58 protein-coding genes and 1 pseudogene (2 of these 59 cut by a window edge) are annotated in these 55,776 nt (G+C 63.3%); 46 read left to right on the top strand and 13 right to left on the bottom strand.

Features of this window, described 5'->3' with window-relative positions:
* The 4 genes in view from DUT91_RS11350 to DUT91_RS11335 are tightly spaced (at most 10 nt apart) and all read right to left on the bottom strand, a layout consistent with a single transcriptional unit that may run on beyond the window.
* A protein-coding gene (locus DUT91_RS11350) for an MBL fold metallo-hydrolase (RefSeq protein WP_342634450.1) crosses the window boundary here: on the bottom strand, nt 1-1,051 show its 5' portion. It extends 110 nt beyond the left edge of the window; the window shows 1,051 of its 1,161 coding nt (coding positions 1-1,051); the start codon lies at nt 1,049-1,051; its stop codon lies off the left edge, out of view.
* On the bottom strand, nt 1,048-2,127 hold the full coding sequence (locus DUT91_RS11345; RefSeq protein ID WP_114440498.1) for an ABC transporter ATP-binding protein: 1,080 nt from the start codon (nt 2,125-2,127) through the stop codon (nt 1,048-1,050). The genes DUT91_RS11350 and DUT91_RS11345 overlap by 4 nt, the downstream gene beginning before the upstream one ends.
* Nucleotides 2,115-3,815, bottom strand: a complete 1,701-nt coding sequence (locus DUT91_RS11340; RefSeq protein ID WP_114440497.1) for an ABC transporter permease — start codon at nt 3,813-3,815, stop codon at nt 2,115-2,117. Before DUT91_RS11340 ends, DUT91_RS11345 begins: the two co-directional genes overlap by 13 nt.
* A gap of 10 nt (nt 3,816-3,825) precedes the next feature.
* Complete coding sequence (locus tag DUT91_RS11335; protein WP_114440496.1) at nt 3,826-4,812, bottom strand: ABC transporter substrate-binding protein; 987 nt, start codon at nt 4,810-4,812, stop codon at nt 3,826-3,828.
* A 303-nt stretch (nt 4,813-5,115) separates the two neighbouring features.
* Between DUT91_RS11335 and DUT91_RS11330 the strand changes: the two genes are divergently transcribed.
* The gene (locus DUT91_RS11330; protein WP_114440495.1) at nt 5,116-6,093 is read left to right on the top strand and encodes a sugar-binding transcriptional regulator; all 978 of its coding nucleotides are present in this window, start codon (nt 5,116-5,118) and stop codon (nt 6,091-6,093) included.
* Nucleotides 6,094-6,096: 3 nt separating this feature from the next.
* On the opposite strand, the gene DUT91_RS11325 is transcribed toward DUT91_RS11330, so the two are convergent.
* The 3 genes from DUT91_RS11325 to DUT91_RS11315 all read right to left on the bottom strand — a co-directional run bounded on the left by DUT91_RS11325 (nt 6,097) and on the right by DUT91_RS11315 (nt 8,869).
* Nucleotides 6,097-6,462, bottom strand: a complete 366-nt coding sequence (locus DUT91_RS11325; RefSeq protein ID WP_114440494.1) for a hypothetical protein — start codon at nt 6,460-6,462, stop codon at nt 6,097-6,099.
* 65 nt (nt 6,463-6,527) lie between these two features.
* Nucleotides 6,528-7,811: an NAD(P)/FAD-dependent oxidoreductase gene (locus DUT91_RS11320; protein ID WP_114440493.1), complete on the bottom strand. Its 1,284-nt coding sequence runs from the start codon at nt 7,809-7,811 to the stop codon at nt 6,528-6,530.
* 113 nt (nt 7,812-7,924) lie between these two features.
* Nucleotides 7,925-8,869: a LysR family transcriptional regulator gene (locus DUT91_RS11315; RefSeq protein ID WP_114440492.1), complete on the bottom strand. Its 945-nt coding sequence runs from the start codon at nt 8,867-8,869 to the stop codon at nt 7,925-7,927.
* Nucleotides 8,870-8,997: 128 nt separating this feature from the next.
* On the opposite strand from DUT91_RS11315, the gene hglS reads away from it, so the two are divergent.
* Together hglS and amaB are read left to right on the top strand one after the other, a co-directional pair.
* Nucleotides 8,998-10,398 (top strand): 2-oxoadipate dioxygenase/decarboxylase HglS, encoded by a 1,401-nt coding sequence (gene hglS, locus DUT91_RS11310; RefSeq protein ID WP_114440491.1) that lies wholly within the window; start codon nt 8,998-9,000, stop codon nt 10,396-10,398.
* Nucleotides 10,399-10,495: 97 nt separating this feature from the next.
* Entirely contained in the window at nt 10,496-12,028 is a 1,533-nt protein-coding gene (gene amaB, locus DUT91_RS11305) for an L-piperidine-6-carboxylate dehydrogenase (protein WP_114440490.1), read from the top strand.
* 39 nt (nt 12,029-12,067) lie between these two features.
* Here amaB and DUT91_RS11300 read toward each other — a convergent pair whose 3' ends face one another.
* Both DUT91_RS11300 and DUT91_RS11295 read right to left on the bottom strand, forming a co-directional pair.
* Nucleotides 12,068-12,760, bottom strand: coding sequence for an XdhC family protein (locus DUT91_RS11300; protein WP_114440489.1), 693 nt, complete (start codon nt 12,758-12,760; stop codon nt 12,068-12,070).
* Entirely contained in the window at nt 12,760-13,098 is a 339-nt protein-coding gene (locus DUT91_RS11295; RefSeq protein ID WP_114440690.1) for an XdhC family protein, read from the bottom strand. Before DUT91_RS11295 ends, DUT91_RS11300 begins: the two co-directional genes overlap by 1 nt.
* A 157-nt stretch (nt 13,099-13,255) precedes the next feature.
* Here DUT91_RS11295 and DUT91_RS11290 point away from each other — a divergent pair, with 157 nt between their 5' ends.
* The 3 genes from DUT91_RS11290 to DUT91_RS11280 all read left to right on the top strand — a co-directional run bounded on the left by DUT91_RS11290 (nt 13,256) and on the right by DUT91_RS11280 (nt 16,721).
* The gene (locus DUT91_RS11290) at nt 13,256-14,674 is read left to right on the top strand and encodes an NfeD family protein (protein ID WP_114440488.1); all 1,419 of its coding nucleotides are present in this window, start codon (nt 13,256-13,258) and stop codon (nt 14,672-14,674) included.
* A 61-nt stretch (nt 14,675-14,735) separates the two neighbouring features.
* Complete coding sequence (locus DUT91_RS11285) at nt 14,736-15,518, top strand: slipin family protein (RefSeq protein WP_245419682.1); 783 nt, start codon at nt 14,736-14,738, stop codon at nt 15,516-15,518.
* A gap of 36 nt (nt 15,519-15,554) precedes the next feature.
* Nucleotides 15,555-16,721: a diphosphate--fructose-6-phosphate 1-phosphotransferase gene (locus DUT91_RS11280; RefSeq protein ID WP_114440486.1), complete on the top strand. Its 1,167-nt coding sequence runs from the start codon at nt 15,555-15,557 to the stop codon at nt 16,719-16,721.
* 5 nt (nt 16,722-16,726) lie between these two features.
* Here DUT91_RS11280 and DUT91_RS11275 read toward each other — a convergent pair whose 3' ends face one another.
* The 3 genes from DUT91_RS11275 to DUT91_RS11265 are packed head-to-tail and all read right to left on the bottom strand — an operon-like array spanning nt 16,727 to nt 19,650.
* Nucleotides 16,727-17,404 (bottom strand): ABC transporter ATP-binding protein, encoded by a 678-nt coding sequence (locus DUT91_RS11275; RefSeq protein ID WP_114440485.1) that lies wholly within the window; start codon nt 17,402-17,404, stop codon nt 16,727-16,729.
* The gene (locus DUT91_RS11270; protein ID WP_114440484.1) at nt 17,401-18,642 is read right to left on the bottom strand and encodes an ABC transporter permease; all 1,242 of its coding nucleotides are present in this window, start codon (nt 18,640-18,642) and stop codon (nt 17,401-17,403) included. Before DUT91_RS11270 ends, DUT91_RS11275 begins: the two co-directional genes overlap by 4 nt.
* A gap of 6 nt (nt 18,643-18,648) precedes the next feature.
* A complete protein-coding gene (locus DUT91_RS11265) occupies nt 18,649-19,650 on the bottom strand; it encodes an efflux RND transporter periplasmic adaptor subunit (protein ID WP_200834955.1) in 1,002 nt (333 codons plus the stop codon).
* Between the two features lie 175 nt (nt 19,651-19,825).
* On the opposite strand from DUT91_RS11265, the gene DUT91_RS11260 reads away from it, so the two are divergent.
* From DUT91_RS11260 to DUT91_RS11180, 18 genes are all read left to right on the top strand, one after another.
* Complete coding sequence (locus tag DUT91_RS11260) at nt 19,826-20,515, top strand: TetR/AcrR family transcriptional regulator (protein ID WP_114440482.1); 690 nt, start codon at nt 19,826-19,828, stop codon at nt 20,513-20,515.
* A gap of 257 nt (nt 20,516-20,772) precedes the next feature.
* Nucleotides 20,773-22,179: a tyrosine-type recombinase/integrase gene (locus DUT91_RS11255; RefSeq protein WP_114440481.1), complete on the top strand. Its 1,407-nt coding sequence runs from the start codon at nt 20,773-20,775 to the stop codon at nt 22,177-22,179.
* On the top strand, nt 22,172-22,474 hold the full coding sequence (locus DUT91_RS11250; protein ID WP_114440480.1) for a MerR family transcriptional regulator: 303 nt from the start codon (nt 22,172-22,174) through the stop codon (nt 22,472-22,474). Before DUT91_RS11255 ends, DUT91_RS11250 begins: the two co-directional genes overlap by 8 nt.
* Nucleotides 22,475-22,486: 12 nt before the next feature.
* Nucleotides 22,487-22,855 (top strand): type II toxin-antitoxin system RelE/ParE family toxin, encoded by a 369-nt coding sequence (locus DUT91_RS11245; RefSeq protein ID WP_114440479.1) that lies wholly within the window; start codon nt 22,487-22,489, stop codon nt 22,853-22,855.
* Nucleotide 22,856: 1 nt separating this feature from the next.
* Nucleotides 22,857-23,240 (top strand): XRE family transcriptional regulator, encoded by a 384-nt coding sequence (locus tag DUT91_RS11240; RefSeq protein ID WP_114440478.1) that lies wholly within the window; start codon nt 22,857-22,859, stop codon nt 23,238-23,240.
* Nucleotides 23,230-23,973 carry an HNH endonuclease signature motif containing protein gene (locus tag DUT91_RS11235; RefSeq protein ID WP_114440477.1) on the top strand — a complete coding sequence of 248 codons (744 nt, stop codon included), beginning with the start codon at nt 23,230-23,232 and terminating at the stop codon, nt 23,971-23,973. The genes DUT91_RS11240 and DUT91_RS11235 overlap by 11 nt, the downstream gene beginning before the upstream one ends.
* Nucleotides 23,970-24,197, top strand: a complete 228-nt coding sequence (locus tag DUT91_RS11230; RefSeq protein WP_114440476.1) for an ABC-three component system middle component 6 — start codon at nt 23,970-23,972, stop codon at nt 24,195-24,197. The genes DUT91_RS11235 and DUT91_RS11230 overlap by 4 nt, the downstream gene beginning before the upstream one ends.
* Nucleotides 24,194-25,528, top strand: a complete 1,335-nt coding sequence (locus DUT91_RS11225; protein ID WP_245419681.1) for a DUF2326 domain-containing protein — start codon at nt 24,194-24,196, stop codon at nt 25,526-25,528. The genes DUT91_RS11230 and DUT91_RS11225 overlap by 4 nt, the downstream gene beginning before the upstream one ends.
* Entirely contained in the window at nt 25,525-25,899 is a 375-nt protein-coding gene (locus DUT91_RS26555) for a DUF2326 domain-containing protein (RefSeq protein WP_245419680.1), read from the top strand. The genes DUT91_RS11225 and DUT91_RS26555 overlap by 4 nt, the downstream gene beginning before the upstream one ends.
* Nucleotides 25,900-26,205: 306 nt before the next feature.
* Nucleotides 26,206-27,936, top strand: coding sequence for an ATP-dependent nuclease (locus DUT91_RS11220; protein WP_114440475.1), 1,731 nt, complete (start codon nt 26,206-26,208; stop codon nt 27,934-27,936).
* Nucleotides 27,926-29,377, top strand: a complete 1,452-nt coding sequence (locus tag DUT91_RS11215; RefSeq protein ID WP_114440474.1) for a UvrD-helicase domain-containing protein — start codon at nt 27,926-27,928, stop codon at nt 29,375-29,377. The genes DUT91_RS11220 and DUT91_RS11215 overlap by 11 nt, the downstream gene beginning before the upstream one ends.
* A gap of 101 nt (nt 29,378-29,478) precedes the next feature.
* On the top strand, nt 29,479-30,615 hold the full coding sequence (locus DUT91_RS11210) for a hypothetical protein (protein WP_114440473.1): 1,137 nt from the start codon (nt 29,479-29,481) through the stop codon (nt 30,613-30,615).
* A gap of 121 nt (nt 30,616-30,736) precedes the next feature.
* Nucleotides 30,737-31,435, top strand: a complete 699-nt coding sequence (locus DUT91_RS11205; protein WP_114440472.1) for a hypothetical protein — start codon at nt 30,737-30,739, stop codon at nt 31,433-31,435.
* A gap of 320 nt (nt 31,436-31,755) precedes the next feature.
* Entirely contained in the window at nt 31,756-32,949 is a 1,194-nt protein-coding gene (locus DUT91_RS11200) for a DUF932 domain-containing protein (RefSeq protein ID WP_114440471.1), read from the top strand.
* Between the two features lie 174 nt (nt 32,950-33,123).
* The gene (locus tag DUT91_RS11195) at nt 33,124-35,244 is read left to right on the top strand and encodes a ParB/RepB/Spo0J family partition protein (RefSeq protein WP_114440470.1); all 2,121 of its coding nucleotides are present in this window, start codon (nt 33,124-33,126) and stop codon (nt 35,242-35,244) included.
* Between the two features lie 60 nt (nt 35,245-35,304).
* The gene (locus tag DUT91_RS11190) at nt 35,305-35,523 is read left to right on the top strand and encodes a hypothetical protein (RefSeq protein WP_114440469.1); all 219 of its coding nucleotides are present in this window, start codon (nt 35,305-35,307) and stop codon (nt 35,521-35,523) included.
* Between the two features lie 67 nt (nt 35,524-35,590).
* The gene (locus tag DUT91_RS11185; RefSeq protein ID WP_114440468.1) at nt 35,591-36,004 is read left to right on the top strand and encodes a hypothetical protein; all 414 of its coding nucleotides are present in this window, start codon (nt 35,591-35,593) and stop codon (nt 36,002-36,004) included.
* Nucleotides 36,001-36,225: a DUF6117 family protein gene (locus DUT91_RS11180; protein WP_114440467.1), complete on the top strand. Its 225-nt coding sequence runs from the start codon at nt 36,001-36,003 to the stop codon at nt 36,223-36,225. Before DUT91_RS11185 ends, DUT91_RS11180 begins: the two co-directional genes overlap by 4 nt.
* Before the next feature lie 18 nt (nt 36,226-36,243).
* On the opposite strand, the gene DUT91_RS11175 is transcribed toward DUT91_RS11180, so the two are convergent.
* Nucleotides 36,244-36,510 carry a hypothetical protein gene (locus DUT91_RS11175; RefSeq protein ID WP_245419679.1) on the bottom strand — a complete coding sequence of 89 codons (267 nt, stop codon included), beginning with the start codon at nt 36,508-36,510 and terminating at the stop codon, nt 36,244-36,246.
* A 312-nt stretch (nt 36,511-36,822) separates the two neighbouring features.
* On the opposite strand from DUT91_RS11175, the gene DUT91_RS11170 reads away from it, so the two are divergent.
* The 22 genes and pseudogenes from DUT91_RS11170 to DUT91_RS11075 all read left to right on the top strand — a co-directional run.
* The gene (locus DUT91_RS11170) at nt 36,823-41,151 is read left to right on the top strand and encodes a strawberry notch family protein (protein ID WP_114440466.1); all 4,329 of its coding nucleotides are present in this window, start codon (nt 36,823-36,825) and stop codon (nt 41,149-41,151) included.
* Nucleotides 41,151-42,188: a DUF7146 domain-containing protein gene (locus tag DUT91_RS11165; protein ID WP_114440465.1), complete on the top strand. Its 1,038-nt coding sequence runs from the start codon at nt 41,151-41,153 to the stop codon at nt 42,186-42,188. The genes DUT91_RS11170 and DUT91_RS11165 overlap by 1 nt, the downstream gene beginning before the upstream one ends.
* A 311-nt stretch (nt 42,189-42,499) precedes the next feature.
* Nucleotides 42,500-43,423: a DUF2493 domain-containing protein gene (locus DUT91_RS11160; RefSeq protein WP_114440688.1), complete on the top strand. Its 924-nt coding sequence runs from the start codon at nt 42,500-42,502 to the stop codon at nt 43,421-43,423.
* A gap of 87 nt (nt 43,424-43,510) precedes the next feature.
* Nucleotides 43,511-44,089 (top strand): hypothetical protein, encoded by a 579-nt coding sequence (locus DUT91_RS11155; RefSeq protein ID WP_147272175.1) that lies wholly within the window; start codon nt 43,511-43,513, stop codon nt 44,087-44,089.
* Nucleotides 44,090-44,313: 224 nt separating this feature from the next.
* Nucleotides 44,314-44,481, top strand: coding sequence for a hypothetical protein (locus DUT91_RS26160; protein WP_200834949.1), 168 nt, complete (start codon nt 44,314-44,316; stop codon nt 44,479-44,481).
* A 140-nt stretch (nt 44,482-44,621) separates the two neighbouring features.
* Entirely contained in the window at nt 44,622-45,065 is a 444-nt protein-coding gene (locus DUT91_RS11150; protein ID WP_114440463.1) for a hypothetical protein, read from the top strand.
* 149 nt (nt 45,066-45,214) lie between these two features.
* Nucleotides 45,215-45,370 (top strand): hypothetical protein, encoded by a 156-nt coding sequence (locus DUT91_RS25780; protein WP_160113640.1) that lies wholly within the window; start codon nt 45,215-45,217, stop codon nt 45,368-45,370.
* A 256-nt stretch (nt 45,371-45,626) separates the two neighbouring features.
* On the top strand, nt 45,627-45,953 hold the full coding sequence (locus DUT91_RS11145) for a DUF736 domain-containing protein (protein WP_114440462.1): 327 nt from the start codon (nt 45,627-45,629) through the stop codon (nt 45,951-45,953).
* A gap of 182 nt (nt 45,954-46,135) precedes the next feature.
* Complete coding sequence (locus tag DUT91_RS11140; RefSeq protein ID WP_114440461.1) at nt 46,136-46,378, top strand: helix-turn-helix domain-containing protein; 243 nt, start codon at nt 46,136-46,138, stop codon at nt 46,376-46,378.
* A gap of 120 nt (nt 46,379-46,498) precedes the next feature.
* A complete protein-coding gene (locus DUT91_RS11135; protein WP_114440687.1) occupies nt 46,499-46,762 on the top strand; it encodes a DUF2285 domain-containing protein in 264 nt (87 codons plus the stop codon).
* A 4-nt stretch (nt 46,763-46,766) separates the two neighbouring features.
* Nucleotides 46,767-47,195: a transcriptional regulator domain-containing protein gene (locus DUT91_RS27410; protein WP_425373783.1), complete on the top strand. Its 429-nt coding sequence runs from the start codon at nt 46,767-46,769 to the stop codon at nt 47,193-47,195.
* 124 nt (nt 47,196-47,319) lie between these two features.
* A pseudogene (locus DUT91_RS27275) lies at nt 47,320-47,620 on the top strand (DUF2285 domain-containing protein).
* A gap of 127 nt (nt 47,621-47,747) precedes the next feature.
* Entirely contained in the window at nt 47,748-48,035 is a 288-nt protein-coding gene (locus tag DUT91_RS11120) for a helix-turn-helix transcriptional regulator (protein WP_114440460.1), read from the top strand.
* A gap of 11 nt (nt 48,036-48,046) precedes the next feature.
* Nucleotides 48,047-48,934: a replication initiator protein A gene (locus DUT91_RS11115; protein WP_114440459.1), complete on the top strand. Its 888-nt coding sequence runs from the start codon at nt 48,047-48,049 to the stop codon at nt 48,932-48,934.
* A gap of 208 nt (nt 48,935-49,142) precedes the next feature.
* Nucleotides 49,143-49,781 (top strand): ParA family partition ATPase, encoded by a 639-nt coding sequence (gene parA / locus DUT91_RS11110; protein WP_114440458.1) that lies wholly within the window; start codon nt 49,143-49,145, stop codon nt 49,779-49,781.
* Nucleotides 49,778-50,032 (top strand): hypothetical protein, encoded by a 255-nt coding sequence (locus tag DUT91_RS11105; protein ID WP_114440457.1) that lies wholly within the window; start codon nt 49,778-49,780, stop codon nt 50,030-50,032. The genes parA and DUT91_RS11105 overlap by 4 nt, the downstream gene beginning before the upstream one ends.
* A complete protein-coding gene (locus DUT91_RS11100) occupies nt 50,029-50,547 on the top strand; it encodes a DUF2840 domain-containing protein (RefSeq protein ID WP_114440456.1) in 519 nt (172 codons plus the stop codon). Before DUT91_RS11105 ends, DUT91_RS11100 begins: the two co-directional genes overlap by 4 nt.
* Nucleotides 50,544-51,089: a S26 family signal peptidase gene (locus DUT91_RS11095; RefSeq protein ID WP_114440455.1), complete on the top strand. Its 546-nt coding sequence runs from the start codon at nt 50,544-50,546 to the stop codon at nt 51,087-51,089. Before DUT91_RS11100 ends, DUT91_RS11095 begins: the two co-directional genes overlap by 4 nt.
* A gap of 45 nt (nt 51,090-51,134) precedes the next feature.
* A complete protein-coding gene (locus tag DUT91_RS11090) occupies nt 51,135-51,482 on the top strand; it encodes a DUF736 domain-containing protein (protein ID WP_114440454.1) in 348 nt (115 codons plus the stop codon).
* Between the two features lie 3 nt (nt 51,483-51,485).
* A complete protein-coding gene (locus DUT91_RS11085; RefSeq protein WP_114440453.1) occupies nt 51,486-52,250 on the top strand; it encodes a lytic transglycosylase domain-containing protein in 765 nt (254 codons plus the stop codon).
* A 244-nt stretch (nt 52,251-52,494) separates the two neighbouring features.
* Entirely contained in the window at nt 52,495-54,234 is a 1,740-nt protein-coding gene (locus tag DUT91_RS11080; protein WP_114440452.1) for a relaxase/mobilization nuclease domain-containing protein, read from the top strand.
* A 25-nt stretch (nt 54,235-54,259) separates the two neighbouring features.
* Nucleotides 54,260-55,776 carry the 5' portion of a conjugal transfer protein TraG gene (locus tag DUT91_RS11075; protein WP_114440451.1) on the top strand. It continues 469 nt past the right edge of the window, so only the first 1,517 of its 1,986 coding nucleotides appear in the window; the start codon lies at nt 54,260-54,262; its stop codon lies off the right edge, out of view.

The following is a 55,776-nucleotide window of genomic DNA, read 5'->3' as shown; positions in this document are numbered from 1 at the left end:
CCGGCGGCTTGCCCGCATCGCTCCAGATATCGACGAGGCCTGATAGTGTCGGATGCGTCGGCAGCCTGATCCAGTCCGCCCTGCCCTGCCTGTGCAGCGCATGGCCGGACGTTCCCTCGGGAAGATGCCCGGTCAGCAGGATTGGATAGCCCTTTGCGTCGGCCAGAGATATGGCCTCGGCGGAAGGTCCGGCCCGCCCCATGCCGTCATCGGTGAGAAGCGGGCAGGAAGGAAACGGATCGCCATCCCGCCAGTCCTCTGCCCCTGCGACGCGCTGGCGAAGCAGCCTGATGGCATCGGGAAGCAGCATCTCCGCCACAAGCTGCGCTTCAAGCGCCGCACGCATGGCTGCATGAATGGCGAACCGCCCCGGCATGATCGCCATCAGTTCGAGCGAACGCCCCGAGAGGGGTGTCGGCAGGAGGCAGCCATCGGGGCGTGCCTCGATCCATTGCCGAATCGCAGCCGCGCGTTCCCTGCCCGATATCGGATCGGCGCCATAGGACGCATCGAGAATGAGCAGGTCGCATGGCGGCAGCGGGTCCATGACGAAGACATTGCTGTCCGACACCACATCCGCCGAATAGACGACGCGCTGGCCTTTTGCCTCGGCCGCGAACCAGACGCCGCCTGCGACATGACCCGAGCGGCCAGTCGCGATCCTCAATCCTCCGAGATCGATGACATCTCCCGGCTCGAATATCTCCACCGCGCCGGAGGCAAGCGGAAAAGCATCGAGATGCTCCCTCTCGCCATAATGGGCGAGCGTCTCCGGACTTTCTGCCAGCGTTTCCGCCGTCATGAAGATGCGGCCTCGGAAGCCGCGCGACAAAAGCCAGCTCAAACCGCCGACATGATCCTCATGCGCATGCGAGATGAACAGCGCATCCAGCGACCGAATGGCCTCATCATCGATCAGGGGATAATAGTCCCGGCCCGTCGCTCCGACCTTGATCCCCACATCGAGGAGGACGCGTCGTCCGGCGGCTTCGATACCGACGCTGGTGCGGCCCTTCTCGCAGAAGCCGCCATGAAGTCCGACGCGGATCAATGCCCGGCTCCTTCAGCCCGCGGTATGACCCAGCCGGTCCTGATAGCGAGCCGCGCCTCCGCCCCCTCCTCCAGCCTTGCCGGATCGGGCAGGTCGAAATGCAGATCTATATCCGGCCGCTCCACCGGGAACGCCTCGATGCGCGAACCGCCACCGCGATAGATGGAACGCTTCACCCGTATGGCGATCCCGCCGCTCTCCACTACATCGAGATCGTCGGCCCGGACGCAGACCTTTGCGTCACTGCGGGCAACCTCGTCCGGACGGCAGCGCAACACGGTTTCCTGCCCCAGTATTCGCACGTTACAGGAGCCATCGCGCGCGCCCGACAGGACATCGGCAGGCAGCACCATTCCTCCCGCGATGAAGGAGGCGACCATCTCATTTGCCGGTTCCTCATAGAGCGTGCGCGGCGTGGCGAACTGCGCCAATCGGCCATGGTCGAGCACGGCGATCCGGTCCGCCAGCGCCATCGCCTCGGCCTGATCATGGGTGATATAGATGATGGTTGTTCCCGTCCGCTTGTGGAACGCCGCGAACTCGTCCTCCATCGCGGCGCGCAAGTGCACGTCGAGATTGGCGAGCGGCTCGTCGAAGAGCACCAGCGACGGCGCGGCGACGAGGCAGCGCGCCAGCGCCACACGCTGCCGCTGCCCGCCTGAGAGATTGGCCGGACGCCGCTCGCCGAACCCTTGCAGATTGACCAGCGCCAGTGCCTCCTCGACCCGCTTCTCGCGCGCCGCCCTGTCCACCTTCGCCACCTTGAGGCTGTAGCCGACATTCTCCGCTACCGTCATGTGCGGCCATAGCGCGTAATTCTGGAAGACAATCCCAACCCTGCGGTTTTCCGGTGGCACGTTCGCACCCGCGCCGGACATCACCTTGCCGCCGATCACGATCTCACCCTTGTCGAGCTGTTCGAAGCCGGCGACCAGCCGCAGGAGCGTGGTCTTGCCGCATCCCGAGGGGCCGAGCACGGCGACGAATTCCCCGTCCGCCACATCAAGTGAGACATCAGACAGCGCGGTGAAATCGTTAAAGTGCTTGGTGACGTTGTTGATTTTCAATCCCGCCATGGGAGAACTCCGCTGGGAAGATACCGCGCAAATATGTTGGTGGTGAGCATCAGGATGAAAGTGATGGCGACGACGAGCACGGATATGGCCGCCGCATAGGAGGAATCCCCGCCCTGCTCGAAGGAGAAGATCACCACGCCGATGGTTTCCGATCCCGATGCCCAGAGCAGCGCCGATACCGTCAGTTCGGAAAACGCCGTCATGAAAATCAGCACGCCGCCTGCAAGCGTCGCCGGCGCGACCAGCGGAAAGATGATGGTGCGCAACCGCCGCATCAGCCCGGCCCCCGCTACCTGTGCCGCCTCCTCCAGTGCCCGGTCGATCTGGTGCAGCCCCGTGATGGTCGGCCTGAGCGCCAGCACCAGGAAGCGCGCGAGATAGGCGTAAAGAATGATCCAGATCGTGTTGTAGATCTGCAGCCCGATCACCGGCACCGGCTTCAGGAACAGAAGCAGCGAGGCGATGGCGAGCACTACGCCCGGCAAAGCATAAGGGAGTTCTGCCGACAGATTGAGGAACTTCGTCCACCAGCGCTCGCGCCATGTGATGAGATAGCCGAGCGGCACGGCGAGCACTACGGCGAAGATGGCGGCGGCGAGCGAAAGGCCGATGCTGTTGGCGAAGGCGCGGCTTGCGGCGCCATGCTCGAACAGGATGAATTTGAAATTGCCTGATGTCGCCGTCTTGAGGTTGAGCGGCACGCCATAGGCAGGCACCAGCGCTGTCAGGAGAAGACCGAGCAGCGGCAGCACGAGCATCACAAGGATCAGCAGCCACATCGTCGCCTCGACCGCGACCCGCCTGCACCCCAGCGCGAAAGGAGCCGCCGGCATGGAAGTCGAAACGATGCGGTAATCGCGGCGGCGCGCAGTATAATCCTGCGCCAAAATTCCCGCCATGGCGATGATGCCGATCAGCATGGAAAGCACCGCGACTTCCGACAGGACCGAAGGCCCGGCCCCGGCGAGCCGCTGATAGATCAGTGTCGGCAGGACGAGATAGTTGGCCGGGATGCCAAGGAAGGCGGGAATGCCGAAATTACCGACGCAGGAGACGAAGGCCAGCGCCGTTGCTCCGATGATCGAGGGCGTCATCAAGGGCAGGATGATGGTGCGCAGCACGGTCCATTTGCCCGCGCCGCTGCTTAAACCCGCCTCCACCAGTTCGCGTGGCAGCTTGCGTAGGCCGGCGCGCACGATGAGAAAGACCAGCGGCCCATATTGCACGCCGAGCAGCAGGATGATGCCTTCGGTCGAGTAGAGCGGATTGCGGCTGCCGAGCGGTGGCGCTAGGCCGATAAGCTTGAGAAACGGACTCGCCGGCCCGAAAAGCTGCAGCCAGGCAAGTGCCGTTACCTGCGGCGCGATAAGCAGCGGCGCGACGAAAAGCAGAACGAAGGCGCTGCGCAGGCGGATGTCGGTCAGGCTGACCAGAAGCGCCACCGATGTTCCGAGCAGGACAGCCAACAGCGTGCCGCCGATGCCGACCTGAAGCGAGTGCCATGTCGCGATCCATGTGGAGGAACTCGAAAGCGCCGATTGCAGCGCCGACGTCGAAAACCTGCCCTGCGGCGCGATGATCTCCATTCCCAGGCGGAACATCGGCAGGATCGAAAGTGCGGCGACGACGACCGCCACCACCGCAATCAGGGCCGCATCATGGCCCTGATGCCTTTTTGCGTTGGACATTCCGTGGATCCTATCCGCCGAACAGCTCTGAGAACCGCTTCTTGTCCGCGTCCGTCTGCTGCAGGACCTTCTGCGTGTCGATCGGCATGATCTTCACCTCAGTCCCCTCTGGCAGCCAGGCGGGGCGTCCGACGGAAGCCTTCGCAGGGAGATAGCCCTGTTCCAGCGCCAGCTTCTGGCCATCGTCCGACAGGATGAAGTCGACGAACTTCTCGGCACCCGCGGCATTCTTGGCCGTCGCCATGATGGCCACTGGTTCGGTCACGGCGGGAACGCCTTCGGACGGGAACACAAACTCGACCGGCGAGCCCTTGGCCTTGGCATTGAGCGCCATGAAATCGACGAGGATGCCATAAGGCTTCTCGCCGCTCGCTACAGACTTCAGTACCGCGCCGTTGCCGCGCACGCTGACCAGCTCGTTGGCCTTCAGCTTCTCGAAATAGTCCCAGCCGAGATCGGGATTGAGCGCGAAGCCCGAGAGAAGATAGGCGGCGGCACCCGAATAAAGCGGGCTAGGCATGACGATCTGCCCTTTATATTCCGGCTTTGCGAGATCGGCCCAATGCTGTGGCTTCTCGGTGGCAGCCGAATTATAGGCGATGCCCGTGGTGATCAGCTTGCTGCCGAAATAGGTCTTCTCCGGATCGTAGGAATCGGCCGGAAATCCCTCGACATTGGCTTTCTCGTAAGGACGCAGGCGCTTGTCCTTTTTCAGGGCCTCCATTGACACTGCATCTGCGATGAGGAGGACGTCCGGCTGCGGCGCGCCGGCGGCGAATTCTGCTGCAAGCTTGCTCAATATATCGCTCGTGCCGGAGCGATAGACCTGCACGTCGATATCGGGGTTTACCTTGCGGAAGGCCTCGACGGTCTTCGCCGCATCGGCTTCGGGCTGCGATGTATAGAGCGTCAGCGTATCGGCATGCGCAGCGCCGATGGTGAGCGATGCCGCAAGCGCGGCAGGGATGGCGAACATCCCTTTCAGAATGCGTTTCATGCTGGTTCCTCCCAAACGGTTTTTTGATTTTACCTGTCTTGTGTATCCCAGTGAAAGCCGATCCTCCATCGGTCCCGCCGGGGCATGGCTGCATTTTTCTCGTATGGATTTATCATCGATGTTCATTTGTCACCTGTCAAACACATTTGAACAAAATTCTTGCGGACGTGCCAAGACCCGCTTGCCATTCCCTGAGGCACGGAAAGCGAGTGGACATCGATCAACTAGGGGAAATGCGATTCAGTTATATGACATTCGCAAATTTAATTTAGTTGGTGCTATAGGGGGGAAAAAGGAGGACGCATGGAGAGGAAAACACGACAGGCTCAAGGGCCCACCCTGTCCATGGTCTCCTCCAACCTCAAGGTGAAGACGGCCTGGCTTTATTATGTCGAGGGAATGACGCAGGAGCAGATCGCGGAGATGCTCGGGGTTAGCCGGGTAAAGGTGATGCGAACGCTCGCTGCCTGCACCGAGGAAGGCATCGTCGTCACCACCATCAACCGGCAGACGGCAGCCCAGATCGCGCTCGAACGGGCACTGGAAAGCCGTTGGGGCCTCTCCTCGGCGGTCGTCGTCCCGACACCTTCAAGCGAGGAGCATCTGGAAACAGCCATCGGCCACGCCGTTGCGAAATATCTCGGCGAACATATGGTCAGCGGCATGACGCTTGCCATCGGCGGCGGCGCAACGCTTTACGCCAGCCTGAAATTCATCGAGCGCCGCAAGCTCGAAAACGCATCTGTCGTCGCCTTGGTCGGCAGCCTGCCGCACGCCCGCTGGATCAATCCGTCCATCGTCGCCGCGAAAGTCGCGGAAATCTACGGCATAGACAGCTATCAGATAACCGCGCCGGTGATTGTTGACGATCCCCGACTGCGCGATGCGCTCTGGGCCCAGCCGACGCTGGAGGAAGTCAGGAATAACGCCGCCAAAGCGAACATCGCGCTTTTGACCGTCGGAGGCCTCTCGCCGAAAGCCACGATCTTCCGCCATGGCATCGTCTCGGCCGATCTGATCAAGCCGCTTAAAGCCAAGGGTGCGGTCGCCAATATCCTTTGCCACTTCGTCGATGCCGAAGGCAGGCTGGTCGACCACCCCGTCAACAGCCAGGTCATGGCGATCGATCTCGATATCGTCGCCCGCATTCCCAATGTCATCATCGCGGCCGGCGGACCGGACAAGATCGAAGCCATCCGCGCCGCACTCAAGGTGGTCTCGGCAAGCGTCCTCATCACCGACAGCGAAACGGCGAAGGCCCTGACGGCGGAAGCCGAATAAATTCTAGAGAACGCCGCGGCTGCGCAGGAAATCGAGAAGCCCCACATGGGTATGCTTCTCGAACTCGGCCGCCGCTTCGGCAAAGCGCTTGCGCTGGTTGATGAGCATCCGGAACACCTGCTTCATCTCGGATGAAACACCGAAGCGCTCCCAGCGTTCCGCGACATGCGCGGGCAGTTCAAGATCAGTGCAGAACTCCGCGATGTTGCGATAGCCCAGTTCCGCCAGGCTCTGCCTGACCTCCGTCGCCGGCATCCGTTCTTCCACCGCATGATCGTGCAGGCGCTGCGCAACGAGGCGCAGATCGGAGGGCGCGGAATCCATGACCCGGTTGAGGATAGAGCGAACGTCGGAAGGAAAATCTGGCATGGCGCGCTCCTGTAGGAATTAACCTGGACTTGCGCGAGTATACCGGCAGCGCGCGATGCAGACAATCAAATGATCGTGCCTGCCAGATGCGCGATCTGTGAACCCGCCTCGTAATAGGCCTCGCGTAAGCCGCGGAATGTCTGCTCCTGCGGATCGGTGACGGGAAGCGGCAGTTCGGCTTCGCCAAGCTCTCCACTGATATGGCGCGCCAGCACCTGGCCGAAGACCGTGCCCGGCGCGATGCCGCGCCCATTATAGCCGCTGAAGCCGATCACATTCGGCGCAAGGCGATGGAATTTCGGCAAATTGTCGCTGGTCATGCCGATCTTGCCGTACCATCCCGCTTCGAATTCCACCTCGCCTATATCAGGGAAGATGCGAGCGAGCGCCCGTTTTGCCCACATGCGATGCACCGCCGTCCCGGTGCCGCGCAGTGCGCCGACGCTGCCGAAAACCAATCGCCCCTGCCGGTCGAAACGGAACGAGGAAAGGATTTCCTTCGTATCCCATGCGCCCTGCCGCTCCGGCAGGATGACTGCGCGGATATTCCCTGAGAGAGGTTTTGTAGCGAAATTGAAATAGGGCAGGTGCACCAGTTCAGCACGTACCTGCGGCCAGGGCGCTTCGGTATAGGCGTTGGTAGCGACGATGATCCAGTCGGCCGAAACCGAACCTTCTGATGTCCGCACCGACCAGCGCTGTCCGCTCTGTTCAGCCGACATGACAGGACTGCCCGTGAAAATCTCCGCGCCCGCTCCCATCGCCGCACGCGCAAGCCCCCGGACATAGGCGAGCGGTTGGATAGTCCCCGCGCGCAGATCGAGAAGCGACGCGGCGTAAGCCGTCGAGCCGACCTTCCTCGCAGTCTCGTCGGCGTCAAGCAGATGCACCGGCGCACCGCGCTTCGCCCATTGTTCGGCGCGCTGTTCGAGTTCCTTCACGCCAGCCGCGCCGACGCCGCAATGCAATGTGCCGGTGCGCACCGCCTCGCATTCAATTTTATGCTTGGCGATCAGCTCAAACACCAGATCGGGCGCGTGGCACAGAAGCTTGAGCAGCCGGGCACCATAATCCTCGCCAAGCACGCCGGGCAGATCGTCCGGCATCACCCACATGCCGGCATTGACCAGACCGACATTTCGCCCCGAACCGCCGAAGCCGATTTCGGCAGCTTCGAGCACGACCACTTTCGCGCCTTTTTCGGCAAGATGAAGTGCTGTCGAAAGCCCGGTAAAACCGCCACCCACGATGACGACATCAGCATCGCGGTCACCTTGCAGCGATGCCGTTTGCGGCGCTGCGGGCGCTGTCTTTTCCCAGAGACCGTGAGAACGGGGATCATCGAGCATCGGCTTCGCTTTTCACAACGGATTGCTCCGCCAGCCGGGACGGCGACGGAGGGACTTCGACACAGCTTCTCATTCAAAAAACGCCTCCGAAGAAGCGCTATTTCTTCAACAGATCATTCCCGGCCGGAATGAACCACGGAACCAAGCGCCGCCTGATAATCGCTCTTGCCCACCTGCCCGGCAATCCAGCTGCAAAAAGTCTGCGTCAGCGGATTTTCGTGTTTCCCCTCCGGCACCACCAGATAATAGTCATTCTCGGTCTTTAGCAGTCTGTCAAAGACAATGATCAGGCGCTTCTCGCGCAATTCCTGTTCGATCAGATAAAGTGGCAGAAGCGCAAAGCCCATGCCGGCAAGGGTTGCCTCGATCACCATCGAGAACTGGTCGAAGCGATGGCCCCGATAGGCCGACCGCGCCTCGATGCCGCTTCCCTCGAACCACTGCGCCCAGATTTTAGGCCGCGTCGCCAAGTGCAGGAGCGGCTCATCCTCGAGCGCCCCTGGCTCATCGACCGGATGATCCACCAGGAATGATGGGCTCGCCACGGGGACGATCATCTCGCTGCAAAGATAGTTGCAGGTCGCATGCGCCCACACCGGCTGGCCGTAATGGATGGCGAGATCGAATGGCTGCTCGTTGAAATCGAAGACAGCCGAACGCGAGGCGATGTTGAGCGCCACGCCGGGATTGAGCGCAGTGAAATCCGGCAGGCGCGGCATCAGCCAGCGGCTGCCGAAGGTCGGCAGTGTCGCGATCGAGAGTGAGGATGCCGACTGTGCCGAGGCCATGGCGCGCAGCATCGTATCCTCGGCCTGGTTGAGCAGCCGGCGCACCTCGGGCAGAAATTTCCGTCCCGCATCGGAGAGCAATATGCGCTGGCGGATTCGCTCGAAAAGCAACACGCCAAGCTGGCCCTCCAGATCCTTGATTTGGCGGCTCACCGCGCTTTGCGTCAGGTTCAGCTCATGCGCGGCCTGCGTGAAGCTGCCGTGCCGTGCCGCGCATTCGAAGGCCTGCAGCGTGGCTATGTCTGGAATAAGCCTTCGGCTAAGTTTCATTCCTGCCTCGCATCAACATAGTCGAATCCATCGCAATCGCGCCACAAGAGAGACGGATATGATCTGCTTTCTGCATGATATAGCAAGCTCTCCGAGCCGGCTTCATCCATAATGCGAGGCATTTGACCATGAAAAAAGAGAGTTTGGCTTCCGCCGACGATATCCGCTCGGCATTCTCTGCGGCCATGTCCGCCATGTACCGCAAGGAAGTACCCGCCTACGGCACGCTGCTCGACCTCGTGGCGGACGTCAACAACGCGACGCTCGACGCCTCGCCGCAACTGCGGGAGCGACTGGAGCAGACGGATTCGCTCGACCGCATTTCCGAGGAGCGCCACGGCGCAATTCGCCTCGGCACAGCGGAAGAACTTGGCCTGATGCGCCGCGTCTTCGCGGTGATGGGCATGTTCCCTGTGGGCTATTACGATCTGAGCTCCGCCGGCGTTCCGGTCCACTCGACCGCCTTCCGCCCGGTCGGCGATGTGGCGTTGAAGCGCAATCCGTTCCGCGTTTTCACCTCGCTGCTGCGGCTCGATCTCATCGCCGACGAAAGCCTGCGCGGGGAAGCCCAACGCACCCTTGCCGCCCGCCGGATTTTCACCCCCGGCGCGATCGCGCTCTTCGAGAAGGCGGAGGCGCAAGGCGGACTAGACACGCAGGACGCGGCACAATTCGTCGCAGAAGTGCTGGAAACCTTCCGCTGGCATGACCGCGCCAATGTCAGCGCCGAACTTTACCGCCGCCTGCACGACGCACACCGCCTCATCGCCGACGTGGTGTCGTTCAAGGGCCCACACATCAATCATTTGACCCCACGCACACTCGATATTGACGCCGTACAGCGGCTGATGCCCGAGCGTGGCATCGCGCCAAAAGCCGTCGTCGAAGGCCCGCCGACGCGCAAATGCCCGATCCTCCTGCGCCAGACCTCTTTCAAGGCGCTGGAGGAGCAGGTCTCGTTCATCGACGACGATGGCGCGTGGAAGCCAGGTTCCCACACGGCCCGCTTCGGCGAGATCGAACAGCGCGGCATTGCGCTCACGCCGAAAGGTCGCGCGCTTTACGACAGCCTGCTCGACGAGACGCGCAAGCATGTCCGTCCGGCAGCCGATGGCTCCAACGCCGTCGAATATGAAAAGGCGCTTCAAGACGTTTTCCACGCCTTCCCCGACGATTGGGCGGAAATCCGGGCTCAGGGCCTTGGCTATTTCGCCTATTCGGTTGCGCCGGATGCAAAGGCAAAAAGCCTGTCCGATACGGATGATGTGGAAGCACTCATCGCAGCAGGCGCGATATGCTTTGATCCGATCACCTATGAGGACTTCCTGCCGGTCAGCGCAGCAGGTATATTCCAGTCCAATCTGGGTGACGATCAGGCACAGGAATTCGTCGAAAGCCCCAACCAGAAGCGGTTCGAGAGCGATCTCGGCGCCCAAGTGCTGAACGAGTTTGAGCACTATGCCCGTATCGAGCGCGAATCAGCCGAAGCTGCACTCCGCGCGCTGAGGGCAACCGAACCGGCGGAATGACGTGCCGGGCATCGAATTCCCATCTATGATAGAAACAGACCAAATGGCCGCCGCTGGCTTGGCCGGGTAGAACAATCGAACAGGAAGAGACGGAACCATGGACACCCCAGTCAACAAGATCGATGTGAAGCGCGAGACCGCGGCGCTTCTGGAGAAGCTCGGCGTCGAGGCATCGGCCTATATCTCCGGGGACCTCGCCTCGTTTACGCCGGTAACCGGCGATCAGATCGCCAGCCTCAAGACGCATTCCACCGCCGATGCGGAAAAGATCATCGACAAGGCTGATGAAGCTTTCCGAAAATGGCGGCTGGTGCCTGCGCCAAAGCGCGGCGAGCTTGTGCGCCTGCTCGGCGAGGAACTGCGCGCCGCCAAGGCTGACCTCGGCCGTCTCGTTTCCATCGAAGCGGGCAAGATCCCGTCCGAAGGTCTCGGCGAAGTGCAGGAAATGATCGATATCTGTGATTTCGCCGTCGGTCTTTCCCGCCAGCTCTACGGCCTTACCATCGCTACCGAACGGCCAGGCCACCGCATGATGGAAACCTGGCATCCGCTGGGCGTCGTCGGCGTGATCTCCGCCTTCAATTTCCCCGTCGCCGTCTGGTCGTGGAACGCCGCGCTGGCTCTGGTCTGCGGCAATGCGGTGGTGTGGAAGCCATCGGAAAAGACGCCGCTCGCCGCGCTCGCCTGCAATGCGATCTTCGCGCGTGCGGCAAAGAAATTCGGCGATGCGCCGGAAGGCCTGTCACAGGTGCTGATCGGCGATCGCGCCATCGGCGAAGTGCTGGTCGACAGCCCCAAGGTTCCGCTCGTCTCGGCCACCGGCTCCACCCGCATGGGTCGCGAGGTCGGCCCGCGTCTGGCAAAGCGCTTTGCCCGCTCTATCCTTGAACTGGGCGGCAACAATGCCGGCATCGTCTGCCCCTCCGCCGACCTCGACATGGCCCTTCGCGCAATCGCCTTCGGCGCCATGGGCACGGCAGGGCAGCGCTGCACGACCCTGCGTCGCCTCTTCGTGCATGAAAGCGTCTATGACGCATTGGTGCCCCGCCTGAAGAAGGCTTACACCAGTGTTTCCGTCGGCAGCCCGCTGGAAACGAGCGCGCTCGTCGGTCCGCTGATCGACAAGCCCGCTTTCGAGCACATGCAAAAGGCGCTGAAGGAAGCCGCAAACAATGGCGGCGCCATCACCGGCGGCGAGCGGGTCGATACCGGTCAAGCGAATGCCTATTACGTGAAGCCCGCCCTCGTCGAAATGCCGAAGCAGGTTGCGCCGGTGACGGAGGAGACCTTCGCGCCGATCCTTTACGTCATGAAGTACAGCGATTTCGACGAGGCATTGCGTGATCACAATGCGGTCGGCGCCGGCCTGTCCTCGTCGATCTTCACGCTCGATCTGCAGGAAGCCGAGCGTTTCCTTAGCGTCGATGGTTCGGATTGCGGCATCGCCAATGTCAATATCGGCACGTCTGGCGCGGAAATCGGCGGTGCGTTCGGCGGCGAGAAGGAAACCGGCGGCGGACGCGAGTCTGGTTCCGATGCCTGGAAGGCCTATATGCGCCGCGCCACGAACACCGTCAATTATTCGAAGGCCCTGCCGCTGGCGCAGGGCGTTTCGTTCGACATCGAATAAGAACGAAACCGGGAAAGCATCATCATGCTTTCCCGGTTCTCACCCCGTTCCAGATCCGCGTTTGCGAAGCGCCGCGATGACTTCCCCCAGCACGGCCACAGCAATTTCTGCGGGACTGGCAGCGCCGATATCGAGGCCGATCGGCGCGCGAATGCGCCCGATCTGTTCATCCGATAATCCCGTCGCTTTCAGCCGCTCAATGCGCGCCGCATGCGTCTTGCGGCTGCCCAGCGCCCCGACATAGAAGCAGTCGGCCAGGATCGCCTGCCGCAGGGGATAATCGTCGATCTTCGGATCATGAGTAAGTGCTGCAAGCGCCGTAAACGCATCGAGCGGACGCGCTTCCAGCATATCTTCCGGCCATTCCGCGTAAAGCCGCACATCAGGGAAGCGCTCCCCGGTCGCAAAGGCCGCGCGCGGGTCGATGATCTCCATATCATAACCGGCAATCTTGGCCATCGACGCTAGCGCCTGGCTGATATGCACAGCCCCGATCACCACTAGGCGCGGCGGCGGCAGATGGACATTGAGGAAGAATTTGCGCCCGCCCGTCTCAACGACGCGGGATTTTCCCGAGCGAAATGCATCCTCTACGGCGACGGCAAGCCCCTCCTCGACCGTATTGCCCGGCGCGATCACGCGCTCGCCTCCCCCGGTGAGATCGGTGAGCAGCAGCACCGCACGGCGCGCATCGCGAGCAGCGTTGAACGCCCTGAGGCTGCTTATATCCATCAGCCGACCCGCTCCACATAGACGCTGATCCGGCCACCGCAGGAGAGCCCCACGCGCCATGCGGTCTCGTCGGCAACGCCGAATTCAAGGAGGCGCGGCTTGCCATCGGCGATCACGTCCATCGCCTCGGCAATGACCGCACCCTCGACGCACCCACCCGATACCGAGCCGTGAAAATTTCCCTCGCCGTCGATCACCAGATGGCTGCCCACCGGACGCGGCGCCGATCCCCAGGTCTCGATCACCGTAGCAATGGCAACCGTCCGCCCTCCCTCGATCCATCGCTCTGCGACATCCGCCGGGTCGGAGATGTCATCGGACGAAAATATGTTCTGCATGGCGTCTTCCATAGGGCAAGTTCCGGATGATCTAACGATATCAAATTCCGGACCGCAACCGAAACTCGCGTTACCTCCGGGTGAGAATGAAACCCAGCCTGCGGATCCAGCCAATGCTGCCGGTGGCGAAAACCTCGGCAATGGCTTAAGATGAGTCATGGATCTGCTACGGAAAATTGTCGGAGAATGGTCAGGATACCGGCGCGTCGTTCTTTCACGTGCGGTCCTCTCCATTGCCCTGATATTCCTCGGCCTGCTGCTGTCGACATTGCCGAACAACGCCCAGACTGGCCGCACCGCGCTGGTCTTCCACCTCAACGGCATCATCGGTCCCGCCGCATCCGACTACATCACGCGTGGCTTGAAGATGGCGGCGGATCGCAATGCATCGCTCGCCATCATCGAGATGGACACGCCCGGCGGCCTCGACACATCGATGCGCGACATCATCCGCGTTATTCTGGCCTCGCCCGTACCCGTCGCAACCTATGTCGCTCCAAGCGGCGCGAGGGCAGCGAGCGCAGGCACCTATATCCTCTATGCCAGCCATATAGCCGCAATGGCGCCGGGCACCAATCTCGGCGCGGCGACACCGGTCCAGATCGGCGGCGGCACGCCCTTCCCCGACGGTGAACAACAGAAGGATCAGAACGCCGAAAAGAAGCCGGCCAACGCGATGGAGGCAAAGGCGGTCAACGACGCCGTGGCCTATATCCGCTCCCTCGCCGAATTGCGCGGGCGCAATATCGCTTGGGCCGAAAAGGCGGTGCGCGAAGCGGCGAGCCTTCCCGCCAGCGCCGCGCTCAGCGAACATGTCATCGATATCGTCGCGCCAAACCTGGATGATCTTCTCGCGCAGACCAATGGCCGCACGGTCGAAGTTGGCGGAAACCGCGTCACGCTCGACACGACAGGCCTGGCGCTGGAGCATGTCGAGCCGGACTGGCGTACCAAATTGCTGACGGTCATAACCAATCCAAATGTCGCACTGATCCTGATGATGATCGGAATCTACGGCCTCATTTTCGAGTTCATGACTCCAGGCGCATTCTTTCCGGGCACTATCGGCGCAATCTGCCTGCTGATCGGCCTTTATGCGCTCGCAATCCTGCCTGTTAACCTCGCGGGCCTCGGCCTCATTCTTCTCGGCCTTGCACTGATGGCAGCCGAGATATTCACCCCATCCTTCGGCGCTCTCGGTATCGGCGGGGCGCTGTCCTTCATATTCGGCGCCACGATTCTGATAGATACGGAAGTCCCGGGCCTCCATCTGTCATGGCCTGTGGTTGGCGGTGTCGCGCTGACAAGCCTGGCGCTTTCGCTGTTGGTCGCGCGCATGGCGATCTCCTCGCACAAACGGCCTGTCGCCACGGGCGCTGAGCAGATGATCGGCGCGCCCGCCGAAATATTGGACTGGCAAGACAATGCAGGCCATGTCCTCGCCCATGGCGAACGGTGGGCTGCTGTCTCCGGCACGCCATTCGAAAAAGGGCAAAAGGCTTACGTCGCCGGCATCGATGGGCTCGTCCTCAAGGTCGAGCCCCATAGGCTGGAAAATAATCAGGCCCGAAAATAGCTGGGATAGCGCCGGCAAATCTGCTTATCCTGTTATAACGTCGCCGATGGAGGATCTTCCGATGTTCGACAATATTGCCTTTATTGCACCCATCGTCATTATCCTGCTGGTCTTTCTCGCCAAGGCCATCAAGATTTTGCGGGAGTATGAGCGGGCAGTGGTGTTTACGCTTGGCCGCTTCACTGGCGTCAAAGGCCCCGGCCTGATCATCCTGATCCCCTTCATCCAGCAGATGATCCGCGTTGATCTCAGGACGCTGGTGCTCGACGTACCGAGCCAGGACGTGATTTCGCGAGACAACGTTTCTGTCCGCGTCAATGCCGTGATCTACTTCCGTGTCATCGATCCCGAACGCGCGACGATTCAGGTTGAAGACTTCATGGCGGCGACGAGCCAGTTGGCCCAGACCACGTTGCGTTCGGTCTTGGGCAAGCACGATCTCGACGAGATGCTGGCCGAGCGCGACAAGCTGAACAGCGACATCCAGGAAATCCTCGATGCCCAGACCGACGCATGGGGCATCAAGGTCGCCAATGTCGAGATCAAGCATGTGGATATCAATGAATCCATGATCCGCGCCATAGCCCGCCAGGCCGAGGCGGAGCGTGAACGCCGCGCCAAGATCATCAATGCCGAGGGCGAGGAGCAGGCAGCGCAGAAGCTGCTGGAAGCGGCCAACATCCTGAGCCAGCGGCCGGAAGCGATGCAATTGCGCTATCTCAGCACCCTCAACGTCATCGCCGGAGAGAAAACCTCGACCATCATCTTCCCCTTTCCGATGGAACTTGGAGAGTTTTTGAAGACGGCGGCGGCTTCCCCGGCCAAGCCCTCAACCAACAAATAGTAGTCTGCAAAATAGCGTAATTCAGGGAAGGCCGAGATGACCGAGACATTCGTGATCGCGCAGGGCGGCGGGCCGACGGCCGTCATAAACCAGACTTTGGCCGGGGTGGTCCTGGAAGCGCGGCGCCGCTATCCCGGCGCCCGCGTACTTGGCGCCCGCCATGGTGTGCGCGGTATCCGTGACAGCGACTTCGTCGATCTTATGGCTCTAGCGGACGAGGAGCTGAAACGCATAGGTGCAACACCCAGCGCAGCACTGGGAAGCACCCGCGACAAGCCGGATCAAGCCTATTGCGAAAAGATCCTGAAGGGCCTGCGCCAGGCTGGTACGACTGCATTCGTCTATATCGGCGGCAACGACACGGCCGGAACCCAGCAGATCCTGGCTGAAGCTGCCGGCGGCGACATCGCCTTCGTCCATGCGCCCAAGACGATAGACAATGATCTCGTTGAAAACGACCACACACCGGGCTTCATATCCGCCGCCGAATTCGTGGCGGGCGCGTTTCTCAGCGTCGATCTCGATTTTCGTGCCCTCCCGGGCGTTTATGTGGGCATCGTCATGGGTCGGCACGCCGGCTTTCTAACTGCCGCCGCAGCCGCATGGCGGCAGGATGAGGAAAGCGGTCCGCATCTCGTCTATGTGCCCGAGCGGGCCTTCTCGGCGACACGGTTCATTGACGATGTCAGCGCTGTCGTAAGTCGCCATGGCCGTTGCGTCGTGGCCATGTCGGAAGGCGTTTCGACGGATGATGGCCGCGCGCTCGTGGAAACGCTGGTGCCTGCGGACAAGGTCGAGCGCGACGCCCATGGCAACATCCAGCTTTCCGGTGGCGATCTCGGAATGGCGGTGGAGCGGCTCCTGAAGGATGGCCTGCCCCGCACCCGTTCCCGCGTCGATACCTTCGGCTACCTGCCGCGCGGCAATATAGGCATGATCAACCCGACGGATGCGCGCGAGGCCTTCGAGGCCGGTGTCTTCGCTGTCGAGGCAGCGGCACGCGGCGGCGGCTCGGTCGCCTTGCAATACGAAAATGGCGCAACGGTTCCGCGGCTCGTCCCCCTCGCCGATGTCGCCGGCAAGACCCGCCATATGCCCGACGATTTCCTTCTGCCGGATGCCAACCAGGTTTCGTCGCAAGGCATGGCCTATATGGAGCGATTGCTGCCTCGGCGCTTCGATCCCGCAAAGCCGTTTGTCTGAGCCGTTTACGGCTCTGCTATCCTGCCATCGACCAGGTGGATGCGGCGATCCATCCGTGCCGCCATCTCAACATCATGGGTCACGGCGATCACGGTCTTGTTGCGTTCGCGCACCAGCGCTTCCAGAATATGGAAAACCTGCTCGGAGCTTTTGGTATCGAGGCTGCCCGTGGGCTCGTCGGCCAGCACGATCGGCGGATCGTTGGCAAGCGAGCGGGCAACGGCAACACGCTGGCGCTGCCCGCCGGAGAGCTGGTCCGGCCGCTTGTCGAGGTGCCCTGCAAGCCCCAGCGATTCCAGTAGTTCCGTTGCTCTTTCCCGCATCTGCAGCCGCGACAGCCGGCCCAGCTTGCGCATCGGGATTTCGACATTCTCCCGCACCGTGAACTCCGGCAGCAGGAAATGGAACTGGAAGACGAAGCCCAGCATCGCAAGACGCGTCCTTGCCCGCTCCTCTTCGTCCATCGGCCCGCAATCGCGCCCGCCTATTTTCAGCATGCCGCTTGTCGGCTTATCGAGAAGGCCGAGCAGATACAGAAGCGATGATTTTCCCGAGCCGGAGGGGCCGGTGACCGCGACGAATTCTCTCTCGCCGACCGACAGCGAAACATCGCTGATCAGCGTGACCGGAACGATCGCCGGCAGCACCCGCGTGAGATCTACAGCTTCGATCAGCGTGTTCATGTCGCACCCCGGATGATATCGACAGGATTGAGCTTCGCCGCCCGGCGGGCGGGCAGATAGCCAGCAACCGCAGCCGAGACGAGCGCGAAGGCCGCCGCCAGGAGATAATGCAGGAAGCTCCAGGCGATCGGCAGCCGCGTCATTTCCTGTCCGGTGGTGGCGAGTTCGAAACGCACCTGCGACAGCGCATAAACAAGCGAGAAGCCGAGAAGCCAGCCGAGAAGCGATCCCGCCGCGCCGATGGCGAGGCCCTCGATCAGGAACAGCCGCCGCATATCCCCTTCCGCAAAGCCGAGTGACTTCATGATGGCGATGTCGCGCGCTTTTTCGTGAGTGATGGTGGAGATGATGTTGAAAATACCGAAGCCGGCAACAAGCATAATTGCGGCGACCACCGTGTACATGATGACATTGCGGATCACGAGCGCCTCCAGGATGGATTCATTCGCCTCCTGCCAGGCCATGGCCTTGTAGCCGAGTTCGGCCTCGACCCGTTTCGCCACCGCAGGCGCCGCATCGGGATCGGCGAGCTTGATCCTGATCTCGTTGATCGCGTTCGCCCTCTCGCCCAGGATCTGCGCATTCTTCAAAAGCACATAGGCCTCGCCTTCATCGCGTGCCGTGGTGCCTGTGTGAAAAAGCCCGGCGATCGTGAAATTGCGCGACAGGCCGGTGGACGATACCGCCGTTATCGTGTCGCCGAGCCCGGCGCCCAGACGCGACGCCATGGTGTCGCCGATCAGGACGTTGTTGCCGCCCGCCTTCAACCTGTCGAAGCTGCCCTGGACGAAATCGCCGACGATCGGCGACACGCCCCGTTCCGCATCGGGTTCCACGCCGATGATCGAGGCCCCGACATCACGGCTGGAATAGCGAATGACGCCCTGCGTCTTCAGGCTCTCCGCCACATGGCCTGGCACCCATCCCCGGAGCCATGCCAGCGCTGCCGTCGGGTTGATGATGCCGCGCCGGTCCTCTCGTGGCCGCAGACCGGAAATGGCAACCGTTCCAAAAACCTCTTCCGCCGGCTGGCGTGGCGGTGTGCGCCGCTCATCGGTGACCTGAACATGCGGCATGGTATTGACCAGTTGCTCGACGAAATCGTCCTGGCCGCCCTGCATCAGCGCCGCCATGGCGATCGAAAAGCCCACTCCCACCGCCACGCCGAGGATCGCCACCAGGGTCTGGCGTCCCCGTCCGACGATATGGGTGAAGGCGATATCGAGGATGAGCCGCATCTCATCTCACTCCGCAGTCAATGTCACGCGCGCGCCCTCTTCCACATCCTCAGGAAAGGGAGAAATGACGCGCGTATCGGCGGCGAGGCCCGAGAGGATTTCAACCTCCTGCAGACCGCGAATGCCGATATCGAGTTTCCGCCGCACGGCCCGGTCATTTTCGACGACATAGACTTCCTCGCCGCGCAGCGCGAGCGACGGCACCAGCAACGCATTCTCGGAGACGCGGACAACGATATTGACGTCGGCCGACATGCCGATCATCAGCGGTGTATCGTCGGGCAGCCGGAAACGAACCCGATAGGTCTTGGTGACAGGATCGCCTTTTGGCGTGATGCTGTCGACAACCGCTTCCAGATTGCGATCCGGGAATGCATCGGAACGCAACAGCGCCCGCTGGCCCACCTCGACGCGTGGAATATCCTCCTCGTTGACATCCGCCACGACGAGAAGCGGCCTTGGCTGCCCCACCCAGAACAGAACGGTTCCCGGGTCGGCGATCTCGCCCACCTCGGCATCACGGCGCAGCACAACGCCCTTCGCCGGCGCACGCAGCACATAGCTCTCCAGCCTTGCCTTCTGCCCGGCCACCAGCGCTTCGAGCTGCGCGACCTCGCTGCCCGCCCGGTCGAGCGATTGCTGGCTCGCGGCATTGCGGCTGGCTAGCACCGAAAAACGTCGATGCTCCTCCCGCGATAGGCTTAGGCGCGCCTCGAGTTCGCGCAATGCCGATTCCGCCTCGCTGGCGTCAAGACGAGCAAGCACCGCGCCCTTTGCGACCTCCTTGCCTTCACAATCGCATTCTTCGACAATGCGCTCGCGTATAAGCGCCGTTACCTTCGCCCAGTTGCGCGGTTCAACCACCCCACTGGCATAGACGATCTCGGCTGCATCTCCGTGCTTCGGCGTGATCGTCGTGACGTATGTCGGCCGCTGCATATACCAGAAGCCGAGACCACCAAGCGCCAGCACAAGGGCGACGACAATCAATATCCGAAACATCCGCATCATGTCTCTCCAACGACCGAAAGTCGGGCCGCGAAGGGTGGACTATAGCAATAGACCGACGGTCGGTCTATAATGGAAAATATTCGATCGCCTGCCGGCGCGGGTAGCGCAAATGTGCGTTCTCAGCACCTTTCCGGCCCGGTATGGATGCGGTTAGGATTTTGAGGGACTGCCCATGATTCGTGTCATCAAGACACCTGAGGTGCGACTGGCCGAACTTCTGGACTGCGCCCAGCGGCTGTTCTTCAGCCGCGGCTATGACAACACGACCATCAACGACATCATCGGTGACGCCGGGATATCCAAGGGCGCATTCTACCATTATTTTGCGTCGAAGGAGGCGCTTCTGGAAGCCCTCGCCGCCCGCATGGCGCGCGACAGCGTGCGGGAGCTCCAGCCACTTCTGGAGAATCCGGAACTCGACGCCATCGGCCGCCTCAACGCGCTCTTTGGCGGTGCACGCCGCATGAAGGTCGAGATGGCGCCCCATATCCGCAACACGTTCGACGTGATCTTCCGCCCCGAGAACGTCGTTCTTTTCCACCGGATCGATCGCGCGGTGACGGCTGTCGTCGCACCCATTCTCACCGGGATTTTGGCCGAAGGCACCGAACAGGGCATTCTGGATGCTCCAGATCCCAAGGCTGTTGCTGAAATGCTGCTACAGTTCCGCCTGAGCATGGGCCCGGTGATGCACGAGGCGATGCAACAGGCCAAGGACGGCAATATCGATGAAGCCGCAAACATGCTGGAAGAGCGTATGCGCCTCTACGGCCTCGCCATCGACCGCGTGCTCAAGCTGCCTGACGGAACCATCGAGATGGCCGAAAAAGGCTTCGCGCGGGCTCTTCTCGACGCCAACTGATGTCCAGAGGAAAACAGAGGTGTGAATGGTGCCCCTGGCCGGAATCGAACCAGCACTCCTTGCGGAACTCGATTTTGAGAGACCGGATATGCCCTATCCTTTGTGTATCCGGCAGTATCCGTTTTCCCGATAACCGATTGTCAGCACTAGCTTTTTTCGGTTCTCAGATCACACATACCTAGCCGGACGTACGCTACGGTTGGCTTTCTAGGTGCACCTATGTTGCACCTGAAATCCGACCTCAACGGAGGTTAGGAATGCCCAAAATCAAACTCACAAAGACCGCTGTCGACGCCGCAACCCCGCAGGAGCGCGATTACGAACTCCGGGATACGACGATACCCGGGTTCCTTGTCAAGGTCACGCCGGCCGGCCGCAAGATTTTCATGGTCGCCTATGTCGCCCGCAATGGACAGCGCCGGAAGCCCGCTATCGGCCGCTACGGCGAGATCACCGTCGAGCAGGCCCGAGGGATCGCCCAGGACTGGCTGGCCGAGGTTCGGCGAGGCGTCGACCCCAGTGTCGAGCGGGCCACCGCCCGGCAGGCGCCTACGGTCAAAGAACTCTTCGACCGGTTCATCACCGACTACTCGGAGAGTCGTAACAAGCCGTCCACCGTGGAGTCGAACCGTGGCTACGGAAGGCGCTACATCATTCCGGTGCTCGGCCAACTGAAGGTGCCCGACGTCACGCGCGCCGACATCTCGAACCTGATGAAGAAGATGTCGAAGAAGCCGACCAACGCGAACCGCGTCCTCGCGGCCGTGCGTAAGATGTTCAATATGGCCGAGGTCTGGGGCATGCGCCCCGACGGGTCCAATCCCTGTCGCCACGTCCCGAAGTACCCGGAACGGGGAAAGACTCGGTTGATCACCGACAGCGAGATGAAGAAGCTCTTCGCGTACCTCGCGCGCGCCGAGGCGGAGGGGCTTGAACATCCCTTCATCCTCCTCGCGATCCGGCTCCAGTTCGAATTCGCCGCGCGCATGTCCGAGATCCTCCAGCTCGAATGGTCGTGGATCGATTACGACAATCGGCGCGTCGTCTGGCCCGACAGCAAGACCGGTGGCATGTCCAAGCCCATGAGCGCCGAAGCGCAGCGGCTCTTGGAGACCGCGCCGGTCCTTGAGGAATCGCCGTCCGTCTTCGATCCCAACCTGCCGATGTCGAAGCACACTTATTACCAAGGCTGGCGGCGGATTCTTGAGCGTGCCGGGCTGCCGCATACCGGAACGCATGGCATTCGGCATCGCTCGGCGACCGACATCGCCAACTCCGGCGTGCCGGTGAAGGTCGGCATGGCGCTCACCGCCCACAAGACGGTGACCATGTTCATGAAGTACGTGCACACCGAGGACGATCCGGTGCGCGCTGCGGCGGAGGCGGTGAACCAGCGACGGCAGGCTTTGCTTGGCCACTCGGCGAGTCTGCCTCCCACGCCTATGCCGGCGCCGGTTATGGACGTGCCTTCCGTGGCACCCGAAGTCGAGGCGATCGCGCCGGTGCTGACGGCGGCCGGCAAGCCCCTCGGCTACGAGGACGGCCAGTATGCCTCGCGCACCAAGCTCGGAAACTATCGACCGTTCCGTCATCGCTCCGGGGAAAACCGCGGCGTCCCTCCCGGCACCAAACGCGACGAGACAAAGGAGGCGAGCCATGCGTGAGGACGCCAACCAACAGCGCCGGTGGCCTACGGCGGACATCCTGCGCCGCGCCAGGTTCGTTGATGACGCTGGGCCGATCCGCTTCGTCGATACCGAGGCGGCAGCTCGCTACCTCGCTTTGGAAGCGCACACCCTTGAATGCTACCGCTCACTCGGCGGCGGACCGATTTTCCATAAGTTCGGGAAATGGGTCCGCTACGCGGTCGATGATCTCGATGCATGGGCCGAGAGCTGCCGTCGCGCGACCACCGCATCGCCGGCCGCTCCGCGCGTCCTTCCCATTGACCGAACATAGCCCGGAGGCTATATGGAGTGGGAAGTCCAAATCCACCCGGCCTTCGAGGGCGAGGTCCTGGCCTTTGAGCGCGATGTTCGCGAGGCATTGCTCGCGGTCGCCAAGCTGCTGTCGGAGTACGGCCCGCAGCTTGGCCGGCCACATGCCGATACGCTCAAGGGGTCGAGCCACGCCAATATGAAGGAGTTGCGGTTCGAAGCGGCCGACGGCGAATGGCGCGCAGCCTTCGCCTTCGATCCAGAACGAAGAGCTATCTTGCTGGTAGCCGGAGACAAGTCGGGTGGAAGCCAGAAACGCTTCTATAGGAAGCTGATCGCACAAGCGGATTTCCGGTTTTCCGAGCATCTGGAAAGCCTGAAAGCCGCAAAGAAGGGAAAGTGAGATGGGCCGGAACCTGAACGACTTCATCGCGACGCTGCCTCCGGAAGAGCAGGCCGCGATCGATGTGCGCCATCAGGAGCTCAAGCAGGAGGTCGAAGGCCTGCGCGAGCTGCGCCAGATAGCCGGAAAGGCCCAGGCCGACATCGCCTCCGCGCTCAACATCAAGCAGCCTTCGGTCTCCAAGATTGAGAAGCAGACCGACATGTATCTCTCGACGCTTCGCAGCTATGTGGAAGCCGTAGGGGGTAAGCTCGAATTGACCGTCACACTGCCGCAGCGTCCTACTCTGCGAATTCACCATCTCGGCGATGACAGCGCCACGCCGCAGAAATCGGCTCGCCGGCCACGCGTCCGCACGCAGATCGGCGGTACCCGTGGGCGCTAGTTACCCGACAAGGATCATCCTGGCCTTTCGGAGCGGCGGTGTCTGCGCTTTACCAAAATGCGGCAAACATCTCACCTACGACGCGACGGTGGGCGCCGACACCTATGTCGGCGAGGCCGCTCATATCCGCGGCGAGAAGCCTGGCGCCGCGCGCTTCGACCCGTCGATGACCGATGAAGAGCGCGATAGCGTGCGCAACCTCATCTATCTCTGCACCGATCACCACACGATCATCGACAAGGTCGAGGCCGATTGGCCGACACCCGTGCTTCAGGAGTTGAAGGAGAACCACGAAAAGCAGGTCCGGCAGGCGATGGAGGAGGCCTTCGCCGACGTCGCGTTTCCGGAGCTGCAAAACGCCGTATCCTGGGTCGCAAAGCAAGCACCCGCCGCCAACGGATCGTTCGACCTCATCGGGCCGGACGAGAAGATCAAGAAGAACGCACTTTCCAATGGGGCGCGCCACATCATTGCGGCTGGCCTGATGTCTCGCGTGACGGTTGGAGAGTATGTCGAGGCGGAAGCGCAGCTCGACCCCGATTTTCCGGAGCGGCTCAAGGCCGGCTTCCTTGAGGAATATTATGCCCGCCGGAAAGAGGGCCATAAGGGCGACGAGCTCTTCGAGCTCCTGTGCGCGTTCGCCCAGCGAGGCCTGCGCCGTCAGGCGGACAAGACCGCCGGCATCGCGGTGCTGATTTACCTGTTTGAAATTTGCGATGTGTTCGAGAAATGATTCTGCCAACCAAACACATTCCGCAGAATGAGGCGCTGATCGGTGTCGGCGCGACCCTTCTGTCCCACCTGAGCGGCCCCATGACCGTTTCCGGTCTCTGGGAGCGTCTGCGCTCCGAGCCGAATGTCGGCACGTTCGAGCGCTTCGTCCTTGCTTCCAATCTCCTCTATCTCATCGGCGCCATCGACATCAAAGACGGCCTAATCGTCAGGACCGCATCATGATCCGAGCGGTACGCGCCAATAAGAGGGGCTTTCATACCGCTGCGTTCACAACGGGCGTCAACCTCGTGCTTGCCGACCGTTCGTCGGCGGCGGGCGACAAGGACACGACGAACGCCCTGGGCAAGTCGACGCTGATTGAAATCATCGACTTCTGCCTCGCCAGCAACACCTCGCCCGGAAAGGGCCTTCGCATCGAGGCCCTGCAAGGCTGGGCCTTCACCCTGGAGCTGACCATCGGCGGCAACGATGTTGCGGTGACGCGATCACCCGATGCGCCAGGGTTCTTCGCAATCGAAGGACCGACCGCGGGTTGGCCCGTGGAGCCCACCCCCAACAAGGAGGGGATACCCGGCCTCGACACCAAAAAGTGGAGAGCGGTGCTTGCCTGGGCCTTGTTCGGGATCAGCGAACTCGCGTCGGAGTCCGGCTACAGGCCGTCCGCCCGGTCGCTCCTCTCTTATTTCGTCCGGAACCAAGCCGCCGCATACATCATTCCCTTCAAGCATTTCGACAACCAGAAGGTCTGGGACGTTCAGGTCCACAATGCGTTCCTGCTCGGCTTGAATTGGGAAAAGGCCGCGACCTGGCAGCAGCTCAAGGATCAGAAGAACGCGCTAGACGCGCTTAAGCAGGCAATCAAAACTGGCGCGGTCGACGGAGAACTCGCCTCCCTTGGGGAGCTTGAGGCGGAGCGTCTGCGCCTTGCCACCCATCTCGAGCGCGAACGTGAGGCCTTGTCGAGCTTCCGCGTGTTGCCGCAGTACCGCGAGATCGAGGGACAGGCGAACGTTCTCACAAGTGAGATCCACGCCCTGGTGAACGCCAACATCGTCGATAAGCGCCGTCTCGAGCGCTACCGCGACTCCGTGGTGGACGAGGATGCGCCCACGGCAGATCGTCTTGACGCTCTCTACAGTGAGGCGGGCATCGCCCTGCCTGGCGCCGTCCGAAAGACGCTCGCAGATGCGCGCGCGTTCAATGAGAAGATCATCGCCAATCGCCGCGAGTTCATCGCCGGCGAGATCGCAGCCCTGGAAGCAGCGGTCACCGATCGCGAGGCTCAGATCGTCACGCAGACCGATCGGCGCGCCGGATATCTCAGCGCGCTTGCCGGACAGGGGGCGCTCGAGGAGCTTACCCAATTGCAAGAACTCCACGCCGCAACACGCCTCAAGGTGAATGAGCTGACTAATCGCATCACCCAGCTTCGCCAAATGACAACGAAGTCGGATACGATCAAAGTCGAGACCGTGGAACTTAAGCGGGCGACGACGCTGGACTACGAAGAGCGGCGGGCGCTTTGGTCTCAAGCACTGCCGGTCGACTGGTGATCGACATTGACGACACCGGATACAAGTTTGATGTCGAGATTGCGGGTAGCCCGAGCGAGGGCATCAGCAAGATGAAGATCTTCTGTTACGACCTCATGCTCATTTCCTTCGCACGGCAACGCGGTCTAGGCATCGACTTCCTTATTCACGACAGCACAATCTTCGATGGCGTTGACCCGCGACAGCGAGCCCACGCGCTAGAACTGGCGGCGGCGATGGCGGCAAAATACGGCTTTCAGTATATTTGCACCCTCAACACCGACATGGTCCCGGTCAACGATTTTTCGCAGGGTTTCGACTTCGAGTCGTTGATTCGCCTTCGCCTGACCGACACAGATCCGAGCGGGAGTTTGCTTGGCTTCCGATACTAACGGCTAGGACCGCGGTGAGATGGCTTTTTCTCCATGCAACGGCAAGCTACGCCGGAAGTCGATACCATTGACGCAACATAGCTTCAAAGCTATATCATTTCCCGAAAACATCGAGTCTGCCGATGAGCCTGAAGCAGAGATCTTTGTCTTTTAGCGCTCCGGCTAGGACGCACGGAATCTCCAACGTGCTCGTCGACACGCTGAGCCAATGCCTTCGACCAGCGTATCCGGATCGAGGATCCTTGTGAGTGGTTTGGCAAAAAGGAACTTTGACTGACGATCTGCGTCAGCGGCCTGGGGGCGGGAATGCGCATCGTCTATCTGGAGGTCCAGAACTTCCGTGGAATCAAATCTCTGGTTTGGGCACCCGCGGCGGGCATGAACTGCCTGATCGGCCCTGGTGACTCCACAAAAACGACCATCCTCGATGCCATCGAGCTGTGTTTAAATCCCCGCTCGTATAGCTTCGCCGATGATTGCGACTTCTTCGATCTCGATATCGAGAAGCCGTTACGGATCACTGTAACGTTGGCCGGGCTACCCGGCGACTTCAAGGCCGAGGACCGATACGGTTTACACCTTCGCGGCTGGAACCAAGCAGCTACGAAAATCGAAGACGAGCCCGGCGCGGGTCTGGAAGACGCGCTATCTATCACCGTAGTTATCGATCAATCGCTAGAGGCTCGATGGTCGATCCACAATGATCGTATTGATGCCATCGACAAGGACCCGCCGGCCGTACGTTACAAAGACACCAAGCGGATGGGCACCAATCGCTTGGGACCATATGCCGAACGACATCTCGGCTGGGGCCGAACCTCCGTCCTGACACGCATCGGCGAGGCTGGTGAGGGATATAGCCTTCAACTCGCGGAAGCCGGCCGGGCGGCCCGCACGGCCTTCAAGGCCGGCGATCAAGGTATCTTCAAAAAAGCCGTCGACCGGGCAGAGGAGCTGAGCAAGCTATTCGCCGTGCCCGTCCGAGGGAAATTCACAGCCGAACTGGACGTTCAAGGCGTCAGCATCACCTCTGGCGGAATTGCGTTGCATGACGGCAACCTTCCACTCCGTCGACTTGGAACTGGGTCCTCTCGCCTTCTGGTGTCGGCGCTTCAGCACGACGCCGGTCCGCCTCATATCGCTATCGTCGACGAAATCGAGCATGGTCTGGAACCGCATCGCGTCGCCCGGCTGCTCAAATATCTGAAAACGCCCAAGGACGGGGAAGGCACCGTCCAGCCGCAGATGTTCGTGACGACACACTCGCCGGTCGTCATCCGCGAGCTAACCGCCTCGGATATTTTTGCTGTTCGATCTTCGGCGGGTGTGACGACTGTGGCGTCAGTTTCGGGACTGGCCAGAGACCTCGACACGGCGCAGCGTCACCTTCGCGGAACGCCTGAGGCCTTCCTCGCGCGCAAGGTCCTTGTTGGCGAGGGGAGAACGGAACAGGGTCTTATGCGCGGCCTTGATGGGTGGTGGCATACTAGCGGCCGAGATTCGTTCGCCTTGCTGGGTGCGGTCCCGATCGATGGCGGCGGCAAGGATAAGGCCCCACTTATCGCCGAGCATCTTCGCGACCTTGGATACGAGGTCTGGCTTCTTCTGGACTCCGACAAACCGCCAAACGCGGAGGCCTTGCGACGAGCGACCGACAAAGGCGCGGCCGTCTGGCAATGGCCTGACAACTGCTCGACCGAGCAACGGCTGTTTCTCGACCTACCCTGGGCCGGAGTACGCGCACTGATCGCCCTCGCAATCGAGTGCGTCGGACAGGACAGCGTCATCGCCGTCCTCGACAATGCCTTGAACGCCGCCGATCTTCCGACCGTTTCCGCCGCCAAGCTGGGACCGGAGCGCGACACCGTGGATTTGCGTCGGCTGATTGGTAAGGTCGCGAACGAAAAGAGTTGGTTCAAGGACATTTCACGCGGCGAAGGGTTGGCATCAGTTGTCGGCCCCCATTTGGCCAACGTCGCCGCGACTCCACTCGCCCAAGGGCTCGAAGCCATGCGGACATGGGTCGATGGCTCCTGAGGCAGACACAGACATTGCGCGATTGGCGGCGGGCGTCCGACGCGGGAGCATCATTGCGGCCGCCGGCTGCGGGAAAACCGAGCAAATCGCCCGCGCGGTGGGTGTGTCCGAACATCGCCGCCTCATTCTTACGCACACGCATGCCGGCGTCGACGCGTTGACGCGACGCCTCAAGAAGCTTCAAATTCCTAGCGGTAAGTATCGCATCGACACGATCGCCGGCTGGTGCCTCCGGTTTGCGGCTTCCTTTCCTCAGCGCTCCGGGATTCTTTCTACCGCCCCCAGCTCCACGGCGGAGTGGGATGCCGTTTATGCCGCCGGAGCCTGTCTACTCGATAGTGGCGCCGTGGATGGGGTGATCAATTCTTCATATGGTGGCTGCTTCGTTGACGAGTACCAAGATTGCACCCTGCAGCAGCACGAGGTGATCCGACGGCTCGCCAATCATTTGCCAACGTGCGTTTTTGGCGACCCGCTTCAGGCCATCTTCGACTTCCGGGGCCAAACGCCGGTTAGCTGGGAGAAGGATGTCTTTCCAAACTTTGGACAAGCAGCCGAACTGACAACTCCGTGGCGATGGAAAAACGCCGGGAACGAGGATCTCGCCGAATGGCTTCGAGCCGTGCGGCTGGCGCTTCAGAAGGACGAAATTCTTGATCTCAGCAATCGTCCAAATTGCGTAACCTGGACCGCCTTGCCCGCCGATCCGCGCCATCAGCAGGCTACGGTAGTCCGGCAATGCCTTGAATCGATGCGTGATGACCTGCTTGGAAACCTCATAGTCATCGGCGACAGCACCAGCGAAAACCGCCGATCGGCGCTGGCGCAGAAACTCGCACAGCAAGGGTTCGTCAATATCGAGGCGGTCGGCTGTAAGACGCTTTTCGCCGCGGCCAGAGCCATTGATGAGTCAGTGGGGCAGGCGCGTTTCAAAATGCTCCTGGCTTTCGCCGCCAAATGTATGACCGGGGCCGACAAGGCAGAACTCCAGCGTGCCGTTGATGCCCGCCAACAAGGCCGCCGCTTGGGCCAGGCTAAATTCGGCGATCTTTTGCAGCTCACCGATGCGGTCATCCAGGACGGTGGCAATGCCTCGATGCTCGCCTTCCTACAGGCGCTGCGAGATCGTCCAGGCGTCCGCATCTACCGCCGCGAAATGTACTTTGCGATGCAATCGGCCCTCCAGACCACGACGAAGACCCACCCCCCGAGCGTCCACGCGTCGATTTGGGAGGTTCAAAATCGAAGTCGTCACGCCGGTCGCCGATTGGGAATCCGCAGTATTGGAAGCACCCTCTTGGTGAAAGGTTTGGAATTCGACCGAGCCATCGTGACATCAACCGACGCAATGAACGGCAAGGATTGGTATGTAGCGCTCACACGCGCGACGAAAACTATAGGAATAATATCGCCGAGCGTCCGCTTCACGCCGGCAGCATAGAGCACGCTTCTCATTCGGAACAACAACTCGGTGGAAGCACCGCGCCAAGACAAACTGCGACACACGTCCAGCGGGCATTGAAGGTCATTCTAGGGGGATCTATGGCAACCACTGCTTACTCGCAACACTACGCTCGCGAGATCGACGTCGAGCAACTCGCATGGTTGCTGAGCGGAAGGCAGCCCATTGCCGCCGAGCAGGTTCCCGAAATAGATTCCAAATGGAGCGAATGGATTCGCTCGGACGTTCGATGTTCGTCGTGCGGCAGCACCGGCGCTCTCGTCGTGCGTTCGGCTCGCGCCCGCACAACACAAAAGCTGATTAGGCAATCTCACTTCCGGTTCGTCGGGCAGGACGGCAACGACGCGCATCATCCTTTCTGTGAATTCTATGGCGAAGACGATGGCGTGCTCACCCAACCTGATGGGCTCGTGAATCTCGGGTCTGAGAAATCCGCAGAAACACGACTGATCAGAGAGCTTGTATGCAAGGGCATCGAACAGAAGCTGTTCGATCAATCGACGATCCGCGCCATGCGCCAATGGTTTTTCGAACTGAAAACCTCTAGCCGCGTCCGGGTGACGGTTACGCCCGAGCAAATAGAATGGACCCGATGCCTACGGCGCCACTCGCATTATCAACGCTGGACCTTCCATCCCGCCCAGGCAGAAATGCCAGGCTTCGATTGGGCAGCCGCGGCAAAGTACCAATTCACAGAAGAGCACCTTGCCCTGTTTGAACTTCTCAGGGAGACACCGGTCGAGCCGCCTCATTGGCGTCGGGCCCAGGAACTGGCCACCAAGCACAAGGACCAAGAGGTTTTCGACGTCAGTGCCTTGCGGCCGCACTACGACGCGGCTCTGACGCTCTGCGGTTTTGTGGCAAGGAACGCTGGCATCAAGTTCAGCCCGATCAATCCTGATTCCTACAGATGGAAGGGACCGCCAATTCCACTGCTTGCCCTCTGCGCACTAGCGTTGTTTGTCTCACGGTGGGATATGAACACGGCCATCGCAACGTTTGCCAAGCTCTTGACGGCGCCGACGCCAGCTGACTTGTCTCTTGGCAATGTCATCGGGCTAAACCCATTCCACGAATACACGCCCTGGCGTCTAGTCCAATTGTCAACCGATATCGCGGCACGCGGATTCGGCGGACACGACTATCCCGGCCAATTGGCCACAATAGAAGCGAAGTTGCGCGAGCAATACCGCCTCTGGAAACTTCAGAATCCGTAGGGACCCAGCTTCGCCAGATAAAGCTCATCAATGAGGCGGAACGCGCTCCGCTCCCGGTTATCGTGACAAACATGAGCAGCCCAGATGGGCTTCGATCATGCGGAACTAGAAGAGCAGCGACATGGAAGAATCAGAAGCGCCGCAGGAATACGTCGTGTTCCCTGAAGAGGCCATCAAATATCTACCCGAAGAATGGCAGCAGCACCTATATGCGCTTAAAGAAGAGGGACAAGGCGTTCTGGAGGCCGCGGACGACAATCTGAAGATATTGAATCGTCTCGTCCATGCGTTCCCGACTATGGCGAGCCTTCGCTATATCCAGCATCGGCTCGCCTCCACTAAATTCGAAGCCTCGATGGAGTGGGCGCTCGAGAACGACATGCTGACCTTGGCATTCGTGACGACATACGCTCGTCTCATCGACGGTGGCATCGGCAGTGGCGTTTCCCGCAGCGCGTTACCCGCCGAGCTTCGCCCCGTGCACGACCACATCATTGAACTTCGCAATAAACGCTACGCTCACAACGTCGGCCACGACTCGATAACCGGAAGTCTGGAGATCGGTTTTGAAGGTGGGAAGTTCGACATCAGCGTCAATTTTAATATGGGATTCCATGTGGGGGGTGCGCTCGAATGGGAGCCTCTGGTTGTATTTCTTGACGGCTTGATGATCCATCGCCTTCACGCTCAACTTGAGAAATTGAAGGAGAGAACGGGGCGTGAATGGACCTTCCCCAGCGGGCCACCTCCAAAATGGGTCTCATCCAACCCAGATAGTTCTCCGCCTGCCGAGAATGACGGCCTTAAAGCCGCTCATTGAGGCCAACGCTGTATCCCGACGCTCTTATCGAGTTGCTGGTCGTTCTCAGCGCCGGTCCGGCGGCCCCAGCGCCTGCTCAGCCAACCTGTTCAACGAGCAGTGAGCCGGCAGCGCAAGCGGCACTTGCCTTCTAGGCATCAGCGCTCCGGACTAGACCTTGAGGGGAAAGTTTTCCCCTGCGTCCGAGCCCTGCGGTCTCGACCGACCCCTTCTGCGGGGAGACCCCGCAACGCCCCCTGAGAGTGAGAGCGCGGACCGGTTTCCGTGACGGGTGAATAGCTGGGAGAGAGGCTCCCGCGCCCGTCGTGGAGATTGGTCCCATGAACATGCAAGTTCTCGATGCGCGCCGTGACACGACCGGCGGTTACAAGGTGGATGTCAGCCGCGGCGAGCGGGTCGGCCGCGTCTCGTCGGAGTGGTTCTCGCGTCCGGCCGACGAACGCTACCTCTCGCTCTCCGAACTGGCGCGATCGGTGCGCGGTCGCGCCGATCGCAGTCGGACCCGCGTGGTGGGAAGCGCGCTGATCCATGTTGAGGCTAACCGCAACGACCCGGAGCGATTGGCGCTGATCCTACCAGGCACCGACACGGCGATCGCACCGACACACTGGTCCTTCGGTCAGCTCGCCGGCCTGGTCGGCGCACCCGCCGCCTATCTGCGCCAGCTCCCGGCCGCGCTCGCCGCCATCAATCTGCAGTATGGCCTGACTTCCAATCGCGCCGGGCAGATCAAGACGCTGGAAACCGACGACGGCCGCATGGAACTGCGCGCCGTCACCGGCCCGGATTATGGGAGGATATTCGACGCAGAACTGGTGGAAGCCGTACAACGCATCGCCGGCAACGGCACGGGCGACACCCGCTGGAAGGTGCCCGGCGTACTTGATTGGTCGACCGGCGTCTACAATCCGCGCGTCGACATCACCAGGGACACGACGACGCTCTATGCTTCCGATCGCGACGTCTTCCTGTTCCTGGTCGACGACCTGAATCCGATCGAGGCCGGCCGACTGCCGGACGGATCGCCCGACCTCTATTTCCGGGGCTTCTATTGCTGGAATTCCGAAGTCGGCGCCAAGACCCTCGGCATGGCGAGTTTTTATCTCCGCGCAGTCTGCCAGAACCGGAATCTTTGGGGCGTGGAAGATTTCGAGGAAATCACCATCCGCCACAGTAAGCACGCCGCAAACCGGTTCGCCCATGAGGCTGCCCCGGCGCTGTTGAACTTCGCCAACTCGTCGCCCCTGCCTTTCGTCAACGGCATCAGGGCGGCCCGCGAGCGGATCGTGGCAAGGACCGACGAAGACCGCACCGACTTCCTGCGCCGTCGTGGTTTCTCCAAGGCCGAGACGGGCAAGATCATCGACACGGTGCTGGCCGAGGAAGGCCGGCCGCCGGAGAGCATCTTCGATTTCGTTCAGGGCATCACCGCCGTCGCCCGCGACAAGCCCCATCAGGATGCCCGCCTCGATATGGAGGCCCGGGCCAAGAAGCTGCTCGACCGAGCGGCCTGATCTCCGTGACGCCGGGGATGCGGCTTTCCGTGTCTCCGGGTTTACGCTTCCGTGGCTTTCCGGTTGACCGGTCCGTGGCGCTGCCCCCTTTAGAGGAAGAGGGCGGCGCTTCGCTTCGTGACGGGTTTAGGGTCGAGAGAGAGGCTCTCGGCGCCCGTCGCGGAGTAAATCCCGATGGCTACTGCTGCTCAGAAGATCGTCCTGTCGTCCTCGCGCGACATCCCCTTCAACAAGCTGGTGCTCAGCCAGTCCAACGTCCGGCGCGTGAAGGCCGGCGTCTCGATCGGGGACCTCGCAGCCTCGATCGCCCGGCGCGGCCTGATCCAGAGCCTCAGCGTTTTTCCTGTGGTCGACGCCGAGGGCGTTGAGACCGGCATGTTCGAGGTGCCCGCCGGAGGCCGCCGCTTCCGCGCGCTGGAGATGCTGGTGAAGCAGAAGCGCCTCGCCAAGGTCGCACCCGTGCCCTGCGTTGTTCGCGAGCGCGACGGCGCCATCCTCCCCGAAGAGGTGTCGTTGGCCGAGAACATTGAGCGCGCGCCGCTGCACCCTCTCGACCAGTTTCGCGCATTCCAGGACATGCTGATCAAGGGCATGATCGAGGAGGAGATCGCGGCCGCCTTCTTCGTGCCGGCCCAGGTCGTGAAGCAACGGCTTCGCCTGGCCTCCGCATCGCCGGCGCTGCTCGACGTCTATGCCGAGGACGGCATGACGCTGGAGCAGCTGATGGCGTTCACGGTGTCGAACGACCACGCCCGCCAGGAACAGGTTTGGGATGCGATCAAGGACGCGTGGTCGAAGGAGCCGTACCAGATCCGGCGCATGCTCACGGAGACCACGGTGCGCGCCTCCGACAAGCGGGCCGTCTTTGTCGGCCTTGAATCCTATGAGGCCGCTGGCGGCATCGTCATGCGGGACCTGTTCCAGTCCGATGACGGCGGCTGGCTACAGGACGCGGCGCTGCTCGACCGCCTGGTGGCCGAGAAGCTGAAGGCGACGGCCGAGAGCATCGCGGCCGAAGGCTGGAAGTGGATCGAGGTCGCCGTCAGCTTCCCCTATGACGCGACGCGCGGCCTGCGTGAGCTGCAGGGTGAACCGCTCGACCAGACGCCCGAGGAACAGGCAACGATTGACGCCCTTAACGCCGAGTACCAGAAGCTCGAGGCCGAATATGAAAGTGCCGACGAGCTGCCCGACCACGTAGATCAGCGTCTCGGCGAGATCGAAACGGCGCTCGCCGCCTTCGAGACCCGGCCGGTGCGCTTCGAGGCCGAGGACATCGCGCGTGCGGGCGTCTTTATCAGCATCGCCCATGACGGGAGCCTTGATGTCGAGCGCGGCTACGTCCGCCCCGAGGACGAGGCGGCAGTGGCCCCTGAGGGCGAAACCGGCGTGGAGGCCGGGGGCGATCCGGTCGAGCCGGTGGTGCAGCGGGCCGCCATCACGATCGGCGGCCAGCCTGCCGAGCCGGAGGATGACGAGGAGGATGCGATCAAGCCGCTGCCGGATCGCCTCGTCACCGAGCTGACGGCCCATCGCACGCTCGCGCTCCGCAACGCGCTGGCCGAGAATCCGCACGTCGCTATGACCGCGCTCCTGCACAAGCTGGTCTCCGACACCTTCCAGCATCGCATGTACAAGGGCGCGATGGAGGCCTCCGTCAGTCACGTCTTCTTCCCGGTGCAGGACGATGCGCTGAAGGACAGCCCGGCGGCGCGCGCGGTCCATGAGCGGCACGAAGGCTGGGCCGGCGATATTCCGGCCGATGATGACGCGCTGTGGGACTGGCTCTCGGCGCTCGATGACACCAGCCGCATGGCGCTGCTCGCTCACTGCGTCAGCTACGGCGTCAACGCACTCTACGAGAAGCCGAACCCCTACAGCGGCAGTGGCGTCTCCCAGCACACGCTGGAAATGCGGCTTGCCCAGGCCGATCGACTGGCGCGCGCGACCGGGCTGGACATGGTCGAGGTCGGCTGGCGTCCGACGGTCGGGAACTATCTCGGCCGCGTCACCAAGCCCCGCATCCTCCAGGCGGTTCGCGAGGGCGCCGGCGAGCAGGCCGCGCAGCTCATCGACCACCTGAAGAAGGGCGATATGGCCAAGGAGGCCGAACGCCTGCTGGCCGACACCGGTTGGTTGCCTGAGCCGCTGCGGCTGCTCGCTGAGGCCGAGGCGGCCACAGCGGACACCGACGCGGGCGGCGAGGAGGACGGCGCGCTGCCCGACTTCCTCACGGGCGACGACGAGGAGGCCTCCGCCGAAGACGAGGAACGTCACCTCGTTGCGGCCGAATAAGCGCACCCGCGGAGCGGCTTCGGCCGCTCTGCCCATTCCTCCAACATAAGGAGCTGCGCCATGTCGCAATCCAGCCCGTCGCCCCGCCGCGTCGTCTTTCAGTTCCTCGTTCCAGTCCATGTCGAGGTTGAGGATGACCTAGTCGGCCGCGTGACGATCATCGACGAAACACCTGTGCGCGACCCAACCGTCGTCGAGGGCGACCCTGCCTATCTCGACGACGCGGTGCGCGCCGCCGGCGGCGGCCAGTCCTGGCCGTCCTGGCAGTTCGGCTACTAGCCGCCGCCATCCCGTCTCCATTCCAGTCCGGCCGAGCGCCGGGCTTTTTTCTTTTCAGGAGCCCGACATGACTGACTATCTCACCCGCTTCTCCTGCCTGCTGGATGTCGGCACCGCCGCCAACGCCACGCGCGCATTCGACATCTACGCCGCGCTTATGGCCGAGAACAATCGCGAAGACCCGCCGGCCGAGCCGTTCTTGCTCTCGCTGACGCCCGAGCATGGCCCAGCGCGCCTCTGGCTTCGCGATCCCGGCATTGCCGATCCGCAGCTTTTGATCACCTTCGTCGCCCGATGCGCCGAAGCCTTCGCGCTGACGGGGCGATGGGGCTTCCAATGGGCGGGCATCGCCTCGAACCCCGTCGTCAACGGCTTCTCCGGCGGAGCTCACTTGCTCGATCTGGCGACGGGCCGGACTATCGACTGGATGAGCAGCGGGCGTTGGCTCGCCGAACGTCTTGCCGAGGGAGGAACGCGATGAGCATCCCTGACCATGCGCGTGCCAATTTCCAGACGTTGTTGCGGGCGGCCGGAAGCGGCGATCTGGCGCTGATGGAATGCACCGACGTCGCGACGGGCGAGCCCCGCTACGTCATCTGCGCCGTTGGCCGTACAGACGGCGACTATGTGTTCACGCCGTTCGGGCATCTTGCCGACGGCGATCCGTTCAAGATCTATCGCCCGCCGGAAGCCCCGACATAGGGCGCGCGTGTGCTGCCGCTACCAGACCGCGACCTCCCATTGACCGTTGACGCGCGCGAAACCGATCGGCCGGTTCTGCGGCGTCGCGTTCGGCGTTGTCGAATCCATCACGATCTGCGTCATGCAGGTCACGCCCGGACCGATACCGCCCGGCGAACAGTCGCCGAGCTTCACGGTGGCATTGGTGAGCGGTCCGGTGAACAGGCGGTGACGCCGAACCGCCGCCGTTGCCTCATCCTCGGTCGGCTGCGCGACCCCGGCCACGACAGCCGGCGACGCGGACACCGGCGCAATCACAGGTCGGAGGAAAAACCCCGTGCCAAACCCGACCGCAAGACAACCCGCGGCAATAATCCCGATCGCGCTTCCCTTCATTTCGCCTGCCTTTTTCCTACCGGCACGGCGAACTCCAGTGAGGCGCCGCAGCTTCCTTTCCCAGGAACGTTAGCTTCAGATCGCAGCAGCCGGAAGGCCGAGCGATGAGCCGGGCCCAGCCCGCGCCAGAGTGAGAGGTTGGCCGGGAACGGGTTTGAGCCCGTCCGGTCGAGAGAGAGCGCCGGGCCGGCTCGTCCCGTCCAGCTCTCCGAGGTCTCCATCATGCTTCACGCTCCGCTTCAGGCTGCCCCAGCGGCAGTCTCGCTCCCGCTCGCGCGTGCGACGCCACCGGCCTCCGCCGCGCTGGCCGCCGCCGAGCTCCTCCTCCCTCATCTTGAACAGGGCCGAACGGTTGACGCCGCGACGCTGCGCGCGGCGATGGAGGCGGCCTTCGGCGGGTCCGACGCTGTCGGCGCTTGGGACTGGAAGACGGCCTATGACGCCTGTGAGGCCGCGACCGTTCTCTTCCTGCGCAAATACGGAAAGGCGCTTTTCCGCAAAGCCGCATCGCCGGCTTCACGCCTTTCCGCGCTGACCAAGATCACCCGCCTTCTGCCGACGCACACGCGTCGCTCCGAGGAAGCGCAGGCCTTCCAGCAATTCTCGACCCCTGTCCCGCTCGGTCTCGCCGCCCTGACTGCGGCATTGCTGACCCCAACCGACCGCGTGCTGGAGCCCTCGGCCGGAACCGGCCTGCTTGCCATCCTCACCGAGATCGCCGGCTCCGCGCTCATCTTGAATGAGCTTGCCGAGACCCGCGCCGATCTGCTCGCCTCCCTCTTTCCGGCCAGCTCCGTTACGCGCTTCGACGCCGCCCAGATCGACGATCATCTCGATCGGACGGCCGTTCCCAGCGTCATCATCATGAACCCGCCGTTCTCGGTGATGGCGAACGTCACCGGACGAATTGCCGACGCCGCCTATCGTCATGTCGCCTCGGCCCTGGCGCGTCTCGCCGATGGCGGTCGACTGGTCACGATCACTGGGGCGAACTTCTCGCCCGAAGCGCCAGCCTGGCGTGACGCCTTCATCCGCCTGCAGAAGCACGGGCGTGTGGTGTTCACAGCCGCCGTCGCGGGCTCGGTCTATGCCAAGCATGGCACGACCATCGAGACGCGCCTCACCGTCATCGACAAAGCGCCGGCCGAGGACGCCACCCGCTTTCCGGACTCTCCCGGCCTCGCACCCGATGTCGCGACGTTGCTCACATGGATCGACCAGCATGTTCCGGCCCGGCTGCCGGTATCGCTCCCTATTACGATCACCGACGCGCCGGTCGCCCTGCGCACCATGCGCGGCTATCTGACCCGAGCCGCGTCCGCAACGCCTGCACGTCACATTGCGCAGCCCGAAGGCGTGCCCCTCGACTATGAGACGATCGACTGGACGCCGCCGGAGGGCGGTCGCCTGTCGGACTCGATCTACGAGGCCTACGCGCTTCAGTCGATCCGCATCCCCGACGCGCAGCCGCATCCCACCAAGCTCGTGCAGTCGGCCGCCATGGCGTCGGTCGCGCCGCCGAAGCCGAGCTACCGGCCACTGCTTCCCGCCCATATCGTCAGCGACGGCGTCCTGTCCGACGCCCAGCTCGAGACGGTGATCTACGCCGGCGAGGCCCATGGTGAATATATCGCCGGCGCCTGGACCGTGGATGAGACCTGCGATCTCGTCTCGGCCGCGCCGGACGACGCGGAAAATGCCGTCCGCTTCCGCAAGGGCTTCATGCTCGGTGATGGCACCGGCGCCGGCAAGGGCCGCCAGTCGGCCGGGATCATCCTCGACAACTGGCTCCAGGGCCGGCGCAAGGCGGTGTGGATCTCCAAGTCCGACAAGCTGCTCGAGGACGCCCAGCGCGACTGGTCCGCGCTCGGCATGGAGCGGCTGTTGGTCACGCCGCTGTCGCGCTTCCCGCAAGGCACGGCGATCCGTCTCGCGGAAGGCGTCCTTTTCACCACCTACGCCACGCTACGGTCCGACGACCGCGGCGAGAAGCTTTCGCGCGTTAAGCAGATCGTCGAATGGTTGGGCTCCGATTTCGACGGAGTGATCATTTTCGACGAAAGCCACGCCATGCAGAACGCCGGTGGCGGCAAGGGAGAACGGGGCGATGTCGCGCCTTCGCAGCAGGGCCGTGCGGGCTTGCGCCTTCAGCACGCTCTGCCGGACGCGCGCGTCGTCTACGTCTCCGCGACCGGTGCAACCACGGTCCACAATCTGGCCTATGCCCAGCGGCTCGGCCTGTGGGGCGGCGAGGATTTCCCCTTCGCCAACCGGGCCGAGTTCGTCGAGGCGGTCGAGAATGGTGGCGTCGCAGCCATGGAAGTCTTAGCGCGTGATCTACGTTCGCTCGGCCTCTACACATCACGATCGCTGTCCTACGACGGCGTCGAATATGAGTTGCTCGAACACCAGCTCATGCCGGAGCAGACGCGCATCTACGATGCCTATGCCGGCGCCTTCGCCATCATCCACAATCATCTCGACGCGGCGATGCAGGCCGCCAACATCACCGGCGACAGCGGCACGCTGAACCGGCAGGCGAAGTCGGCCGCACGCTCAGCCTTCGAATCCGCCAAGCAGCGCTTCTTCGGCCATCTGCTCACCAGCATGAAGACCCCGACATTGGTTCGCTCGATCGAGCAGGACCTGGCCGATGGTCATGCCGCCGTGATCCAGATCGTCTCGACCGGCGAAGCGCTGATGGAACGGCGTCTCGCCGAGATCCCGACCGAGGAATGGAACGACGTTCACGTGGACATCACGCCCAGGGAATATGTCCTGGATTACCTCGCCCATTCCTTCCCGGTGCAGCTCTACGAGCCGTTCACCGACAGCGAGGGCAATCTGTCGTCGCGTCCGGTCTACCGGGAAGGCCAACCTGTCGAGAGCCGGGAAGCTGTCGCCCGCCGCGACGAGCTGATCGAACGGCTGGCATCACTGACCCCCGTGCCTGGCGCACTCGACCAGATCGTCCAGCGTTTCGGCACCGACATCGTGGCCGAGGTAACGGGCCGCTCGCGCCGCGTGGTGCGCAAGGGCGAGCGGCTTGCCGTTGAGAACCGGGCGGCCTCCGCCAATCTCGCCGAAGCCGCCGCGTTCATGGACGACCAGAAGCGCGTGTTGGTGTTCTCGGACGCCGGCGGCATCGGCCGCAGCTATCACGCCGATCTCGCGGCCCGGAACCAGCGCCTGCGCGTCCATTATCTGCTCGAACCGGGCTGGAAGGCCGACGCCGCGATCCAGGGCCTCGGCCGCACCAACCGGACGAACCAGGCGCAGCCTCCGCTGTTCCGGCCGCTCGCCACCGACGTGAAGGCCGAGAAGCGCTTCCTCTCGACCATTGCGCGTCGGCTTGACACGCTCGGCGCGATTACACGCGGCCAGCGCCAGACCGGCGGACAGGGCCTGTTCCGGCCCGAGGACAATCTGGAATCGCACTATGCGCGCGATGCGCTCCGGCAGCTCTATCTCCTGCTGGTGCGCGGCAAGGTCGAGGGCTGCTCGCTCGACCGCTTCGAGTCCGCCACCGGCCTGAAGCTGATGGACGACAACGGTATCAAGGACGAACTGCCGCCGATCACCACCTTCCTCAATCGCCTGCTGGCGCTGACGATCGACCTGCAGGGCGTGCTGTTTACGGCGTTCGAGCAGCTTCTCACCGCCAAGATCGAGGGGGCCATCAGAAGCGGCGTCTACGATGTCGGGCTCGAGACGCTGCAGGCCGAGAGCTTCATCGTCACCGACAGCCAAGTGATCTACACGCACCCGGGCACCGGCGCCGAGACGCGGCTGCTCACGATCACGCGGCGCGAGCGCAACCGCCCGACAAGCCTGGCTGACGCTCTTGACCATCTCTCCGATCCGCGGGCGCGGCTCCTGGTCAATTGCCGCTCCGGTCGCGCCGCCGTGCAGATTCCCGCACCGTCGATGATGCTCGACGATGGCGAGATCGAACGGCGCGCCTGCCTGATCCGGCCGATGGAGCAGCACTATGCGCCCCTGCGCATGATGGACGAGAGCCATTGGACGGAAGCCGATCGCGCCGCCTTCGCCGCAGCGTGGTGGGCGGAACTAAACGATGTGCCGGACTTCTCCGACAGCACGATCCATATCGTCGCTGGCCTGCTGTTGCCGATCTGGAAGCGCCTGCCGAACGAGTCGACGCGGGTCTATCGGCTCCAGACCGATGCCGGCGAGCGCATCATCGGTCGCCGCGTCTCGCCGGCCTGGGCCGCGAACGCTGTGACGACGGGCGCCGCGTCGCTGACCCCGGAGCAGGCCTTCACCGCACTGATGGACGGCGCGACGATCCTCGATCTCGCCGACGGCCTCCAACTTCGACGCGCGCGCGTCATGAGCGCCCAACGACTGGAGCTGACCGGCTTCACCGAAGCCATGCGGGACCGGCTCCGGGCATTCGGCCTGTTCAGCGAAATCATCTCGTGGAAGCTCCGCTTCTTCGTGCCGATCGACACCACCGGGCCGAGCGTCCTCGCCAAGTTGCTAGACACCTTCCCGGTGGCGCGCATCTCCGAGCGGGAGGCTGCGTGATGGCCCGGCAGGATGCCTCCGATCTCGCGCACAGTCTCGGCCGGCAGGCCGAGGCGGTGTGCCGCCAATATCTGTCGAGTGGGCGTCGCGAGGGCCGCTACTGGCTGGTGGGCGACGCGCGCAACACGCCGGGCCGCTCGATGTATGTCCGGCTCAAGGATTCGCCGAAAGGTGTCGCGGGCAAATGGACCGACGCCGCCACCGGTGAGCATGGCGATCTCCTCGACGTCATCCGGGAAAGCTGCGGCCTAGTCCTCTTCAAGGACGTGGCCGACGAGGCGCGCACCTTCCTCAGCATGCCGCCACCCGAGCCAGAGCCACGATTTCAGGAGCGCCAGCGGCCAGCACCAAGCGGCTCGCCGGAAGCAGCGCGGCGTCTCATCGGCATGTCGCAGCCGATAAGGGGCACAATCGTGCAAGCGTATTTACGCGAACGCGGCATTCCAGATTTACGCGGAACCGGAAATCTTCGCTTTCATCCACGCTGCTATTATCGGCCCGACGAGCATTCTCCGACCGAGACATGGCCGGCGATGATCGGCGCCGTCACCGATCTCGACGGCAAGATCACCGGCGCGCACCGGACATGGCTCGATCCCCGATCGCGGGACAAGGCCCCGATCGACACGCCGAGGCGAGCCATGGGCGACCTGCTCGGCAACGCCGTGCGCTTCGGCATCGGCGGCGAGGTGATGGCGGCCGGCGAAGGCATCGAGACCGTGCTGTCGCTCCGACAGGTGTTGCCCGACATGCCGATGCTGGCGGCGCTCTCGGCAGCACATCTCGCCGCCATCCTGTTCCCCGATACGCTACGACGGCTCTACATCGTGCGCGACAATGATCCGGCCGGTGACGGTGCGCGTGACAGCCTGATCGAACGGGCCAACGCCCTCGGAATCGAGGCGATTGTCATCTCGCCAGCGCTCGGCGACTACAACGAGGATCTCCACACCCTCGGCATCGAGCATCTCCGGCAGCAGTCGCGGATGCAGATTACACCCCAGGATGTCGCAAGGTTCATGGCGCTGGCGGCATAGCCCGGCACGGGAGACGACAATGGCGGTGCGTCGTCGTGCTCGCAGATGCACCAACCGTCGGAGGGGGACCGCGCCTCGGCCTTCGAGAGGGCGATCGGCCAGCAAACGGGCCTGCCCAGCAATGGCTGCGGCCGACGATTTTCCGGCGGCGCGTGCCGCGCCTTTCCATCGCGAGGCAAAATCGCCGGCCTTCGCCATCCTCCGCTGACGCTCCGGCCCTGTGCTGCGCTCCGGGTGCAGGGCCGGCCCGCCCGCCGGCTTTCGTCGCCATGAAGGCCGCGGCGGTCGCGGTCCAACCGACGGAGCATCCCATGAGCGAGCACGACGACTTCGAACCGCATCACGCGTCATCACCCACCGACCATGTCCTCAACGAGCTTCAGCTCCACGGCTATCGTCCCTTCGAGGATGAACCCGACCAGCGACTCCTCCCCGACGGAAATGCAGTCGCAGGCGCCATCGCCGACATCTTCGACGCTCTGATCGGGACGCTGGAGGACACTCGCCTCGAACCCGACCTCGACGATCTCCTGTGGTCGACGGTCAACGTCTTCCACCGCGCCACCGACCGGATCGCGCGCGAGCTTGACGACAACGAGCAGGCGCAACGCCGGGGCCAGCGTGAACAGGACGGCAGCGAGGTGAAGGCAGTCGAACTCGAGCGCCACATCGCCGAGGGCCAGACCCTCATCGAACGCCAGAACGCCTTCGAGCTGATGCGCGATCAGGCGGCCGAACACTACGAACGCCACGTCGGCAAGACCTGGCTTCCGCGTAGCGGATCAAGGGTCAATCACCGCAATCTCACCTCCGCGATGATCGACAGCCGCGATTTCCTGGCAGCGAAGCGGCGCGCCGAGCAGACGATCCTTCTTCCCGCTGGTCCAAAGATCCTTGTCACCGGCGGGCTCGACTTCAACGACCATCGGCTGATCTGGGCCAAGCTCGACCAAGTCCATGAAAAGCACCCGGACATGGTGCTGATGCACGGCAAATCGCCGAAGGGCGCCGAGAAGATAGCATCCCTTTGGGCCACGAACCGCAATGTGCCGCAGATCGGCTTTGCACCGGACTGGACGAAGCACGGCCGCGCAGCGCCCTTCAAGCGTAACGACGAGATGCTGGAAATCCTGCCTAAGGGCGTGATGCACTTCCCCGGCACCGGCATCAACGACAACCTCGCCGACAAGGCCAAGAAGCTCGGCATCCCGGTCTGGAAGTTCGGCGGCGCGTGAGCGCCGCCTGCCGGTAAGAGAACTGAATCGTTGGATCGCAGCGCGCAACGTATCTACGTAAGTTACTGAATGGACAGCGGGGATGCGATGAGCACAATCACGGACGACGACTACAAAACTCATATTGCACCTGTCGTCGCAGAGGGCTTCACGCTCGATCCCCCCGGATTTGAGCGTCTTTCGTCGTGGACGCATATGCTGATGCACCTTGTCACCGCGCGCACCAACTTCGAGTGGGTGCGTGACCACCCGGTCGAGCTCGGCGAGCTGGAAAACTCAATGCGCCAGCAGGCGTTCTTCGTCGCCGGGATCATGGCCTACTGCCGCTGCTATGCATCGTCGGGATCGGGAATTCCGATGCTCGATGCGAAGAAGGTCTACGAGGGATCAGACGACGGAAAGCAGGTCCATGACCGTCTCATCGGCCTCCGTAACTCAATCGCCGCACACACCGACGCGTCGGACATCGTTCGCCTCACCCTCGCAGTGAAGGAGGAGCCCGAACGTCTTGTCATCCGGCACCTGTGGACGATGGCGGTTCCCGTCGACGAGATCGCCGACTTCCTGGAAGCTGTCGGTCATACCGAGCACTTCGTCACGATTAGCCTGAACAAATACCTGAACCGGCTCGAAAAGGACCGTGGCAAGACGATTGAACTCGACTGACGTTTTCCCGGTATCACCGCGGCTCCTGACGCGAAAACCACCCCCGCTTATCTGCGCTGATCCTTGGTCAGACTGATCGCCTGACGCCATCAACCCGTAAAGGGTCGGCTATGCGAGCATGCCGCCGCTTCGGCTGCGCCTGTGCGGTGATTGCGGCGTTCAGTCCGACACTTCGGGCGCCTGTCAGCGGGGGATGGTCCTCCGCTCAAACAGGAGCCGGATCGATGTCCCTCAACGACGCACACGCCTTCGCCTTCAGCCTTGCCACCACCCTGATGGCCGCCATCATCATCTTCCAGGCCGGCGACGGCACCCTCTCGGTGACGCCAGCCAGCGAGTACGACGGCGAAATGGACGCGATCGTCCACGAGATCGATCCCTTCGCCCCATAACCGGGGCGAACCGGCGCCGCTGCGCGGAAGTCGCACGCGATTTCCGCTCCCGGCGCAGTCGATTTTCAGCTATAGTTCGAGCGCGCCGTGGTGGTGGTGGAGGCGCGACCGTCAGACCTTTTCTCACGGAGGCCACCGCCATGATCATCCTCGCAATACTCGCATCCCTCGCGGCCATCGGCCTGCTTTGCTGGCTGCTGTTCACGCTGGCCGTCTTCGCGCTGCCGGCGTTCGTCGGCGTGACCGCAGGTGCCTGGGCGCACGGCACCGGCGCCGGCATTCCCGGCGCGGTTCTCGTCGGGGCCGCCGCCGCCGTCCTTACGCTAGCGGCCGGCCATCTGCTGATCACTTTCGTCCGGCCGATGTGGCTGAAGCTCCTCGTAGCCATCGCCTTTGTCGCGCCGGCGGCGATTGCTGGATTCCACGCCACGCATGGCATCGTAAAGCACCTCATGCCGTCCGACGGATGGCAGATCACCTTCTCCGTCATCGGTGCGATCGCGGTCGGCATCACCGCCTTCATACGGGTCGCAGGCATGGCAGCGGCCCCGAGCCCTTCTGGCCGGGATCTCGCGCGAGCATGATCATCGTCATCGCCGTTGTGGGACGGGCCAGCTTTGGCAGCGGTCGCCCTCGTCGTCTTAGGCTGTTGGGATTAAAGCGTAGAGCGCGGATCGACCCTGGCCCAGGAAAGCGGCTCTCGTTGGTGCGGTGGCCGTGTCAGGATCATCGCTTGGCGGCACACCGAACATCCGGCGTGGCGATCTGCCCTTTGGCGGCGGATCACGATGCAGCGCTGATGCCGGGCCGGGAGGAAACGAAGCCGGTGAGCACTGCGGTGACGCCGGTTTGCCGATGCGAAATGGCCACCATCTCCTCCGTTCTCTGACCGTAGCTCGACCGCTCCAAACGGCCTCTTCAATGGCCTGATCTGACCGAAGGCCGGCTCCGCCTCGATCGCCTATGACGCAACAGCCGCGTCAAGCTTTCTTCCCCTGCCGGCTGCGCCGCCATTCCTCGCGAGACAAGAAAGCCCTCCTTGGCTGTCAGGCCCCTGCGGGGTGCGCCGTCGATCGCCTCCGGCCTGCCGATCGCCATCGAGGCCGCAATGGTGCGGGCTCGGGAACGGAAAACGGAGACTTACAATGGCGACCATCGGCACCTTCAAGAAGACCGGCTCGAACGAGTTCACCGGCGAAATCGTCACCCTCAGCGTCCAGGCCAAGAACGTGCGCATCGTCCCCGACCAGCGCGCCACCGGCGAAAACGCCCCCAGCCACCGGGTCCTGGTCGGCCGCGCCGAGATCGGCGCCGCCTGGTCCAAGCGCTCTAACGAGGGCCGCGACTATCTGGGCCTCAAGCTGGACGATCCGAGCTTCAACGCCCCCATCTACGCCAACCTCTTCGACGACGAGGAAAGCGAGACCTTCTCGCTCATCTGGTCCCGCCCCAACGGACGCCGGGGCGACTGAGGCCCGCGCGAGGTCCCGGCCGGAAGGCCGGGGCCTTCGGCTCTACGGCGACCGAATCAGCTGCGGCCTTGTCGACCGCAGAGAGCTCAAACAGCCACTTCCGGCTGGAAAATTCCGCCAAGAACGACTATTATAGTCGTAGTTTTGGCGTGCGCGTAGGTCCGTGTGGGAGGTGATCATGCATGATCACCGCCCAACAATTTCGGGCCGCACGGGCGTTGCTGGGTTGGACACAGGAGACGCTCGCTGACAAGGCCCGGGTCTCGTTGACCGCGCTCAAGCGCCTCGAATCCCCTAGCGGGCTCGAGGTCTTCGAGAGTACGCGCGACGAGGTGAGAAGGGCTTTCGAACGCGCCGGCATCGTCTTCCTGAACTCCGATCAGGGCAAGGGAGTGCTGCTCGTTGACGCAAAGAAGGAAACCTGACGTTCGACAGGTCGCGGCGTTGCCACGTCTTCTCGCGTCCAGGCCTTGCGTCATCATTCCGATCGCATCACGGTTAACAATCTCCTCCAGTTTGGATACATCTCGCGACCGGGGGATATTGTGACCAAAGACGATTTTCTCGATGAGCCGCCGGCCGGGGCGGCATTGACCGCCTATGACGAGGCGCATCTGAAGCTCTATGCCCGGCTGCTCGACGCCGACGCGGCCAGCGCCGACTGGCGTGAAGTCGTCGAAGTCCTCTTCGGCCTCGATGCCAAGGCCGATCCGGAGCGCGCCCTGCGCATCTACACCAGCCATCTAGACCGCGCGAAATGGATGACCACCAGCGGCTTCTGTCAGTTGCTTCAGGGTCGCCTGCACTGAGGCGATGCGCAAATCGCATCACGTTGCGGCCACTTCGTTCTTCCCGAGCTTCGTTCAACCGGGAATCGTAGCCACTTCATGGCTCGCGCTGCAAAACATCGCGCAGAGGGGGTGGAGGATGTCCGAAGATGAAAGATGGCGGTCAGAAGCCGCCTACGACTATATCGACAAACTGACCCCCGGCGATCTTGCCTGGGAGTTCCTGCGTCGCAATCCCGAGTACAGAAAATCATATCAGGAGCTGGTAGCCATCGGGCGGTTGACCGAGGACATTGCGCGCGAGTTCGCAGAGCAATGGGGGTTGCGATTTCGTCGCCGACCCTCGCAACTCCGCGCTCATCCAGCCGATCTTCTGGACCCCGCAAACCGATCCGGCGACGCTCCCGTTAACCGCCGGACCCAGCCCGGCGGGAGATCTCCTCCTCCGCGCTGAGGATCTCCACGCCCACACCATCATCGAGCATGATCCTGGCCTGATCCGGCTCGCGCTCCGGGGCGAGCCCCACGACGTGGCCCTGTTCAACGTCGATGATGCCCGCCCCCTCGGCGCATTCGTCATGTTCGACGAATTGACGCCCGACCGGCTGACCGCGATTGAACGCCTCTGGCACGCAATGTTCGGCAAGCGTGTGCCGCCCGATCCGCGCATGACGCTACAGAGACGTCAGCGCGCCCGCCAGATGCTGCGCCATCTACCGCACCGTCGCCGAGCATCTCTTCCCTCAGCACAAAATTGACGCAGCGTCCTGGGTCGGCGACCCGATCCGGGAGATCACCATCCGTCTCGCCCGCGACGGCATGAAGCTCGTTCGCGGCGGCTATCGGACATTGCTGCGCCGACCACGCCGCGACCGCTGACACCCGCAGACGTGTCGATCTTAGCCGCCTTACTTCGACATCGTCCGAGGCGCCGTCTTCGCGCCACCGTGCTCGCAACCCGCCGCTTGTTCGCAGCGGCCACCCGCGAGACCACGGAGGTTCGATCATGGCCGAAAAAGCCGCCAATTTACCGCCGCGCTATCTGAGAACTCAGGAAGCGGCGCGCTTTCTCGGCCTGTCCGAGCGCACCCTTGAGAAGCACCGGACCTACGGAACCGGCCCGACCTACCGCAAGCTCGGTGGCCGCGTCGTCTATTCCGTCGAGGACCTGCAGAGCTGGGCGGATCGCGGTCTTGTCACCTCGACCTCCGATCCGCGCGGCGGGACCGTGCTGCCAGCCAAGCGCCAGACCACCGCACCCTCCGCCACCGCCGGCGGCCGCTTCGCGCGCTGAGGTGGCCGGCCGTGTCGTCTCGCCACCACCATCACGATGAGCGCGCGCAGCTCGATCTGTTCCGGGCGCTGCCCGGCGATCTCGCGCCCCGCGATGCGCAAGACCTGATGGCCTATCCGTTCTTCTCGCTCGCCAAGTCGAAGCGCCTGGCGCCGATCGACTTCAAGGCGGGCTCGGTGAAGATCCGCGTCGAAGCCGTCCCCGAACATGGCATGGCCACGATCTGGGATGCCGATGTCCTCATCTGGGCCGCCTCCCAGATCGTCGAAGCGCGCGATGTCGGCTTGCGGCCGTCGCGCCTGATGGCGACCACCCCCTATGAAATCCTGAACTTCATCGGCCGCGGCGTCAGCTTACGCGACTACGACCGCCTGAAGGCCGCGCTCGACCGGCTGCAATCGACGACGGTGGCGACCTCGATCCGCCAGCCGACCGAGCGGCGGATGCACCGTTTCTCCTGGATCAACGAATGGAAGGAGCGCGCCGATCACCGCGGCCGCCCGCTCGGCCTCGAGCTGATCGTCCCCGACTGGTTCTACGGCGCTGTCCTCGACGACGCGCTCGTGCTGACGATCGACCGCAAATACTTCGATCTCACTGGCGGGTTGGAGCGCTGGCTCTACCGTTTGGTGCGCAAACACGGCGGTAGACAGGAGTTCGGCTGGAGCTTCGACTTTCCGCATCTCCACGCCAAGTCCGGCAGCCTCTCGCCGCTCAAGCACTTCGCCTACGACCTGCGCGACATCGTCCGCCGCCAGCCGCTGCCCGGCTACCGCCTCACCATCGAGCAATGCCTCGGTGGGCCGGAAATCCTGTCCTTCGCACCCACCGATCCCAACGCGCTCGGCATCCCGCGCCGCCGTCGCCGCTCGACAACTCGCACTGGGGATAAGCTGTGAATCGTCTCGTGCTATCAGGGACCGGCACTATCGTGCCATCGGGGACCGGACTCTCGTGCTATCGGGGACCGGAATCGCCGATTCCCCGAGCTGAATCAGGAGCTTGCGAGCCCCGTAACTTATCTAACCTGGATTCCTTCGGAATCTTTCTAACGGAACCCGCTTTTTCGCGCCGTGTGGACGAGTCCCCGATCGCCGGGAGACCGTCATGATCGTCGCGCTGCTCAACCAGAAGGGCGGCGTCGGCAAGACGACGCTGGCGCTGCATCTCGCTGGCGAATGGGCCCGCGACGGCAAGCGCGTCACCCTGATCGACGCCGATCCCCAGGGCTCGGCTCTGGACTGGTCGCAGCAACGCAGCCGGGAGGGATTGCAGCGGCTGTTCGGTGTCGTCGGCTTGGCGCGCGACACCCTGCATCGCGAAGCGCCGGAGCTGGCGCGTGACGCCGACCATGTCGTCATTGATGGACCGCCACGCGTCGCCAGCCTCATGCGCTCGGCGCTGCTCGCCGCCGACCTGGTGCTGATCCCGGTGCAACCGTCGCCGCTCGATGGCTGGGCCTCGGCCGAGATGCTGGCGCTGCTGGGCGAAGCGCGCATCTACCGGCCGCAGCTTGCCGCCCGCTTCGTGCTGAACCGCTGCGCGGCCCGCACGGTGCTCGCCCGCGAAACCGCTGAGACGCTGGCCGATCACGACCCGCCATTGCTCGCGACGACCATCGGCCAGCGCATCGTCTTTGCCGATGTCATGCAGACCGGACGGATCGCCGCCGAGCAGGACGAAGATTGTCCAGGCGCGCGCGAGATCGCCGCGCTCGCGACCGAGGTGACGAGGATCGGCGCATGAGCGCACGGTTCCCCAAGCGCGGCTTCGCATCCCGGCCCGGTGATCCCGAGAGCTGGATCAAGGCGCCTGATCGCCAGACCCAGCGCGCTCAACCCCCCGACGACTTCTCGGCCAGGCTGACCATCGACGTCACCGCCGACATGCGAGGTCGGATCAAGATCGCGGCCTTCCAGCGCGGCCAGACGGTCGCCGACATGCTCCGCGCACTGTTCGAGCGCGAATTCCCACCAGCCCCAGGAGACGCCCAATGACCGGTCTTGCCGCCGCATCCGCACGCGCCGGCCGCGCGCTTCACTCGCCGCCGGAGGATCTCACCCAGGTCCAACTCGTCTGGGTCGAGAAACAGGTCGAGCACTGGATCCGCTTCGGCCGCGAGGTCCGCCAACAGGTGGTCGACCGCCGCCGTCGCATCCTCTCCTTCGCTCCCGGCGCGACGTTCGCGCTGGTGCGCTGGGCCGCGAACGAGCGCGGCACCGTGCTCTCCCGGCTCGACATTCTGCGCGCCGTCGCTCCCGGCGAAGCCTGCCAGACGCTCCCGACCGTGACGCCCGGCGGCGACATTCTGCTGCGCGTCGACGGCTGGCCGAAGGTGGAGCGCATGCTCCAGCTCATCGACGCGATCGAGGCGGCCAGCATCGATCCGGTTGAGGTCGCGCCCGATCACTGGCGGCACGTCCACAACCGCCTTGCCGCCGGCGAGACGCCGCGCGGCTACACGATGCAGCGCCACCGCGCCTCCCTCCTGGCGCGGAGGATCGGCGCATGAGCCGGCGCGGCTACGCTATCACCACGACGGCCGCCGTGTCGTTGCTCGGCATCCTGTCGCTCGTATCCTTCGCGCCGAAGGTGATCTGGAACGCGTCGGCCAGCACGCCCATCGGGCTCTACGCGATTGAGCCGGACGGGTCCCCGGACGTCACCGATCTGGTCGCCGTGCGTGTGCCCGAACCGCTCGCGAGCTTCCTCGCCGAGGGCGGCTATCTGCCGCGTGGCGTGCCGCTGATGAAGCGCGTCGTGGCGCTTCCCGGCCAGCGGGTTTGCAGGAGAGGCCTCGCGATCACTGTCGACGCCGTGCCGATTGGAGATGCGCTGGACCGCGATCGTCGCGGCAATCCGCTGCCGATCTGGCAGGGCTGCCGCGTCGTCGCCGAGGGCGAGCTGTTCCTGATGAACTGGGAAGTCCGCGACAGCCTCGATGGCCGTTACTTCGGCCCGCTTCCCGCCTCCGCCGTAATCGGCCGGGCCATCCCTCTCTATACCGACGAGGACGGCGATGGCCGCTTCGTCTGGCGCGCGCCGACGCGGTGACGGCGTGCCCAATCCCAACCTCACCGCACATCCACGGAGGCAATCATGTCCCTGATAGGTCAGTTCACCCGCGACGATGGCGGCTTCATCGGCCACTTGGAAACGCTCCTGCTGCACCAGGACATTATCATCATTCCTGCCGAGCCGTCCGACGCTGAGAATGCGCCAGATTTCCGCGTGCACGTTTTCGACGGGGTGAATAACGAACCCAGCACCGAGCTCGGCGCGGGTTGGAAGCGCACCGGCGAGAAGGCCGGCGAGTACGTCGCGCTGCAGCTCGACGATCCATGCTTTCCGCAGCCGATCCGCGCCAATCTGTTCCAGTCGGCCGACGACAAATCGACCTGGGGTCTCCATTGGAACCGCCCGCCCAAGCGTGGCGAGCGGGACTGAGCGATGCCGGCCCGCCGCCATCACGCTGTCGTCGGACGGTTTCCCACCGTCCGGCGCACAGCCTTCCTCCTCCTTTCCGGCCTGCTTACCGGCCTGACGTCGACCGTCCCGGCCGCCGCACAGGACGCATCGGTGGAGCGGGCATCACCCAGCGATCCCTATGCCGGCCCTATCACCGAGGCAGCGCGCCGGTTCGGCATTCCGGAGGCGTGGATTCGTGCCGTCATGCGCGTCGAAAGCCGCGGTGATGTGCGGGCGATCTCGCCCAAGGGCGCGATGGGCCTGATGCAGATCATGCCGACGACCTGGTCGGATCTGCGCGCGCGACATGGTCTCGGCGGCGATCCCTACGACCCGCGCGACAACATCATGGCGGGCGCTGCGTATCTGCGCGAGATGCACGATCGCTACGGCTCGCCCGGCTTTCTGGCGGCCTACAATGCCGGTCCCGGGCGCTACGAGGAATATCGCGCCACCGGTCGCCCTTTGCCGGCCGAAACGCGCGCCTATGTCGCCGCTCTCGCGCCGATCATCGGCGGCGGCGATCTCGCTGCCGCCGTCACGGTAGCGACCGCCGATCCGCTCGCCTGGACCCGTGCGCCGCTCTTCATCGTGCAGGTCGACAGCAGGCCGCGTGCAGATCGGCAGCGGACCGACAGCGATCCAGTTGCACCACCCGCGCCGGAGTCCGTGCGCGATCCAACGCCGCCTGCACCTCGATCGGATGGTCTCTTCGTGGCGCGAACCGACAGTGCGGGGCCGCGATGATGGGCCCCGCACTCCCTGTGGCATTTTCGGGCTCTGGCGTGGATTTGGCGGCAGAAGTGGGAACAGCAGTCACCACAACCGCACGATGGCAGGATAAAGGGCCGCGATGTGCGGCCTTGTGCGGTTGTGGTTTTTCAAGGGTTTATGGCGCGTTTGCGCGAGGTGCGCCTGATCGGCGCAGCCTGCGCTCGCGGCGCTTTCCCAATGATTTCCTCGGCTTTGCGCGATGTGCGGGGCCATGCCCATGAGCGCCGAGGACGATTTCCGTATCCGTCCAGGTCGCATCCGTTCGACACGCGCGCAGCAGGCCAGACCCTTCATCGCGCAGGCGCTCGCCGCCGCGCAGAAGGCCGGCGGCGCGGTCTCCCGGCAAGGAAGGATCGGTCCTGGCAACCGCTCACGCTTCGGCCGCGGCCAGCGCGCGGCGGTGCAGGCCAACCGGCTGCTGACCGCCCGTTCGCGTGGCGCCGTCATCAAGGCCCGCGTCGTGCGCCAGGGCGGACGAAACGCGCCCCTCGGCACCCACCTCAATTATCTCCGCCGCGAGGGCGTGACCCGGGATGGAGAGAAGGCCCGGCTGTTCGGCCCCGGCGGGGATGACGCCGATCCGAAAGCTTTCGTGGAGCGGTGCGAGGATGACCGCCATCATTTCCGTTTCATCGTGTCGCCCGACGACGCGGTCGAGATGGCCGACCTCAAGGGCTTCACCCGCGAGCTGGTCGGGCAGATGGAGAAGGATCTGGCTACCCGCCTCGACTGGGTCGCCGTCGATCACTGGAATACCGAGCATCCCCATGTCCATCTGATCGTGCGCGGCGTGCGCGACGACGGCGAGAACCTCGTCATCTCGCGCGACTACATCAAGGAGGGCATGCGCGACCGGGCGCGCGATCTCATCACCCAGGAGCTGGGACCGCGCACCGATCAGGAAATCCGCCGGACCATTGAGCGCCAGGTCGAGTCCGAGCGCTGGACCAATCTCGACCGCCAGTTCGCGCGCGACGCCTACAGGACCGGCGTCGTCGATCTCGCGCCGCATTCGGACCGGCAGCCGGATGAATTCCACACGCTGAAGGTCGGGCGGCTGCGCAAGCTCGAAGGGCTCGGCCTCGCCAACGAAATCGGTCCCGGCCAATGGACGATCTCGGAGAAGGCGGAGGCGACGCTGCGCGAACTTGGCGAGCGCGGCGATATCATCAAGCGGATGCATCGCGCGCTGACCGACCGCGGCATCGAGCGCGGCGCGGCGAGCTATGTGCTCGCCGGGGAAAGCCTGAACGATCCCATTGTCGGCCGGCTGGTGACGCGAGGCCTCGACGACGAGCTCAAGGGCACGGCCTATGCCGTGGTCGACGGGGTCGACGGCCGCACCCACCACATCAAGCTGCCCGACCTCGAGGCCGCCGGCGACAGCGCGCCGGGTTCGATCGTCGAATTGCGCAAGTTCGACGATGCGCGAGGGCAGCGGCGCGTTGCGCTTGCCGTCCGCTCGGATCTCGACATCTCTGCCCAGGTCACCGCGACCGGCGCGACCTGGCTCGATCGGCAGGCGATCGCCCGCGAGCCGGTGGCGCTTGGCGGTGGCGGCTTCGGCGTCGAGGTGCGGGACGCGATGGACCGCCGCGCCGAACATCTGATCGAGCAGCGCCTGGCCGAACGCCACGGCCGCAGCGTCATCTTCTCCCGCAACCTCATCGACACGCTGCGTCAGCGCGAGGTCGATGCGCTCGGGGCGAAGCTCGCGGCCGAGACCGGGCGCCCGTTCGCAAAGGCGGGGTCCGGGGAATATGTCGCTGGCGCCTATCGGCAGCGCATCGCCCTCGCGTCGGGCCGCTTCGCGATGATCGACGACGGCCTCGGCTTCCAACTCGTGCCCTGGTCGCCCTCTCTCGAAAAGCACCTTGGCCAGCAAGTCTCCGGCGTCGCCCGCGGCGATGGCGGGGTCGACTGGAGTTTTGGCCGCAAACGCGGCCTCGGCCTGTAGCCCGTAACCAAGAAAGGACCCCGCCATGTCGGCGACCAAAATCCTCTGGGGCCAGATCCTCACCGTCTTCATGATCGTGCTCTTCACGACCTGGGCGGCGACAGAGTGGACGGCCTATCGGCTCGGCTTCCAGCCCCAGCTCGGCCCGCCCTGGTTCGAGCTTGCGGGCTGGCCGATCTATTATCCGCCGGCCTTCTTCTGGTGGTGGTACTTTTACGATGCCTATGCGCCGCCGATCTTCGTGGAGGGCGCCTATATCGCGGCGTCCGGCGGCTTCATCTCGATCGCCGTGGCGATCGGCATGTCCGTTTGGCGGGCACGTGAAGCGAAGAACGTCGAGACCTATGGTTCGGCACGCTGGGCTCGGGATGAGGAAGTAAAGGCCGCCGGCCTGCTCGGTCCCGACGGCGTGATCCTCGGCAAGCTCGACCGCGACTATCTTCGCCATGACGGCCCGGAGCATGTGCTGTGCTTCGCGCCGACCCGCTCCGGCAAGGGCGTGGGGCTCGTCGTGCCTTCGCTCCTGACCTGGCCAGGCTCGGCGATCGTGCATGACATCAAGGGCGAGAACTGGACGCTGACCGCGGGCTTCCGATCGCGGCATGGCCGCGTCCTGCTGTTCGATCCGACCAATCCGAAGTCGGCCGGTTACAATCCGCTGCTCGAGGTGCGCCGTGGCGAGTGGGAGGTCCGCGACGTCCAGAACATCGCCGACATCCTGGTCGATCCGGAAGGATCGCTCGAGAAGCGCAATCACTGGGAAAAGACCAGTCACGCGCTACTGGTCGGCGCGATCCTCCATGTCCTCTATGCGGAAGCCGACAAGACGCTCGCCGGCGTTGCCGCCTTCCTCTCTGATCCGAAGCGGCCGATCGAATCGACGCTGGCCGCCATGATGAAGACCGCGCACCTTGGCGAAACCGGTCCCCACCCCGTCATCGCCAGCGCAGCGCGCGAGCTGCTGAACAAATCGGACAATGAGCGCAGCGGCGTGCTCTCGACCGCCATGTCGTTCCTAGGCCTCTATCGCGATCCCGTCGTCGCCGAAGTGACAAGGCGCTGCGACTGGCGGATCGCCGATATCGTCGGCGGCAAGCGGCCGTCGACGCTTTACCTCGTGGTGCCGCCCTCGGACATCAACCGGACCAAGCCGCTGATCCGCCTGATCCTCAATCAGGTCGGCCGGCGTCTTACCGAGGATCTGCAGGCCAAGGGCGGTCGCCACCGGCTGCTCCTCATGCTGGACGAGTTCCCGGCGCTGGGACGGCTCGATTTCTTCGAGTCCGCGCTCGCGTTCATGGCGGGCTACGGCCTGAAGAGTTTCCTGATCGCCCAGTCGCTCAACCAGATTGAAAAGGCCTACGGGCCCAACAATTCGATCCTCGATAACTGCCATGTCCGCGTCAGCTTCGCGACCAATGACGAGCGAACCGCCAAGCGCGTGTCGGACGCGCTCGGCACCGCAACCGAGATGCGGGCGATGAAGAACTATGCCGGCCATCGGCTTTCGCCATGGCTCGGGCACATGATGGTGTCGCGGTC

The organism is Paramesorhizobium salinisoli, from assembly GCF_003335045.1.
Classification (GTDB): domain Bacteria; phylum Pseudomonadota; class Alphaproteobacteria; order Rhizobiales; family Rhizobiaceae; genus Paramesorhizobium; species Paramesorhizobium salinisoli.
This window is presented reverse-complemented; position numbering and strand designations above follow the sequence as displayed.

What these genes read in the sequence shown, in the direction of transcription:
- DUT91_RS11345 (WP_114440498.1), bottom strand. Translation starts at nt 2,127, where the DNA reads ATGGCGGGATTGAAAATCAACAACGTCACCAAGCACTTTAACGATTTC.
- DUT91_RS11340 (WP_114440497.1), bottom strand. Translation starts at nt 3,815, where the DNA reads ATGTCCAACGCAAAAAGGCATCAGGGCCATGATGCGGCCCTGATTGCG.
- DUT91_RS11335 (WP_114440496.1), bottom strand. Translation starts at nt 4,812, where the DNA reads ATGAAACGCATTCTGAAAGGGATGTTCGCCATCCCTGCCGCGCTTGCG.
- DUT91_RS11330 (WP_114440495.1), top strand. Translation starts at nt 5,116, where the DNA reads ATGGAGAGGAAAACACGACAGGCTCAAGGGCCCACCCTGTCCATGGTC.
- DUT91_RS11325 (WP_114440494.1), bottom strand. Translation starts at nt 6,462, where the DNA reads ATGCCAGATTTTCCTTCCGACGTTCGCTCTATCCTCAACCGGGTCATG.
- DUT91_RS11320 (WP_114440493.1), bottom strand. Translation starts at nt 7,811, where the DNA reads ATGCTCGATGATCCCCGTTCTCACGGTCTCTGGGAAAAGACAGCGCCC.
- DUT91_RS11315 (WP_114440492.1), bottom strand. Translation starts at nt 8,869, where the DNA reads ATGAAACTTAGCCGAAGGCTTATTCCAGACATAGCCACGCTGCAGGCC.
- hglS (WP_114440491.1), top strand. Translation starts at nt 8,998, where the DNA reads ATGAAAAAAGAGAGTTTGGCTTCCGCCGACGATATCCGCTCGGCATTC.
- amaB (WP_114440490.1), top strand. Translation starts at nt 10,496, where the DNA reads ATGGACACCCCAGTCAACAAGATCGATGTGAAGCGCGAGACCGCGGCG.
- DUT91_RS11300 (WP_114440489.1), bottom strand. Translation starts at nt 12,760, where the DNA reads ATGGATATAAGCAGCCTCAGGGCGTTCAACGCTGCTCGCGATGCGCGC.
- DUT91_RS11295 (WP_114440690.1), bottom strand. Translation starts at nt 13,098, where the DNA reads ATGCAGAACATATTTTCGTCCGATGACATCTCCGACCCGGCGGATGTC.
- DUT91_RS11290 (WP_114440488.1), top strand. Translation starts at nt 13,256, where the DNA reads ATGGATCTGCTACGGAAAATTGTCGGAGAATGGTCAGGATACCGGCGC.
- DUT91_RS11285 (WP_245419682.1), top strand. Translation starts at nt 14,736, where the DNA reads ATGTTCGACAATATTGCCTTTATTGCACCCATCGTCATTATCCTGCTG.
- DUT91_RS11280 (WP_114440486.1), top strand. Translation starts at nt 15,555, where the DNA reads ATGACCGAGACATTCGTGATCGCGCAGGGCGGCGGGCCGACGGCCGTC.
- DUT91_RS11275 (WP_114440485.1), bottom strand. Translation starts at nt 17,404, where the DNA reads ATGAACACGCTGATCGAAGCTGTAGATCTCACGCGGGTGCTGCCGGCG.
- DUT91_RS11270 (WP_114440484.1), bottom strand. Translation starts at nt 18,642, where the DNA reads ATGCGGCTCATCCTCGATATCGCCTTCACCCATATCGTCGGACGGGGA.
- DUT91_RS11265 (WP_200834955.1), bottom strand. Translation starts at nt 19,650, where the DNA reads ATGCGGATGTTTCGGATATTGATTGTCGTCGCCCTTGTGCTGGCGCTT.
- DUT91_RS11260 (WP_114440482.1), top strand. Translation starts at nt 19,826, where the DNA reads ATGATTCGTGTCATCAAGACACCTGAGGTGCGACTGGCCGAACTTCTG.
- DUT91_RS11255 (WP_114440481.1), top strand. Translation starts at nt 20,773, where the DNA reads ATGCCCAAAATCAAACTCACAAAGACCGCTGTCGACGCCGCAACCCCG.
- DUT91_RS11250 (WP_114440480.1), top strand. Translation starts at nt 22,172, where the DNA reads ATGCGTGAGGACGCCAACCAACAGCGCCGGTGGCCTACGGCGGACATC.
- DUT91_RS11245 (WP_114440479.1), top strand. Translation starts at nt 22,487, where the DNA reads ATGGAGTGGGAAGTCCAAATCCACCCGGCCTTCGAGGGCGAGGTCCTG.
- DUT91_RS11240 (WP_114440478.1), top strand. Translation starts at nt 22,857, where the DNA reads ATGGGCCGGAACCTGAACGACTTCATCGCGACGCTGCCTCCGGAAGAG.
- DUT91_RS11230 (WP_114440476.1), top strand. Translation starts at nt 23,970, where the DNA reads ATGATTCTGCCAACCAAACACATTCCGCAGAATGAGGCGCTGATCGGT.
- DUT91_RS11225 (WP_245419681.1), top strand. Translation starts at nt 24,194, where the DNA reads ATGATCCGAGCGGTACGCGCCAATAAGAGGGGCTTTCATACCGCTGCG.
- DUT91_RS11220 (WP_114440475.1), top strand. Translation starts at nt 26,206, where the DNA reads ATGCGCATCGTCTATCTGGAGGTCCAGAACTTCCGTGGAATCAAATCT.
- DUT91_RS11215 (WP_114440474.1), top strand. Translation starts at nt 27,926, where the DNA reads ATGGCTCCTGAGGCAGACACAGACATTGCGCGATTGGCGGCGGGCGTC.
- DUT91_RS11210 (WP_114440473.1), top strand. Translation starts at nt 29,479, where the DNA reads ATGGCAACCACTGCTTACTCGCAACACTACGCTCGCGAGATCGACGTC.
- DUT91_RS11205 (WP_114440472.1), top strand. Translation starts at nt 30,737, where the DNA reads ATGGAAGAATCAGAAGCGCCGCAGGAATACGTCGTGTTCCCTGAAGAG.
- DUT91_RS11200 (WP_114440471.1), top strand. Translation starts at nt 31,756, where the DNA reads ATGAACATGCAAGTTCTCGATGCGCGCCGTGACACGACCGGCGGTTAC.
- DUT91_RS11195 (WP_114440470.1), top strand. Translation starts at nt 33,124, where the DNA reads ATGGCTACTGCTGCTCAGAAGATCGTCCTGTCGTCCTCGCGCGACATC.
- DUT91_RS11190 (WP_114440469.1), top strand. Translation starts at nt 35,305, where the DNA reads ATGTCGCAATCCAGCCCGTCGCCCCGCCGCGTCGTCTTTCAGTTCCTC.
- DUT91_RS11185 (WP_114440468.1), top strand. Translation starts at nt 35,591, where the DNA reads ATGACTGACTATCTCACCCGCTTCTCCTGCCTGCTGGATGTCGGCACC.
- DUT91_RS11180 (WP_114440467.1), top strand. Translation starts at nt 36,001, where the DNA reads ATGAGCATCCCTGACCATGCGCGTGCCAATTTCCAGACGTTGTTGCGG.
- DUT91_RS11170 (WP_114440466.1), top strand. Translation starts at nt 36,823, where the DNA reads ATGCTTCACGCTCCGCTTCAGGCTGCCCCAGCGGCAGTCTCGCTCCCG.
- DUT91_RS11165 (WP_114440465.1), top strand. Translation starts at nt 41,151, where the DNA reads ATGGCCCGGCAGGATGCCTCCGATCTCGCGCACAGTCTCGGCCGGCAG.
- DUT91_RS11160 (WP_114440688.1), top strand. Translation starts at nt 42,500, where the DNA reads ATGAGCGAGCACGACGACTTCGAACCGCATCACGCGTCATCACCCACC.
- DUT91_RS11155 (WP_147272175.1), top strand. Translation starts at nt 43,511, where the DNA reads ATGAGCACAATCACGGACGACGACTACAAAACTCATATTGCACCTGTC.
- DUT91_RS26160 (WP_200834949.1), top strand. Translation starts at nt 44,314, where the DNA reads ATGTCCCTCAACGACGCACACGCCTTCGCCTTCAGCCTTGCCACCACC.
- DUT91_RS11150 (WP_114440463.1), top strand. Translation starts at nt 44,622, where the DNA reads ATGATCATCCTCGCAATACTCGCATCCCTCGCGGCCATCGGCCTGCTT.
- DUT91_RS11145 (WP_114440462.1), top strand. Translation starts at nt 45,627, where the DNA reads ATGGCGACCATCGGCACCTTCAAGAAGACCGGCTCGAACGAGTTCACC.
- DUT91_RS11140 (WP_114440461.1), top strand. Translation starts at nt 46,136, where the DNA reads ATGATCACCGCCCAACAATTTCGGGCCGCACGGGCGTTGCTGGGTTGG.
- DUT91_RS27410 (WP_425373783.1), top strand. Translation starts at nt 46,767, where the DNA reads ATGCGCAAATCGCATCACGTTGCGGCCACTTCGTTCTTCCCGAGCTTC.
- DUT91_RS11120 (WP_114440460.1), top strand. Translation starts at nt 47,748, where the DNA reads ATGGCCGAAAAAGCCGCCAATTTACCGCCGCGCTATCTGAGAACTCAG.
- parA (WP_114440458.1), top strand. Translation starts at nt 49,143, where the DNA reads ATGATCGTCGCGCTGCTCAACCAGAAGGGCGGCGTCGGCAAGACGACG.
- DUT91_RS11105 (WP_114440457.1), top strand. Translation starts at nt 49,778, where the DNA reads ATGAGCGCACGGTTCCCCAAGCGCGGCTTCGCATCCCGGCCCGGTGAT.
- DUT91_RS11100 (WP_114440456.1), top strand. Translation starts at nt 50,029, where the DNA reads ATGACCGGTCTTGCCGCCGCATCCGCACGCGCCGGCCGCGCGCTTCAC.
- DUT91_RS11095 (WP_114440455.1), top strand. Translation starts at nt 50,544, where the DNA reads ATGAGCCGGCGCGGCTACGCTATCACCACGACGGCCGCCGTGTCGTTG.
- DUT91_RS11090 (WP_114440454.1), top strand. Translation starts at nt 51,135, where the DNA reads ATGTCCCTGATAGGTCAGTTCACCCGCGACGATGGCGGCTTCATCGGC.
- DUT91_RS11085 (WP_114440453.1), top strand. Translation starts at nt 51,486, where the DNA reads ATGCCGGCCCGCCGCCATCACGCTGTCGTCGGACGGTTTCCCACCGTC.
- DUT91_RS11080 (WP_114440452.1), top strand. Translation starts at nt 52,495, where the DNA reads ATGAGCGCCGAGGACGATTTCCGTATCCGTCCAGGTCGCATCCGTTCG.